This is a genomic window from Agromyces cavernae (assembly GCF_021044935.1).
GTDB lineage: Bacteria > Actinomycetota > Actinomycetes > Actinomycetales > Microbacteriaceae > Agromyces > Agromyces cavernae.
Genome location: NZ_JAJNMP010000002.1, coordinates 1,087,875 through 1,132,645 on the forward strand (window position 1 = coordinate 1,087,875; position 44,771 = coordinate 1,132,645).

Annotated in this window: 50 protein-coding genes, 1 rRNA gene, 2 pseudogenes and 1 riboswitch; of the genes and pseudogenes, 29 read left to right on the plus strand and 24 right to left on the minus strand. The window is 68.2% G+C overall.

Features of this window, described 5'->3' with window-relative positions; genetic code table 11:
* Positions 1-83: 83 nt before the first annotated feature.
* Complete coding sequence (locus LQ757_RS11080; RefSeq protein ID WP_231047257.1) at positions 84-989, plus strand: hypothetical protein; 906 nt, start codon at positions 84-86, stop codon at positions 987-989.
* Positions 990-1,267: 278 nt separating this feature from the next.
* Entirely contained in the window at positions 1,268-1,588 is a 321-nt protein-coding gene (locus LQ757_RS11085; RefSeq protein WP_231047258.1) for a YciI family protein, read from the plus strand.
* A gap of 129 nt (positions 1,589-1,717) precedes the next feature.
* Here LQ757_RS11085 and LQ757_RS11090 read toward each other — a convergent pair whose 3' ends face one another.
* Positions 1,718-2,368, minus strand: a complete 651-nt coding sequence (locus LQ757_RS11090) for a TetR/AcrR family transcriptional regulator (RefSeq protein WP_231047259.1) — start codon at positions 2,366-2,368, stop codon at positions 1,718-1,720.
* Positions 2,369-2,446: 78 nt separating this feature from the next.
* On the opposite strand from LQ757_RS11090, the gene LQ757_RS11095 reads away from it, so the two are divergent.
* The 3 genes from LQ757_RS11095 (at position 2,447) to LQ757_RS11105 (ending at position 4,678) form a co-directional block, all read left to right on the plus strand.
* Positions 2,447-2,947: a DUF6326 family protein gene (locus tag LQ757_RS11095; RefSeq protein ID WP_231047260.1), complete on the plus strand. Its 501-nt coding sequence runs from the start codon at positions 2,447-2,449 to the stop codon at positions 2,945-2,947.
* A gap of 173 nt (positions 2,948-3,120) precedes the next feature.
* Positions 3,121-3,675 (plus strand): DUF2306 domain-containing protein, encoded by a 555-nt coding sequence (locus tag LQ757_RS11100; RefSeq protein WP_231047261.1) that lies wholly within the window; start codon positions 3,121-3,123, stop codon positions 3,673-3,675.
* A gap of 400 nt (positions 3,676-4,075) precedes the next feature.
* Entirely contained in the window at positions 4,076-4,678 is a 603-nt protein-coding gene (locus tag LQ757_RS11105) for a dihydrofolate reductase family protein (protein WP_231047262.1), read from the plus strand.
* Between the two features lie 11 nt (positions 4,679-4,689).
* On the opposite strand, the gene LQ757_RS11110 is transcribed toward LQ757_RS11105, so the two are convergent.
* On the minus strand, positions 4,690-5,175 hold the full coding sequence (locus tag LQ757_RS11110; protein WP_231047263.1) for a GNAT family N-acetyltransferase: 486 nt from the start codon (positions 5,173-5,175) through the stop codon (positions 4,690-4,692).
* 313 nt (positions 5,176-5,488) lie between these two features.
* Here LQ757_RS11110 and LQ757_RS11115 point away from each other — a divergent pair, with 313 nt between their 5' ends.
* The 7 genes from LQ757_RS11115 to LQ757_RS11140 all read left to right on the plus strand — a co-directional run bounded on the left by LQ757_RS11115 (position 5,489) and on the right by LQ757_RS11140 (position 11,971).
* The gene (locus LQ757_RS11115) at positions 5,489-6,661 is read left to right on the plus strand and encodes a M14 family zinc carboxypeptidase (protein WP_231047264.1); all 1,173 of its coding nucleotides are present in this window, start codon (positions 5,489-5,491) and stop codon (positions 6,659-6,661) included.
* A 416-nt stretch (positions 6,662-7,077) separates the two neighbouring features.
* A complete protein-coding gene (locus LQ757_RS19535) occupies positions 7,078-7,302 on the plus strand; it encodes a DUF805 domain-containing protein (RefSeq protein ID WP_372459655.1) in 225 nt (74 codons plus the stop codon).
* A gap of 110 nt (positions 7,303-7,412) precedes the next feature.
* Entirely contained in the window at positions 7,413-8,378 is a 966-nt protein-coding gene (locus tag LQ757_RS11120; RefSeq protein WP_231047265.1) for an NAD(P)-dependent alcohol dehydrogenase, read from the plus strand.
* 272 nt (positions 8,379-8,650) lie between these two features.
* On the plus strand, positions 8,651-9,100 hold the full coding sequence (locus tag LQ757_RS11125; protein WP_231047266.1) for a hypothetical protein: 450 nt from the start codon (positions 8,651-8,653) through the stop codon (positions 9,098-9,100).
* A gap of 639 nt (positions 9,101-9,739) precedes the next feature.
* The gene (locus tag LQ757_RS11130) at positions 9,740-10,270 is read left to right on the plus strand and encodes a VOC family protein (RefSeq protein ID WP_231047267.1); all 531 of its coding nucleotides are present in this window, start codon (positions 9,740-9,742) and stop codon (positions 10,268-10,270) included.
* 5 nt (positions 10,271-10,275) lie between these two features.
* A complete protein-coding gene (locus LQ757_RS11135; RefSeq protein ID WP_231047268.1) occupies positions 10,276-11,079 on the plus strand; it encodes a MerR family transcriptional regulator in 804 nt (267 codons plus the stop codon).
* Between the two features lie 490 nt (positions 11,080-11,569).
* Entirely contained in the window at positions 11,570-11,971 is a 402-nt protein-coding gene (locus tag LQ757_RS11140) for a hypothetical protein (RefSeq protein WP_231047269.1), read from the plus strand.
* A gap of 292 nt (positions 11,972-12,263) precedes the next feature.
* Here LQ757_RS11140 and LQ757_RS11145 read toward each other — a convergent pair whose 3' ends face one another.
* From LQ757_RS11145 to LQ757_RS11155, 3 genes are all read right to left on the minus strand, one after another.
* Positions 12,264-12,836 (minus strand): dihydrofolate reductase family protein, encoded by a 573-nt coding sequence (locus tag LQ757_RS11145; RefSeq protein ID WP_231047270.1) that lies wholly within the window; start codon positions 12,834-12,836, stop codon positions 12,264-12,266.
* Positions 12,837-12,902: 66 nt separating this feature from the next.
* Entirely contained in the window at positions 12,903-13,604 is a 702-nt protein-coding gene (locus tag LQ757_RS11150) for a hypothetical protein (RefSeq protein WP_231047271.1), read from the minus strand.
* A 633-nt stretch (positions 13,605-14,237) separates the two neighbouring features.
* Positions 14,238-14,627, minus strand: a complete 390-nt coding sequence (locus tag LQ757_RS11155) for a DUF1801 domain-containing protein (RefSeq protein ID WP_231047272.1) — start codon at positions 14,625-14,627, stop codon at positions 14,238-14,240.
* A 236-nt stretch (positions 14,628-14,863) separates the two neighbouring features.
* Between LQ757_RS11155 and LQ757_RS11160 the strand changes: the two genes are divergently transcribed.
* Positions 14,864-15,352 (plus strand): adenosine-specific kinase, encoded by a 489-nt coding sequence (locus LQ757_RS11160; protein ID WP_231047273.1) that lies wholly within the window; start codon positions 14,864-14,866, stop codon positions 15,350-15,352.
* A gap of 36 nt (positions 15,353-15,388) precedes the next feature.
* Here the strand turns inward: LQ757_RS11160 and LQ757_RS11165 are convergent.
* A pseudogene (locus LQ757_RS11165) lies at positions 15,389-15,619 on the minus strand (ISL3 family transposase); the annotation flags it as partial.
* Between the two features lie 159 nt (positions 15,620-15,778).
* Between LQ757_RS11165 and LQ757_RS11170 the strand changes: the two are divergent.
* Positions 15,779-16,288: a hypothetical protein gene (locus LQ757_RS11170; protein WP_231047274.1), complete on the plus strand. Its 510-nt coding sequence runs from the start codon at positions 15,779-15,781 to the stop codon at positions 16,286-16,288.
* A 685-nt stretch (positions 16,289-16,973) separates the two neighbouring features.
* A complete protein-coding gene (locus LQ757_RS11175) occupies positions 16,974-17,465 on the plus strand; it encodes a hypothetical protein (RefSeq protein ID WP_231047275.1) in 492 nt (163 codons plus the stop codon).
* Positions 17,466-17,676: 211 nt separating this feature from the next.
* Here the strand turns inward: LQ757_RS11175 and LQ757_RS11180 are convergent, their stop codons facing one another.
* Complete coding sequence (locus LQ757_RS11180; protein ID WP_231047276.1) at positions 17,677-17,832, minus strand: hypothetical protein; 156 nt, start codon at positions 17,830-17,832, stop codon at positions 17,677-17,679.
* Between the two features lie 632 nt (positions 17,833-18,464).
* Positions 18,465-19,616, minus strand: coding sequence for a serine hydrolase domain-containing protein (locus tag LQ757_RS11185; RefSeq protein WP_231047277.1), 1,152 nt, complete (start codon positions 19,614-19,616; stop codon positions 18,465-18,467).
* Positions 19,617-20,164: 548 nt separating this feature from the next.
* On the opposite strand from LQ757_RS11185, the gene LQ757_RS11190 reads away from it, so the two are divergent.
* The 3 genes from LQ757_RS11190 to LQ757_RS11200 are packed head-to-tail and all read left to right on the plus strand — an operon-like array spanning position 20,165 to position 23,740.
* Positions 20,165-21,880 (plus strand): dolichyl-phosphate-mannose--protein mannosyltransferase, encoded by a 1,716-nt coding sequence (locus LQ757_RS11190; protein ID WP_231047278.1) that lies wholly within the window; start codon positions 20,165-20,167, stop codon positions 21,878-21,880.
* Positions 21,877-22,875 carry a YeiH family protein gene (locus LQ757_RS11195; RefSeq protein ID WP_231047279.1) on the plus strand — a complete coding sequence of 333 codons (999 nt, stop codon included), beginning with the start codon at positions 21,877-21,879 and terminating at the stop codon, positions 22,873-22,875. The genes LQ757_RS11190 and LQ757_RS11195 overlap by 4 nt, the downstream gene beginning before the upstream one ends.
* Positions 22,876-22,921: 46 nt before the next feature.
* A complete protein-coding gene (locus LQ757_RS11200; protein WP_231047280.1) occupies positions 22,922-23,740 on the plus strand; it encodes an alpha/beta fold hydrolase in 819 nt (272 codons plus the stop codon).
* Here the strand turns inward: LQ757_RS11200 and LQ757_RS11205 are convergent.
* From LQ757_RS11205 to LQ757_RS11230, 7 genes and pseudogenes are all read right to left on the minus strand, one after another.
* A complete protein-coding gene (locus tag LQ757_RS11205) occupies positions 23,730-24,695 on the minus strand; it encodes an NAD(P)-dependent alcohol dehydrogenase (protein ID WP_231047281.1) in 966 nt (321 codons plus the stop codon). The genes LQ757_RS11200 and LQ757_RS11205 overlap by 11 nt on opposite strands.
* Positions 24,692-24,874, minus strand: coding sequence for a hypothetical protein (locus LQ757_RS19540; RefSeq protein ID WP_372459649.1), 183 nt, complete (start codon positions 24,872-24,874; stop codon positions 24,692-24,694). Before LQ757_RS19540 ends, LQ757_RS11205 begins: the two co-directional genes overlap by 4 nt.
* Positions 24,875-24,974: 100 nt before the next feature.
* Positions 24,975-25,760 (minus strand): annotated as a pseudogene (locus LQ757_RS11210) (NAD(P)-dependent alcohol dehydrogenase); the annotation flags it as partial.
* Positions 25,757-26,002 (minus strand): helix-turn-helix transcriptional regulator, encoded by a 246-nt coding sequence (locus tag LQ757_RS11215; protein ID WP_231047283.1) that lies wholly within the window; start codon positions 26,000-26,002, stop codon positions 25,757-25,759. The pseudogene LQ757_RS11210 and the gene LQ757_RS11215, both read right to left, overlap by 4 nt.
* Positions 25,996-26,427 (minus strand): hypothetical protein, encoded by a 432-nt coding sequence (locus LQ757_RS11220; protein WP_231047284.1) that lies wholly within the window; start codon positions 26,425-26,427, stop codon positions 25,996-25,998. The genes LQ757_RS11215 and LQ757_RS11220 overlap by 7 nt, the downstream gene beginning before the upstream one ends.
* Positions 26,428-26,559: 132 nt before the next feature.
* Positions 26,560-26,883 carry a DMT family transporter gene (locus LQ757_RS11225; RefSeq protein WP_231047285.1) on the minus strand — a complete coding sequence of 108 codons (324 nt, stop codon included), beginning with the start codon at positions 26,881-26,883 and terminating at the stop codon, positions 26,560-26,562.
* A 16-nt stretch (positions 26,884-26,899) separates the two neighbouring features.
* A riboswitch (guanidine-III (ykkC-III) riboswitch) is annotated at positions 26,900-26,965 on the minus strand.
* Positions 26,966-26,988: 23 nt separating this feature from the next.
* On the minus strand, positions 26,989-27,285 hold the full coding sequence (locus tag LQ757_RS11230) for an antibiotic biosynthesis monooxygenase family protein (RefSeq protein ID WP_231047286.1): 297 nt from the start codon (positions 27,283-27,285) through the stop codon (positions 26,989-26,991).
* 133 nt (positions 27,286-27,418) lie between these two features.
* Between LQ757_RS11230 and LQ757_RS11235 the strand changes: the two genes are divergently transcribed.
* Complete coding sequence (locus LQ757_RS11235; protein WP_231047287.1) at positions 27,419-27,979, plus strand: cysteine hydrolase family protein; 561 nt, start codon at positions 27,419-27,421, stop codon at positions 27,977-27,979.
* Positions 27,980-27,985: 6 nt separating this feature from the next.
* Here LQ757_RS11235 and LQ757_RS11240 read toward each other — a convergent pair whose 3' ends face one another.
* Positions 27,986-28,336 carry a DoxX family protein gene (locus LQ757_RS11240; RefSeq protein WP_231047354.1) on the minus strand — a complete coding sequence of 117 codons (351 nt, stop codon included), beginning with the start codon at positions 28,334-28,336 and terminating at the stop codon, positions 27,986-27,988.
* 36 nt (positions 28,337-28,372) lie between these two features.
* Between LQ757_RS11240 and LQ757_RS11245 the strand changes: the two genes are divergently transcribed.
* The 3 genes from LQ757_RS11245 to LQ757_RS11255 all read left to right on the plus strand — a co-directional run bounded on the left by LQ757_RS11245 (position 28,373) and on the right by LQ757_RS11255 (position 30,948).
* Positions 28,373-28,960: a TetR/AcrR family transcriptional regulator gene (locus LQ757_RS11245; RefSeq protein ID WP_231047288.1), complete on the plus strand. Its 588-nt coding sequence runs from the start codon at positions 28,373-28,375 to the stop codon at positions 28,958-28,960.
* A gap of 72 nt (positions 28,961-29,032) precedes the next feature.
* Positions 29,033-30,328, plus strand: coding sequence for an O-acetylhomoserine aminocarboxypropyltransferase/cysteine synthase family protein (locus LQ757_RS11250; protein WP_231047289.1), 1,296 nt, complete (start codon positions 29,033-29,035; stop codon positions 30,326-30,328).
* Positions 30,325-30,948, plus strand: a complete 624-nt coding sequence (locus LQ757_RS11255) for a CoA-binding protein (protein WP_231047290.1) — start codon at positions 30,325-30,327, stop codon at positions 30,946-30,948. Before LQ757_RS11250 ends, LQ757_RS11255 begins: the two co-directional genes overlap by 4 nt.
* A gap of 147 nt (positions 30,949-31,095) precedes the next feature.
* Here LQ757_RS11255 and LQ757_RS11260 read toward each other — a convergent pair whose 3' ends face one another.
* Positions 31,096-33,000, minus strand: coding sequence for a CocE/NonD family hydrolase (locus LQ757_RS11260; protein ID WP_231047291.1), 1,905 nt, complete (start codon positions 32,998-33,000; stop codon positions 31,096-31,098).
* Between the two features lie 243 nt (positions 33,001-33,243).
* Between LQ757_RS11260 and LQ757_RS11265 the strand changes: the two genes are divergently transcribed.
* The 5 genes from LQ757_RS11265 to LQ757_RS11285 all read left to right on the plus strand — a co-directional run bounded on the left by LQ757_RS11265 (position 33,244) and on the right by LQ757_RS11285 (position 36,556).
* The gene (locus LQ757_RS11265; protein WP_231047292.1) at positions 33,244-33,672 is read left to right on the plus strand and encodes a GNAT family N-acetyltransferase; all 429 of its coding nucleotides are present in this window, start codon (positions 33,244-33,246) and stop codon (positions 33,670-33,672) included.
* Between the two features lie 59 nt (positions 33,673-33,731).
* Positions 33,732-34,142 (plus strand): putative quinol monooxygenase, encoded by a 411-nt coding sequence (locus LQ757_RS11270; RefSeq protein WP_231047293.1) that lies wholly within the window; start codon positions 33,732-33,734, stop codon positions 34,140-34,142.
* A 48-nt stretch (positions 34,143-34,190) separates the two neighbouring features.
* A complete protein-coding gene (locus LQ757_RS11275) occupies positions 34,191-34,796 on the plus strand; it encodes a TetR/AcrR family transcriptional regulator (RefSeq protein WP_308195614.1) in 606 nt (201 codons plus the stop codon).
* 95 nt (positions 34,797-34,891) lie between these two features.
* Positions 34,892-36,268 (plus strand): L-serine ammonia-lyase, encoded by a 1,377-nt coding sequence (locus tag LQ757_RS11280; protein WP_231047295.1) that lies wholly within the window; start codon positions 34,892-34,894, stop codon positions 36,266-36,268.
* A gap of 75 nt (positions 36,269-36,343) precedes the next feature.
* Complete coding sequence (locus tag LQ757_RS11285) at positions 36,344-36,556, plus strand: hypothetical protein (RefSeq protein ID WP_231047296.1); 213 nt, start codon at positions 36,344-36,346, stop codon at positions 36,554-36,556.
* A 24-nt stretch (positions 36,557-36,580) separates the two neighbouring features.
* On the opposite strand, the gene LQ757_RS11290 is transcribed toward LQ757_RS11285, so the two are convergent.
* The 3 genes from LQ757_RS11290 to LQ757_RS11300 form a co-directional block, all read right to left on the minus strand.
* A complete protein-coding gene (locus tag LQ757_RS11290) occupies positions 36,581-37,105 on the minus strand; it encodes a rhodanese-like domain-containing protein (protein ID WP_231047297.1) in 525 nt (174 codons plus the stop codon).
* A gap of 139 nt (positions 37,106-37,244) precedes the next feature.
* On the minus strand, positions 37,245-38,531 hold the full coding sequence (locus LQ757_RS11295; protein ID WP_231047298.1) for a M18 family aminopeptidase: 1,287 nt from the start codon (positions 38,529-38,531) through the stop codon (positions 37,245-37,247).
* Between the two features lie 47 nt (positions 38,532-38,578).
* Positions 38,579-39,514 carry a J domain-containing protein gene (locus LQ757_RS11300; protein WP_231047299.1) on the minus strand — a complete coding sequence of 312 codons (936 nt, stop codon included), beginning with the start codon at positions 39,512-39,514 and terminating at the stop codon, positions 38,579-38,581.
* 135 nt (positions 39,515-39,649) lie between these two features.
* On the opposite strand from LQ757_RS11300, the gene LQ757_RS11305 reads away from it, so the two are divergent.
* Positions 39,650-40,078 carry a DUF1761 domain-containing protein gene (locus LQ757_RS11305; protein WP_231047300.1) on the plus strand — a complete coding sequence of 143 codons (429 nt, stop codon included), beginning with the start codon at positions 39,650-39,652 and terminating at the stop codon, positions 40,076-40,078.
* Positions 40,079-40,119: 41 nt separating this feature from the next.
* On the opposite strand, the gene LQ757_RS11310 is transcribed toward LQ757_RS11305, so the two are convergent.
* Entirely contained in the window at positions 40,120-41,658 is a 1,539-nt protein-coding gene (locus LQ757_RS11310) for a DUF7059 domain-containing protein (RefSeq protein ID WP_231047355.1), read from the minus strand.
* Positions 41,659-41,852: 194 nt separating this feature from the next.
* On the opposite strand from LQ757_RS11310, the gene LQ757_RS11315 reads away from it, so the two are divergent.
* Positions 41,853-42,185, plus strand: a complete 333-nt coding sequence (locus LQ757_RS11315) for a hypothetical protein (RefSeq protein WP_231047301.1) — start codon at positions 41,853-41,855, stop codon at positions 42,183-42,185.
* Between the two features lies 1 nt (position 42,186).
* Here the strand turns inward: LQ757_RS11315 and LQ757_RS11320 are convergent, their stop codons facing one another.
* From LQ757_RS11320 to rrf, 3 genes are all read right to left on the minus strand, one after another.
* The gene (locus tag LQ757_RS11320) at positions 42,187-42,600 is read right to left on the minus strand and encodes a DUF3054 domain-containing protein (protein ID WP_231047302.1); all 414 of its coding nucleotides are present in this window, start codon (positions 42,598-42,600) and stop codon (positions 42,187-42,189) included.
* A gap of 45 nt (positions 42,601-42,645) precedes the next feature.
* Positions 42,646-44,574 carry a thioredoxin domain-containing protein gene (locus tag LQ757_RS11325; RefSeq protein WP_231047303.1) on the minus strand — a complete coding sequence of 643 codons (1,929 nt, stop codon included), beginning with the start codon at positions 44,572-44,574 and terminating at the stop codon, positions 42,646-42,648.
* Between the two features lie 100 nt (positions 44,575-44,674).
* Positions 44,675-44,771: ribosomal RNA gene (gene rrf / locus LQ757_RS11330) — 5S ribosomal RNA — on the minus strand; the annotation flags it as partial.

Consider the following 44,771-nt stretch of genomic DNA (forward strand, 5'->3'; position numbering starts at 1 on the left):
GGTCGACGAATCGGCTCTGCCTCAGGAGCGTCGCGACGTACGGCACCGCGTGCCGGCAGACGAGCCGAGGGAAGGCGAGGACGATGAAGCTTCTCAGGTACGCGCCAAAAGGGTTGCGCATCGGCTTGGTCGCCTTCACGATCGTGTCGAGCGCTGCGGCGCTCTCGATCGCGGTCCCGACGGGGGCGGGAGCGGCCGGCTCCGCCACTGGTTTTTCACAACCGTATGCCGGAACGCCGAAGTACGAGAAGTGGACGCCGACCCAGGCCGGCAACATCCGCCAGGTCAACCGACCACTCGGTCAGAAGGCTGCAGACCGGATCGCGCGCAAGCTCGGGCTCGACAAGCAGCTGGTCTTCACACCGGAGCAGTACGAGCTGTTCATCCGCGGCGAGGGGGTCGACGGCGATCCGGCTTCCGCGGCACTCATCGACGAGAGCGTGCGCATCTTCACGAACACGACCGGCAACCCCCTCCACGCCGACGTGAATGGCACGGTGACGCCTTTCGTGCTGGCCAGCTACGGGCTGATGGTGAGCACGAGCGGGGTGTTGATGAGCCTTGCGAATGAGGACGCGCCGACGAGGAAGGTGAACCCTCTCATCGCACCGGGTGGATACGTGGACACGTGGTGCAAGAAGAACGGCTGCGAGCAATCGCTCGCGATGCTCCATCGGTCGGCCTACCAGTCCGAGATCATCTTCGCGATCGCGTCGCAGCAGCTGCCGCAGTCGGAACCCGCCCAGCTCGTTCCCAACGTCAAGAGCGGCGGGAGGAACACGATCGTCGGGATGTCGATGGCACCGTCCATCTGGATCATCAACTTCACGCTGCTCTACGTGCTCAACCCCACCGTGGCGGCGCAGATGCCCGGCTGGTGGACGCCGATCCCTCCCGACGTAGCGGAGGCGATAGCGGCGAGCCCCCACGGACAGGTTCCCTACGGCGACTTCGAGTCGTCGTTCCCCGGTGTCATCGCGCAGCAGTGATGACGACGACGCAGGTCGAACCCGGCGACGTGCGGTTCCGGCTCGGCGAACGGTGCGACCGATGCATGACGGTGCATCCAGCCCGAACTGGGGGCAGTGACGCATCGCCTGCTTGACGATCAGTTTCGGGAGCGCTTTCAGCGGGCGGGCGGTCTCGCGAGCACACTGGTTACCGAGCAGTCCAGTTCCCGCCACATTCGTCAGACCAGTTCCACGGGATCGGAGGAGATCGCGACGCGGCGTAGACTGCGACGCGTCGGAAGCCTGGAGGGAGCGCGATGCACGCCCTGGTTCTGTTCCGGCCTGGTCCGGGCGAGCCGCCCTCGGCAGAGCTCGACGCGGCGCACGTGTCCTTCATCGTCGAGATGGCGGCGGCCGGATCGATCGTCATGGGCGGCGAGTTCGATCGCCCGGCCGGCGATTTCGCCTTCGCCTACGTCATCAGGTGCGGCACGCTCGAGGAGGCCGAAGTCATCGCGGCGAGCGAGCCATACGTTCGCGCCGACGCGTTCCTCGCCGAGGTGGTGGAATGGCGCCTGGTCGGCATCGTCCTCGACGCCTTCCGGGACGTGGCCGACGCGACTGCGCCGGATTGGTAGCGCAGCCCCGGAGTCATACAGTCGCCGAACCCGCACTTCAGCTCGAGCGTGGTCTACCTCCGCTACTGCGGTACTAGACGGTGCATAGGAGTACTAGACGGTGCATAGGAACCTTACGCTCGTAAGAATTCAAGGGGCTTGCGTGAGGCGTTGCTGAAAGCCATCGAGGATGAGGTCGAGACCGACATCGAACTCGTCGGCGAATGAGTACGTTCCGCTGCTCATGAGCTCGCCGAGCGCCCGCACGAGATGCGGGTACTCGTCTGGACTCGGCGCGACGTCCTCAGCGAACGACTTCTCGGCTCCGTCGCCAGGGGTGAAGGGAAGGCTGGACTCCGTGAGGGCGAACCCGTATACGTAAGCGTCGATCGCCGAGAACATGTGCGTGGCGAGTGCGGCCGAGAAACCGGAATTCAAGAGACATCCGAGGACTCGATCGAAGTTCCGGAGTAGCGGCGTGCCAGGTCGAGGCCGCGCCTCGATCATGCCGAGCGCCCACGGATGCTGCACGAGCACCGAACGTGCCGATCGCGCCCGGTCGGCCATGGCCGGCCGCCAGGAGTCATCGACTTCGGGAGCGCTGATCTGCTCGAACGCCCAGTCCGCCAGCGAGTCCAGCAGCGCGTTCTTGTTGGCCACGTGGTGATAGAGAGACATCGCTTCTACGCCAAGTTCGGCCGCGACGGAGCGCATGCTGACCGCAGCGATACCGCCGCGATCCGCGACCAACGCCGCCGCCTCTACGATTCGTTCCCTGCTGAGTACCGCTCGTGCATTCATGTCGCTATTGACTCCTTACTAGTGTAAGGCTAGCATCGCTCTCATCCTTACAGTCGTAAGAATCGAACAACGGAGCCCATGATGAGAACACGTCAACCGACCGCCACACTGGAAGACCAGCGGATCCCGGTGCAAGCCAAGCTCGCGGCAGCCTGGACCAGCTTCATGTTCCTCTACATCTACGTCGACTACTTCACCCTCCATAAGCCCGGCGTCATCGACGACCTCCGCGCCGGCGTCGTCTTCGAGTTCGACATCAGCCCGGCGTTGATGACCGCCTTCCTCGCGCTCATCGCGATCCCGATCTTCATGGTCGTGCTGTCGATGACGCTGCCCGCCCGGGCCAACCGCATCACGAACCTCATCGTGGCCTCCGTACAGGTCCCCTATGCGGCATTCAACGCGGTAGGTGAGTCCTGGTCCTGGACGTACTTCTACGGCCTTGGCGTCGCACTGGAATTGATCGTTCTCGCCCTCATCCTGCGCTCCGCCTGGACCTGGCCCCGCGCCGCACCGTCGGCGACCATGCCGACCATGCCGACCAGCCGTGAGGCCGATCGCGCCCAGCAGCAAGCGTGAACCCAATCGTGAGATCCCCCACTCAGCCCGACTCAGTCGTGCGCAGCGCGGGCCGCCTGATTGCCGAGCAGAAGGGAGAGCGGCAGCGATCGAGGAGCGGATGGCTTGCAATCAGCGGCCTCCTGCTGCTCAGTGCAATCCCCGTGCTCGGCGGTGCGCTTCGCCTGAGGGACGTGAGCGCCGACCCCGAAAGCACACTGCTCTTGGCCTCATCGGTGCCGATAGTTGTGCACATCGTGGCGATGAGCGTGTACTGCCTTCTCGGCGCATTCCAGTTCTCTCCGGCACTGCGAATTCGGCGCGGTTGGCACCGTACCGCCGGCCGTGCGCTGATCCCCGCTGGATTCATCGCGGCACTGTCCAGCGTCTGGCTCGCGGTCTTCTTCCGTGGCCCCCCTGATGAGCTCGCTCTCGCGATGATTCGACTCGTCTTCGCTGTAGCGATGACAATCTTTCTTGTGCTGGGAGTGATCGCGATCAAGCGTCGCGACTTCGCTGCGCACGGAGCATGGATGACGCGCGCCTACGCGATCGCCGTCTCCGGCGGAAGCCAAGCGCTCGTCTTCGCGCTGTGGACGATCATCATCGGTGAGGTCGACGTATTCGGCGAGGCATGGCTCGTTGCCGCGGGCTTCGTGATCAACAGTGTCGTGGCGGAGTTGCTCATCCGGCGACGGTCCGGCCGGCGGATGAGCGGGGTGTCGGGCCGTGGTGCGCTTGAATCATGAGGTGGTGACCGGGCTCTTGCGTTCCGCCTGGAGTGCGCCGAGCGCCGTGCTGCCGACCGTGCTGTGGCGCCGCACGAGGCCGCTGCTCATGCTCGTGATCGTCTTCGTCGTGATGGCGAGCAGCGCCCGGAACGGAAGAATCCGCGCAGCCGATTGCCGGTCCGCTTGCGGACGTCCGGTGACCGACCTATGGACCATTGGATCCGGAGCAACTGGTGCAACCGTGTCGGGTGGAACCTCAGTGGGCCTTCGGTTCAACGCACGTCGCCGCCTATGCGGGCCACTGCGTGACGCATCGACGTATCTCGCAGAAGACTTTTGGAACCTGTCGAATTGAGCCGTCGCCGTTCGTAGCACCAGTGAAGCCGCCAACTGAGTCGGCTGCGAGAGGACGAAAGCCATGACCACCACCCTGACTGTCGATTACTTCATGAGCCTCGACGGCTACGGCTCGGCCGAGGGCTGGCCGGGATACTGGGGCAAGGAAGGTCCCCAGCTGCGGCAAGACCGCGTGGACACCTTCGAGCGGGACCAGGTCTTGGTCCTCGGCGCGACGACGTTCCGCGAGTTTGCGAAGTTTGTGAAGCTGTTCGATGAGCCGTACTACGACCGCCTGAACGAGATGCCGAAGCTCGTGTTCTCGAGCACGCTCGACCCGCAGGATCCAGGCTGGGAGAACTCGACGGTGCTCGCCGAGGACGCGGTCGCCGCGATCAGACGCCTGAAGGAGACCACGGACGTCCCGTTGCGGTCGCATGGCAGCATCTCGCTGAATCGCGCACTGCTCGCGGCCGGCGTCGTCGACCGGCTCGAGGTGATGGTGTTCCCCGCCATCACCGGCAAGGCCGGATACGCCGCCCTCTTTCAAGACGGGGCGGAGTTCGACCTCGACCTGGTCGACACGACCGTGCTCGACGGCCGCACCTTGAAGCTCGTGTACGAGCCGATCCTGCATACCGCGGTCGCCGACGGCGTGGGCCCGAAGCGCCGCACCACCGAGTGAGCGAGGATCGGCTATCGGTCACCCGTGTCGAGAGCCTTGCTGTACCAGCGGTCGGAGTATGGCTCGTCGTTGAACGCCTCAACGCGCACGAATCCGAGACGTTCATAGAGGGCGCATGCCTCTCTGAGTTCGGCCCGTGTGTCCAGCCGGAGGGTGATGATCGCCCGATCCCGACAGGCCTGCTCGACAGCCTGAAGTAGCTGTGACCCTGCACCCCTCCCGCGATGGCTCGGCAACGTGAAGACCTTCGTCAGTTCCGCCGCACCGTCCATGAAGCGCGCCCCGGCACAGGCGATCGCGCACCCACCCTCCGTGGCGACGAGGAAGACCCCGGTGTCTTCTCGCAAGTCGTCATATGGCTCGTCCCGCAGAGCTTGTTCCACCTCGTCAGGCGTCGCCGGCCGCCCATGCCATCGCGACGCCACATCGGTCATGTAGGCGCACACGATCGAGTCAGCGGTGGGCGAGCCTGGGCGAGTGACCTCGATCGTGAACATGGCAAGGAAGCCTAAGCCCGGGCCGGCGTGTGTGCGGTCGCCCCACCACCGATCCGGGTGCGGCGCCTCGTGCCTCCTGTCGGTAGTGCGGCATAGGCTCCGTCGCCACCCTCGACGGCCTTGCGCCGCATCACCGTGGGCTGCCCGGTGGCGAGGAGCGCGCAACGGGCGGCGCCCAACTTCGGACGGTAGGGCGCCGACTTCTGACCGTGCGGCGCGCAAGTAAAGGAGAGCGATCTCCAAGTACTACTAGCGGCCCAGCCAGAAGCATGCGAGTCTGCAGTGATTCACTTCTCCCTACGGAAGGGTTTCCATGTCACTCGCCCACACCAAGGTCCGCGCCGTCTCAGGGGCTGCCGTCCTTCTCCTCGGCGCCGCCGTCCTCTCCGCACCCGCACCCGCCTTCGCCATCCCGGTGGAGTCCCACTGCGGCACCGAACCCGGCAACAACAACGACGCCTATGTCAACCACGCCCAGCTGACGAAGCGGCTCCAGCAGATCGAGCGCACCACCGGCGGCACCGTCGACGTGGAGGTTGCCGGCTACAGCAACCAGGGGCGCGAGATCTATCAGGCCCGCGTCGGCCATGGCGACACCGTGCTTCTGGTCGAATCCCAGATCCACGGCAACGAGAACCACGGCACAGAGGCGCTGCTCAACCTGCTCCCCGAGTGGGGCAGCAACACCCCTGCGGCTCAGGCGCTGCGCGAGAACATCACCATCGTGGCGGTCCCGCGACTCAACGTCGACGGCGGCGAGAACGACACCCGCCAGAACGAGATGTCCTGGGACGACGTCGTCGCGGACTTCCCGCAGTTGGCAGGTGCGGGGCCGTCGTGGAACTACCGTGCCGACGTGCCCGGCTTCGACGTGAACCGTGACTTCAACCCGGACCTGGACTACGTCCCGGCCCCCGCGGACTTCCCGGGCAACAGCGCCGACACCGGCTGGTACATCACGCCGGAGTCGCAGACCGTCCGCGACCTGTACCGCAGTCTGGAAACCGAGTTCGGCACCGTCGACTACTTCGTCGACCTGCACAACCAATGGTCCTGCTATGCCGTCGAGGGCACCGGCGAGATGTCGCCGCTGTCCATCTCGGGCCGCTTCATCGCCGACCCGAGCGAGTTCGGTGACTGGCCGAAGTTCGATTACGACGCCTCGCGCCGGGCCAACGTCGCGGTCTACGACGCGCTGCAGGGCCAGGGCAATTCCGGATTCGGAGCCCTGACGCTCTATCCCCAGGACACCAACCTGCCGGGCACCGCGCTTGGCTCGTTCGCCCTGCGCGGCAGCGCCACCGTGCTGTTCGAGACCTCCAGCAACACCCAGACCGACGGCCAGAAGCGCAACGGCATGCTGACCAAGCAGGTCCAGACCGGCCTGGACGGCCTGGTCGACGCGATCGTCGACGGCAGCGTCGACACCCTCGACCCGGCGGACTACGAGGAGATCCCGAACCGGGTCTTTCTCCCGGCCGACTGATACCGGTCCCTGGCAGCCCGGCGCGTGACATGCTGCCGGCTCATGCGTGACTCCCGCATGGCCCCGGCCCCGGGCCCGACTGGACAACTCCAGCCGGGTCTGGGGCCGCTCGCACAGGGTGACCACGCCCGCATAGCGCACCGAGCATGGGCCGGGCGACGTACGTCGTTGCTGCGGCGTGCATGTTCGCCCGCTGGGTGATCGCCCGGCTCACGAACGACGCTGCACTCCTGGACTGGCTCGACCGAACCTCAGACCAACTGATCCTTCCCATGACGCTGCTCCAAAGCGTCTCGCCGGAACGCCGACGAAACGTACTCTGACACTGACGGCGGCCTCAGCATCGGCTTGTGACATACACCGCTGTAGCCGCGACGGACACCGCCCCCTGGCCGGGAGTGTCGCTGCCGCAGGCCATGGCGCGGCTCGTGGTCGGCACGTTCCGACTCCGAGGCCGGGCCAGCCGCAGCGAGTACTGGTGGTGGATGCTCGTCAACGTCGTGGTCCTGGCGTCGACGCAGTTCCTCATTCCCGCCTCGCCAAGCCCCGTGAGGGGATCCTGCAGCGGGCTTCAGGCGTGGGATGGCTTTTGCGCGATGTCCTCGGGAGTCAGCAGCCGAGGCTCGTCCGCGAAACGCTAGAGGAGACCTCGAACGGGTCTCCAGACGGAATCGCTGGCGAGTGATCCCAAGTCCAGATGATCTTCCACTCTGAACCCCACAGCATCACGCGCGCGCCCTAGGGTGAACCCGTGAGAGCTGTGGTCTACGAGCGGTACGGCGGCCCCGAGGTGCTCGAGCTGAGAGACGTCCCGACGCCCGCGCCTTCGGCGGGGGAAGTGCTGGTCGAGGTCGTCGCGACGTCGATCAACCTCTCGGACTGGGAGAGCCTGCGAGGCACGCCCGCCTACGCGCGCATGGGTGGGCTGCGGAGGCCGGCTCACCCCATCCTCGGCACCGACATCGCCGGCCGAGTGACCGCCATCGGCGAGGGCGTGACCGGGTTCGCGGTGGGCGACGAGGTGTTCGGCGATAACCTGCCGCGCGGCGGCGGCTTCGCGGAGTACCTCGCCTTGCCCGAGGCCGCGCTCGCGCTCAAGCCCGCGCAGCTGTCGTTCGCCGAGGCGTCCGCGATCCCGCAGGCGGGGGCGATCGCCTCCCGGGCCGTGGCGCTCGCCGAGCCAGGATCACGGATGCTGATCAACGGCGCCGGCGGAGGCTCGGGGTCGCTCGCGATCCAACTCGCCCGCGCCAAGGGCGTGCGGGTCAGCGCGGTCGACAACGCCGGCAAGCTGGCCTATCTGCGCGAACTCGGAGCCGAGGAGGTCATCGACTACCGAAGTGACGACTTCACGCGCCACGGGCCCTACGACCTGGTCGTCGATCTCGTCGCTCATCGGTCGATCTTCGCGTACCGCCGCGCGCTCGCTCGGGGCGGTCGGTGCGTGATGGTCGGCGGCACCGCGCGGACCCTCCTTCGGATGGCGACGGTCGGGCCGCTCCTCGGAGCGCTGAGCGGCGCGCACCTCGGTGTCCTCGTCGTGAGAGAGGGCCCGGCGCACTTCGCGTCGGTGGCCGAGCAGTGCGCGAGCGGTGCGATCGCGGTGCGCATCGACCGGATGTTCGGCCTCGACGAGGTGCCGGCGGCGCTGGCGTGGCACGGCGAGGGGCGTGCGCTGGGCAAGGTGGTCGTCGCGGTCCGCGATGCGGCCAAATAGCCGATCCCATCGGGCCCGACCGGCCCTTGGTCGCCGATGGCTTGGGCGACGGTTTCGGTCGCACCGACCTTGCGCTCCATCCGCCCCGTCACCGCATCAGGCGGCTCGGACGCCACCGCGAGGATCATCCTCGCCGTCCGCTCCTCGAATGCCAATTCCATGATCGTGTCCATCCCCTGCTTCTGTCCGTGTTGTGCTGAATATGTAGGCGACATGGCACGCCCGCCCCGCGCCTCTGTGACGGCGAGCAGGTGGTTGGGAGGATGGGAGACGTGAGCTCCGACCCGCCGCCCGAAGCCGCGGGTGCTGCCGCGCCGAGAGCGTCGTTCATGGTGCGTGTGGTCTGGGTGCTGTGGATCGTCGGGTATCTCATCGGCACGAGCACCCACGTCGCTGAACTCGTGGCCGGTGGTGCCCAGACGTACGCGGGGTTCCCGATGGGGCTGCGGGTGTTCTGGATGTCACTGACCGTGCTCGACCCGCTCATCGTCGTGCTGCTCCTGTTCCGCCACCGCGCCGGCATCATCCTGGGTGTCGCGGTGATCCTGATCGACATCGCCGTGAACTGGACTGTCTACGCGACCATCGGAGGAAACCCCCTGTTCGGTGTCATCAACCAGACGCTCTTCGCGATTCTCATCGTCACGACCGCGCACCTTCTCTGGCGTTGGTTCACCGCATCGGCCCGTGGAGGACGGGCGCCTGCCGCTGCTCGGCGATGATCGACGGCAGGCGTCCCTGCCGATATCGTCTGCTGCCATCAGATATCAGCGTGGGGTGTGATGCACGACGCCGGCGCGAGATCAAGCTCGCGCGAGGCCAAGTCCTGCGCCTCATCGAACGACTGGGAGCAGCCCGCTCGTGGATCATTCAGCGCGATACGCCTCGGCCTATCTAGGGTTCGTCGTGACGATCCCAAGACGCCAGATATGGCGGGCCTTTCTTCAGGATCGGTAAGCACGGGCAGGGTGAGACGCCCTCCGGGGTTCTTCCGGACGGCGTCTATTGCTTCGTCGTGGGCTGCCTGATGCAGCGTGTCGCTGGCGACGCGCGGTCCGTGTGAAAATGCGCGGGTAGGGGACCCAGGACGGCTGTTTCGGGTTGGCGCGATCTTGCGTCGCGCTCTGAACGGTTGCCGCTAACGTTCGCCAGAATCTCGTTACGGCAGGGGCTTTCGGTGGTGCGTGATGATGTCCTCTCGCGTCGCCCCGACAGGTGAAGCCCATCGAGCCGGGGGTGCCTTCGTGGGCACGGGATCGCCGCGTGTCGCCAGCTGAATCTCGCCTTCTTTGGGACTGAGGACGCGCTCCCAACCGCGTGGGCTTGACCCTCACGCGACGTGAGGATCCAGGGTGTCTCACATGACTGATTACTTCAATGCATTCGAGATGAGCCCCGTTCCCGACGGCCCGGACGCAGTCGCGCCGGATCCGTTCCTCGGCATCTACGCGATGCCGATGTTCGTGAAGATCCCTACGAGGGACCTTCACGCGTCGACAGATTTCTGGGTGCGCGGGCTCGGCTTCGTCGACTTGTTCAGCGTTCCTGGACAGATCGTGCATCTGCGACGGTGGGCGTTCCAGGACGTCCTGCTCGTTCCCGCGGACGACGATGCGGCCCCGTCAGCGGCGTCCACGGTTCAGGTGTTCGTCTCCTGCGTCATCGGCCAGCTCGATTCCGTGGCAGACGCATGTCGAGAACTGTCACCGGATTCGGTGACGGGCCCGTACGACACGGCGTGGAGAACTCGCGACATCGCTGTCGTCACTCCGGAGGGAGCGCGCGTCACGTTCACAGCGGCGACGCCGTTCATTCCCGACAGCGACGTGGCGCGCGATTTCGCATCCGTTGGGATCTTCGCGCCGGAAGCCTCCGAAGGAGGAGCACAATGACACCAATGATTGACAACGAGATCGATGAGGATGCGACGGTCGGCGTTGCCGCTGACCTCCTCGGACTGACCGTGCGCACTCTCCACCATTGGGACGAGATCGGTCTCGCATCGCCGTCTCGCCGCACGCCCGCCGGCTATCGCCTCTACACCTGGGATGACCTCGAGCGCCTCAGCCGGGTCGTGGCGTACCGCGAGGCCGGACTCACCCTCGACGCGATTCGCGATGTGCTCGATGATGCGACTGCGGAGATCGGCGAAACACTGCGCGAGCAGCGGGCTCAGCTGGCCGAACGGATTCACGATCTGCAGCAGCTCGACGAACGGCTCGAGCGCATGACTGACGCGCACGAGCGCGGCATCCTGATGAGTGACGACGAGCAGCGTGAGGTCTTCGGCGAAGGTTGGGACCCGCAGCAATCGCGCGCGGCTCGCTTCGTGTGGGGAGGGTCGAGGCAGTGGGCGCAATTCGCGGAGCGCTCCGCGTCCCGATCGCAAAGTCAATGGCGGGCACTCTCCAAGGCCATGTCTGATCTCCAGGACGACCTCGCTGAGGCGGTGAGTCGAGGTGTCAAGCCGGGGAGCGAGCGGGCGGATGAACTCGCCGAGCGCCACCGGGAACTGTTCTCGAACTTCTTCCCATTGACGCGACAGATGCAGGTGTGCCTGGGAAGGATGTTTGAGGCCGACGCTGGATTCTCTTCGTACTACAACGGGATCGGAGACGGCCTCGCCACCTGGTTCCGCCAGAGCATCGACGCATCCGCGCGTCACCACGGCATCGATCCGGATACCGCGACCTGGGAGTAGCTTCGCGGCCTCACACATGCAAACGGGACTGCTGCACGGAGAGGTGACATAGGTCAATCGTGACAGCAACGTCTGACGAGACACCCCTGTTGCGTGGCCAGCGAGCTCTCGTGGAGCGAGGGTCGCCGGCCGCGGGTCGCCGCCCGCTCCCTGGGCCGGCTCACAGGCTCCTCGCTGCCTAGGAGAGTCGGTTCTCCTGCCGTAGCCGCGCCCGAAAGCCGGTCGTGCGGCGGACGCCCCGCAAGCGGATCCTTGATCGGGCGTCCAAGGATCGGGCTACGGTCCACTCTGAGTTTGGGTGAGGTGACTCAATTCTGCCGCGCCGTGAGGTCTGTCAACGACTGGCCACCTGACACCTCGAGGTAGGTGAGTGTCCATCTCTGCGAGTTCAGTGAGCGGGGTAAGGTCGTCCAGGGCCGCACCGTCGTCCGCGTGCTGGAGCATGCGGATACGTTCAGACGTGAACGCACGCGGGAAGAGAGGCTCATGGATGCCGCTGAATAAGGACCTACTCAGTACCGGAGTAGGCAAGCCCATCGCCAGCGGTCAGCGACGATTCTCGGCCTACGCTCTGCAGTTGGTGGGAGCTGTCGTCGGCGCGTCCGCAATCATCTTCACTGTCTTGGTTTTGCCGGCGAGAATCGCCGACGCTTCTTCCCACGGCTATGAGTATGGGCAGGCTGTCAGTTTGGGTTGGTTGGCGTTCTGGCAGTTCATGGTCGTCGTTCCGGCCTCAGCAGTCGGAGCGTTGATCGCGTCACTGGGACTGCTCATCCTCCGCGGGTACCGCCGCAGCCTGGCCGACTATGTCCTGATCGGGGTCGCCGGGGTTGGATTGGTGGTTTCGGGCGCCGCGTGCTTCGTGATTCAGGCCGAGCGCGGCCTTCTCTGATCGCGGCGTCCGTATCGGAGAACGGAGCCGTAGACCTCTGCTCGACATCCTGAGACAACCAGGGCGAGCGCGCGTGCCTTTCACGCGAAGCATCCATCCCGATTGGAACTCGCAGATGCACACCCGAACAGCCCACGCCCGTGCCCCGCTGGATCAGCGTCGTCTTCATGCAGGATCCCTCAACGGAGTTCGCGAAGTGGCTTCGTCATCCGGAAGTTGGTCATTTGAACACCAGCCGTGACTGGGTGCTGCTCGGACTCCACTTCGAAGCCGCAACGGCGCGAGAATGTCGTTACGTCACGCTCCTGCTCGTGGGCCGGTAGCGCAGGGCTACCGCTCCCGATCGGAACTCCTGGCGATCCACGAGCTCGAGCCGGATGCGCTCGCGTAGCCCGGCGAGCAACGTCGGCCCGTGCCCGGCAAGCACCGGCTGCACAACGAACACGTACTCGTCAATCAGTCCCAGATCCGCCAACGCCAAGGGAAGCGTCACGCCACCCACGAACAGACCCTCGCCTGGCTCCTGCTTAAGCCGCTCGACCGCCTGCCCCAAGTCGCCTCGCACCAGCTCGGCATTCCAATCGACCACGCTCAACGTGCTCGACACGACGTACTTCCTCGTCCGGTCGATGGCCTCGGCGAACGGGATCTCCCACTCCCGCATCCAGTCAGGCCACCTGCCCGTGGCCGGATGCCGCCAAGCCGACTCCATCAACTCGTACGTCGTCCGGCCGAACAGCAGCGCATCGGCCCGTTCCATCTCAGCGGTCCAGTAGCGCATCGACTCCTCATCAGGGGCGAGTCCCGCCTCGTGATGGACGCAGCCATCGAGCGTGACGTTGATTGAGTATCGAAGTGGTTTCATCTCGTCGCTCTCCCCCTCGTGTGCGCACCCGCGACTCAACGGACCCTGCTCAGACTTGGATCAGGCTCAGCTGTCCCAGAGCTCAAAGGTCGCTCCGTCTCGGCCGAGGGCCCACGACGCGGGCTCCCCCTTCTCAAGTCGAAGTTTCGCTACCTGCGGCCATGGATCCGTGGGTCTCCGGTCGATCCGCGTGAGCACGATATCGGCAGGTGCTGTGCCCCACTCGAATTTCGAGGGGATCCAGGTGTTCGCGTCGAACTGGCCGTACACGCTGAACGGCGACCCACTCAGATCGAAGGTCGCCGGGACCGGGACTCGCGAGTAGCCGTCTTCGACCGAGAGGTAGATGGCCGACACCGAGCCGTTCCCCGCACGATCCACGAACAGACGCACCGCGAGGTCGGACCCGCTCTCGAAGGTGAAGACCGCATTCTTCCCGACCGTCGATGCACCGCGGGTCACGACGCCCGAGGTCTCGTCGGCTTCGAGGTAGCCGCCTCTGGCCGATCGAATGGCGATGCGGTCACCGTTGCGGATCGGACCTCCGGCCGTCGTCCGCATCATCTCGCCACCGGGGGTCACCGGGTCGACGACGTTCACCTTCTGGATCGTGAACACACTGTCGAACTGCAAGAGGTTTCCGCTGCCTCGCACGTGACGGTCCATCAATTGCGCGTGGAGACCTGGCGGCTTCTCGAGGTTGGGGAGGTTGAGGAGTCGCGAACCGATCTCGGACGGATGGAAGATCTGCAGCTCTGTGCCGCTCATCAGCGCGGGGCGGTCGCCATGATGGGTGACTGACCACCAATCGGTATAGGCCGGGAGGAACCAGAAGTCGGAACTGGTCAGGTCGTCGGAATCGCCAGGGTCGTCAGGGCGACTCGCCGTCACCAACGGGCCGCCCCGGATTTCGAGAGTTGTGGCATCCGACGTGACCGAGAGCCACTTTCCGTTGCTCGCCCTGAAGGTTGGCACGAGGACCCGCTTTCTCAAGGCGACTCGTGGGAGCCGGAGTCATCCCGCGCCCATTGTCGACCCCGTGGCCCACTACCGCAACCGCTGCGCACGGTCTCGATGGATCAACGATCTGGGCGATGTCGCCGTTCGAACCGGCGAGCCTGCGGCGGACGGACTGCCCGAGCGGTTCAGGAACATCCCCGCATCGTCACGGTCTGCTGTGATCCGGCGTGGATCCTCAACGGGACATAATCGTCAGGCCGCAATAACAAGGTGGCCCCTTTCGCGTGCTTGGGGTTCGATTGCATCGCGTCCGTGATTGAAAGGGGTGTCGATGGGAGGCAGCCGGCCGTTGCCAAGTGGTCAACAGCGTCGAGCGCTGACCTCGCACGAGTACGCGTACGTGGCGTCATTGTTGCAACCCCCGAATCTCCGCCACCACTGTCACCTGGCTGAGACGTTGAGTTCCACGGCCTCGGCCACGAGCGCCTTGACCGCCGCTTCGTCCACGCGGTCTCCATCGAAGTAGTCGATGGCTCGGACGACCTTGCTGTCCAGCCGGGTATTGAAGAGATCGCTGCCTTCCATGCGGGCACCCCTCGCAAACGTCAGCCTTACGGCGCTCTTGAGCACATCGACGAAGCAGACGTCTCCGTCGTGCGTCCAAAACGGAACTCCCTCCGGTTTGGAGGGCTTCTTGTACTTGACGACCTCGACGGCAGCCGGGTCGGCGGCCATGATCGCAGCTCGAAGCGCGACGAGCGCGTCCTGTTTCCAGCCGCTCTGCTGCGCGATGATGTCGTCGATCTGTTCGGAATCTGACTTGTCACTCATGCGCGAATACTTGCGAAGAGAGCTGACGAAATCAACACCCGAAGTTGGTCGCAAACGCGCGTGGCGGGATCCATCTACGGACGTCCGCTGACTGACTCGCAGGCCGGCGAGTGGGCGATTGCTCGGCGCTGAGCCTTTGGGCGAAGGAGGCGCAGGCGCAGGGGCCTGATCGAAGCAGACGTCGGCGCGGCGGCACTGGTGCGGGTCTATGCTGACGGCGTCGAAGGAGGATCACCGTGACTGTCGACATCGAGGTCGTCCCGCTCGAGAAGCCGGATGACGTGAACGTCATCGTCGGTCAAGCTCATTTCATCAAGACGGTCGAAGACCTGCACGAGGCTCTCGCCGGGATCGGCGGCACCTTGAAGTTCGGAGTCGCGTTCTGTGAAGCTTCCGGTGCGCGGCTGGTCAGACGCACCGGCAACGACAACTCACTCGTGGACCTCGCGGTCGCGGCAGCGCTGGCCGTCGGCGCCGGGCACTCCTTCGTGATCATGTTGCGTGACGGGTTCCCCGTGAACGTGCTCAACCAGGTCAAAGCGGTGCCAGAGGTGTGCTCGATCTTCTGCGCCACGGCGAATCCGGTGCAGATCCTCGTCGCCGTCACCGACGCCGGCCGCGGTGTGGCAGGAGTGATCGACGGCGAACCCCCGGTCGGTGTCGAGACCGAGCAGGATGTCGCGGACCGCAAGGACCTGTTGCGCGCGATCGGCTACAAGCTCTGATGAGCGTCGGACCGAGGGGCGCAGAAGGACCGGTGAACGGGCGATGGTGAGATGGTTCACGACGATGCCTTCCAGCGCCCACCGAAACCCGCCGCGAGCGATCAGCGCCCGCGACGGCGCGGCCTTGCTCGTGTCCTGCCGCCGGATCCGGCACTTGCACGGGTGGACCCGGATCACCAATGTCGTCGGACGCCACCCGAGGAGCTCATGCGCGAGTCGACGGACGACCGTGTCCTTCGAGGTGCCCTCGCAGTCCGTCAAGCGGCAGCTGCCGGGTCGTGCCACGGGAGTAGAGTGCGGCACATTCAGGTGTCCACCGGCACCACTCGAAGGAGATCGAGATGACCATCACTGCGGCTGTCATCCTGCTCGCCAGCGCCGTCGTGCTGGTGGTCGCAGCGACGCTGCCGCAGCTACCCGATCTGGATGCGACGTGAGGTCGACACCCTCGGACTCGTGCGCGAGCGGCTCGGCGTGTGGCTCTTCGACAGCCGCCTCTTCCTGGCGAGCGCGATCGGCACCGCGGTAGGTGCGGGCCTCATGTTCGGTGGCGTCGACGGCCCTGGCGCTCCGCTCGCCGACACCTCTCTGCTCCTGCTCGGGATCGGTACGGCGTTGTGGTGCGTGAACATCACCTTCAGGGTGAGCACGACTGCCGCTGCCGCCCGGGACTTCACCGACACCCCGCCGTGGTACCCGTACCTCGTACGACTCTCGGTCGCGGTGTGGCACACGGCAGCCATCTTCCTTGGGCTCACGCTCATCGGCATCGGGTTGCTCATCGTACTGTTCGGCGTGCTGCCCGCCTGGAGCGGATGGACGACCCTCGCGATCGCAGCGGTGCACTTCGGCCTTCTCATCGTCACGCGAGATGCACCCCCGCTGCTCTTCTACTCGATGCCTGCCGTGTGGGGTATCGCCGCTCTTCTGGCCTGACCGCGCGGCGCCCGAGAACGTGACGCCGGCGCCACGTGCTCGTGGACCTCAGCTGGCGATTCGATCGGCACGCTGCTGAGGACTCGACTTATCGGGTCAAGACCAGGAGAGCAGCGCCGGCTGCTGCCTCATAGAGCGATCCCTCAGCGGGCCCAACCGGTCGAAGCGGCTGATTCGATCAGGACTGACCCCGCGTGTCAATGCACGTCTGGCGCCCCGAGCTAGGTTGCAATCGTGCGCACATCGGGGTGATCCGTCCCGGCGATAACCATCGGTCGTGTTCGATGACCTGGGCACCCATGCGCTCGTACTCGGGACCGGAGCGGTCCGCCCAATCCTCACGAAACTCCGACGTGTCGAACACGACGACCAAGAGAGTGCCGTTGTCATCGGCGCCACAGACCTACAGGGCTTCGAATTCGGGGGGCGTCCGGACATGACATACACCCCCGTAATGGAGATATGAGGTTTCCTCAATACCGATTGCCGGCACCGCAAGCCCGGGTGTAACGTGCGGAGTGGCGTGAGAGACCCCTACGGCGCGATGCGCGCCCTCCGACGACCTTACCCACGTCGCCGGACGCGCCGACGACGGAAACCCGATCCCGCCTCGTCGCCCGCAGAGGACGTCCGGCCGACTGGCCGGACGAAACTGCGAACCCTGGAGGCGAAGATGCCCCATCCCATGAAACGCTTCGTTACACGTGCCCTGATTGTCGTTGCCGCGACTGTTGGCATCGTGTTCGTCCAGGCTGCACCAGCATCGGCCATCGCGCTCTCTGCGCCCCCGATCACCAACACCATCACCGAGAAGGACCTCGTTGAGACGTTCGTCGACGTGGTGCCCAGCTGCGAAGGGGGCGGGCCACTCTACACGATCACCACGACCAGCAACTTCGTGGCGCACGAAACGATCTTCGCTGACGGCCGGATTCACGCCACGTTCACCCAGACGGGGACCTTCGTCGCTGTGCCGCTCGTGGCGGGCCCTCCTAGCTTCACAGGCAAGTTCACGGTCTGGGGCGGGTTCAACGACAACGGCAAAGTCGTCGAAGGCACGTTCACATTCAACGTGCGCGGAACGGGATCGGACGGGTCGACATTCAAGAACCATGTCAACGAGCACTTCAACGTCCGACCGAACGGCACAGTCAACGAATTCTTCAAGTGCCATTGAGAGTCCGACACGACCGGTGCCCCGCCGGCCCCACGCCGGACCGCGCGAGTGGAGCATCGCAACTGAACCAGACCTGACAAGAAGTGGCCAGCGCAAGCTGGCCACTTCTCTATCAACCAGCTATCGGACGACTGGGCGCCAGGCCCGGGTGTAGCTGACTGGCACTGAGCGCGCGTCCCGTCGCTGATGGGGATGCGCCAGTGCGACCGCTTCACTGGGTCGACTGCTTGGAGCGCTCGAGCTCCAGGAGCGCTTCAGCCGCGGCCGCCGTTCGCTCTGATGCATCACGAATCACACGCAGAGATCCCGTAACGCTGATGGCTGCGAGCACGAGAACGACGATCATGCCCATCAAAAGGAACTCCATGTCCGCACGCTACCTGACCGAAGCGGAGCACTCGTGGCATGTGCGGTAACCGACCGGCTATCGGGCGGGATCAACGTTCAACTCAATGCCACCGTGATGGTGAGCACGAAGTGCCGGATCATGGTCAGTGTGACGGACTACGCAATGAGCGCCTGTCGCGTCAGAGAGGGCCAGCCGGTTCCATTCTCTGCCGTCTTGCACACTGCGGACCTGCCCGCATCCTCGAGAGCAGCCAGACGGTCCGTGGGATAGGCCAGATGAGGGCCAAGGCCAGGGCCGGCACCAGGGTGGCTCCGACATCGGGAAACTGGCGGACGATGACGGCCAACTGGGTATCGAACCGGGCGGGGGCGTAGATGAAGCACAACCACAGCGCGAACCCATCAAGGACAAGGGCACAGGCCGTCAAAGCCAGGGGCAGCCTCCGCTTTCGGGACGGGGCACGTCTCCGGAGCAGGATAGAGAGCGCCAGCCACAAGCTCAGCAGCTCCGCGAGCAGCAGTGCCAGCGAGACCGCCCAGCTGTAGCGCTGAAGCCAGTCCTCCCGCACCACCGTGGGCGCCGGGGGCTGCCCGTGGAGAATCCGCAGGACGTTGGTATCCACGGCCTTGAGCCGTGAGGGGGCCGACGTGTCATTGCCGTTGATGACCAGGGCGACGCCAATGCCGGAGGCTGGAATCATCGCCAGGTAGGTGTGCGAGTTGCCCCACTCGCCCTTGGTGCTCCAGCAGCAGCGGCAATTCCCTTTCCGGATCTGGTTGTCCTGAAGGGTCTGCGGACTCTACGAGTCGGATAGGGAGTGGGCGGGTGAACCATCCCATGGCGTACCCCATGGACTCGTCCACCGGCACCCGGGTCTCGAACATTGCCTCCACGCTTTCGGGCTGGAGGATGCGGTCATCACCGTACCGTCCCTGGTTCAGCAGCGCTATCAGCACCTGGCCCATGTCTTCGGCCGAGGAGTACATGGTGGTGGACGGCATCCCGGTGGTCGGTGCGGGCACATCCGTCGGGCGCCAGAACGAGCCGAACCACAGCGAATACCCGGCAGCCACATTGTCCAGGCGCGCAGCAGCCCGCGTCGGATGGCTGTGGGCCATGTCCAAGGGCTCGAAAACGTACTGCTTCATGTAGTCGCCGAACGGCTGGCTGGCGACCGTCTGCACTAGGAGACCCAGAATGTTGTAGTTCGCATTGGCGTACCCGAATGCTTCACCCGGTGATCCGGCCAGAGGGGAACCTGACAGGGCGCGCACACCCTCTTCGAGGGCCTCCGGGCCCTGGGCGTCGGAGGCTTCGAAGGCTGTGTCTCTTGAAGTCATACCGCTGGTTTGGTGGAGCAAGTGGCGAACCGTAATCGCCGACGTGCGGTTGTCGTTCAACGTAAACCACGGCAGGTAGGTCCGTACGGGCTCATCCAGTTCCAGCCGGCCAGCCTCAACCTGCTGCATCACAGCGATGGCTGTCAGGGACTTGCTGGTTGAAGCCAGGAGCACCGGCGTCTGGGCTGTCATGGGCCGCCCCGAGTCATCGGCGCGGCCAAACGCAGCAGAATGCACCTGGACGCCGTGCTGGACGACGACGATGGCGGCGCCGGGAACCCCTAGGGCGTCGATCTGGTCCTGCAGGAAACCGTCCAACGCCTCATAGGCCTGCTCGGGAACTAGGCCTGTCGTTGCCGGGGCTTCGGCATAGCCGACCGCCGGTGCGCTGAAGCCACCAAGAACGTTGACGGCCAGGAAGCACGACAGAAAGCAGCGCGATGACCAGGGAATATCTCGCATGCTCGCACCTGCACTAGGGGACCATCTCTTCACGGTAAGGCGTGGACAGATGGAAAACAATCGCGCCGCCGCCCGTGGCGCGTGCTCACCACGGGGCGACCATTGCCGATCACGTCTACAGCCAGGAGCAAGCGGTGTGCGTCCTGAGCGAGGGCCTCAGCGTTCGCGCGATCGCAGACGCCAATGGAATCCCGATGTCCGAAGTCGGGCGCATCGCGCGTCGCCTCGGACCAGAGTTCCGCAGTTGGTGAGCACACGGTTCCCGGGTTTGCCGCGGAATGACGCGGGAGAACGTATGGGGGTCGGCTAACGACCCGCTGGCCAATTGCCGATCTGGCGGCGCGCGATCCTCAACGAGGGTGTCCGGATAACCCGCCGGTGAGAATGCCCGCGCGGGTGCCTCATACGCGACACGATGGCTGTCTCGCAACCAAGCACAGCTTGAGTCCATGACGACCATTGACCGCGTTCTTCCCTGGGCCGGCGAACCCGCGGGCGGCGCACGCTGCGCGATTCGATCTCACGAGTTGAATCGTTAGGGTTGGCACATGGGATCGGAGTCGGGCACCGCCGGCGTGCGCGACGAGCACGCCGGCGCGACATCCGACGACGATCTCGAACCCGGCGCCGACCGACAGCTCGACGAACCCGTCGACGAACCCGAACCCGAACTCGAACCCGAACCCGAACCCGAGCCCGAGCCGCGCGGCTCACGCCTCGACGACTGGTGGGGTCGCGTGCTCGCGACGCCGCGACGACGGGCGCTCTGGTACTGGGGCGGCCCGATCCTCATCACCCTCATCGCTGCGGTGCTGCGATTCTGGAACCTCGGCCATCCGCAGTCGATCGTCTTCGACGAGACGTACTACGTGAAGGACGCGTGGACGCTCCTGCAGAACGGCTACGAGTCGGCCTGGCCCGAGGGCGCGAACGAGGACTTCGCCGCCGGTGACCCGAACACGTTCAGCGACGATCCGACGTACGTGGTGCATCCGCCGCTCGGCAAATGGCTGATCTCGCTCGGCATGGCCGCGTTCGGCGCCGGCGACGCGTTCTGGTGGCGGGCGTCGACGGCGCTCGCGGGCACGCTCGCGGTGCTGCTCATCACGCTCGTCGCCCGCCGCCTGTTCGCCTCGACGGCCATCGCTGTCGTCGCCGGGCTGCTGTTCGCCATCGACGGCAACGCGATCGTGATGTCGCGCGTCGCCCTGCTCGACAACTGGCTCATGCTCTTCACCCTGCTCGGGTTCTGGTTCGTGCTGCTCGACCGCGACCGCACCCGACGCGCGCTCGAGTCGCGGCTCGACGATTCGCGTGCCGCGGGGCGCGACCCGTCGTACGGCCCCGCCCTGTGGGGGCGCCCGTGGGTCGTCGCCGCCGGCGTCGCCTTCGGCGCCGCGTGCGCGGTGAAGTGGTCGGGGCTGTGGTTCCTCGCCGCCTTCGGCATCTACCTCGTGGCGGTCGACGCCCTCGCGCGCCGCCGCGCGGGCGTTCCGTTCTGGCTCACGGGAGCGCTGCTCAAGCAGGCTCCGATCACGTTCGTCCTGCTCGTGCCGGTCGCCGCAGCGGTCTACCTCGCCTCATGGGGCGGATGGTTCGCCACCGACGGCGGCTACTACCGGCACTGGGCCGAAGAGACCGGCAGTGCGGCGACCGGATGGCTGTCGTGGGTGCCGCTCCCCCTGCAGAACCTCTGGCACTATCACGAGTCGGCCTACGGCTACCACGTGGGCGTGCACTCCCCGCATCCCTGGCAGTCGAACCCGTTGACGTGGCTCGTCATGGGGAAGCCGGTCAACATGTACTTCGCGTCGACCGACGACGGCTCGGGCGGGTGCGGTGCCGACACGTGCTGGTCTTCGATCTTCGAGGTGGGCAACCCGCTCATCTGGTGGGCGGCGGCAGCGGCAACCGCATACCTCGTCTATCGGCTCGTGCGCTACCGCGAGTGGCAGGTCGGCGCAATTCTCATGGGGCTCGCGGCCGGCTACCTGCCGTGGCTCATGTACCTGAACCGCACGGTGTTCCAGTTCTACTCGATCGCGTTCCAGCCGTACACGATGCTCGCCCTCGTCTTCGTCATCTCGCTCGTGCTCGGGCGACGCGACGACGTGCAGTGGAAGCGTGTGCGCGGAATCGCGGTCGTCGGCATCTTCCTCGGGTTCACCGTGCTCGTCTCGGCGTTCTTCTACCCCGTCTGGACCGCGGTGCCGCTCACCCCGATGTTCCGCCAACTGCATTTCTGGCTGCCGAGTTGGGGATGATCGCGCCCCGCGGCCTCACCCGCATCATGCCGGGGCTCGCCGTCGCGGCCGCGGCGGCCGCGCTCGCGTGGCTCGCCCATGTCGCGATCCCGGCCGTGCCGGTGCTCACGGCCGCGGTGGCGGTCGGCATCGTCGTCGGCCAGGTGCCTGCCTTGCGGCCCGCCCTCGGCAGACGGCTCGCGCCCGGCCTCGGCTTCGCCGCCCGGAGCCTGCTTCGCGCGGGCATCGTGCTGCTCGGCCTCAAGCTGAGCCTCGTCGACATCGCCGAGCTCGGCTGGGTCACGATCGCGACGACCGTCGCCGTGGTCGTGCTGACGTTCGTCGGAACGATCGGCCTCGGGCGCGCGCTCGGCCTTCCCGGCCATCAGCCCGTGCTCGTCGCGAGCGGCTTCGCCATCTGCGGCGCCTCGGCCATCGGTGCGATGGGCGCGGCGGTACGCGCACGCCACGAGGAACAGGCGGTGCCGGTCGCGCTCGTCACCCTGTGCGGCACCCTCGCGATCGCGGTGCTGCCCGCGCTGTGGCATCCGCTCGGCCTCTCGGCGACCGGATTCGGGCACTGGGTCGGCGCCGGCGTGCACGATGTCGGCCAGGTCGTCGCGACCGCGCAGCTCGCAGGCACGGCGGCGCTCGCGGTCGCCGTCGTCGTGAAGCTCACGCGCGTGCTCATGCTCGCGCCGATGGTCGCGATCACGGCGGCGGTCGAGCGGCGGCGAGCGGCGGATGTCGCAGGCCCGCGTCCGGCGATCGTGCCCCTCTTCATCGTGGGCTTCCTGGCAGCGGTGCTCGTCAACACGTTCATGCCGCTGCCCGAGTGGCTGCTCACCGGAGCCGACCTCGCGCAGACCGCGCTGCTCGCGATGGCGCTGTTCGCGCTCGGGGCGTCGATCCGCGTGGCCGCGCTCGTGCGCACCGGGTGGCGCGCGCTCGTGGTGGGCCTCACGTCGTGGGTGCTCGTCGCTGCGCTCGCGTACGGCGCCGTGCTGCTCGGCTGAGCGCACACCCCTCGCGGCCGGGCGGCCATCGGCCTAGCCTGAGGTCATGCCACGGGTGCGCGTGGACGCGATCGACCTGTACGTCGAGGAGCGCGGGGCCGGGTTCCCGATCCTCGGCATCCACGGCACGCCGAGTTCGGCCGTCATGTGGGAGAGCGCCGCGGCGATGCTCGCGCAGCACGGGCGCGCCATCACGTACGACCGGCGCGGATTCCTGCGGAGCGGGCTGCCCGCGGCATCCCGATCGGTCGACCTCGGCGACCACGTCGACGACGCGCACGCCCTCCTGGCCCTGCTCGGAGCAACGCCCGCGATCGTCATCGGCCGCAGCACCGGCGGACTCGTCGCCCTCGAGTTCGCGCGTGCCCACCCGTCGGCCGTGCGCGCGCTCGTGCTGCTCGAGCCGGCGGTCTTCACGATCGACCCCGAGGTCGAGGCGTGGGCCGGCGGTCTTCGGCGGCGCACCGCCGACGCCGCGGCGGAGGATCCCGACGGCGCCGCCGAGGCGGTGTTGCGGCTCTGGCTGGGTGACGCCATGTGGGAGTCGTTGCCCGGCGAGCTGCAGGCGATGTTCGCCCGCACGAGCCCCGGGGTGCGGGCCGAGCTCGACGGCGACGGGCTCGATCTCAGCGCGCGCCCCCGCCGGTACACCGATGATGAGTACGCCGCGGTGACGATGCCCGCCCTCATCGTCGCCGCCGATGAGTCGCCCGAGCCGCTCCGTCGCGTCGCCGAGCGGCTCGCGGAGCGGTTGCCCGGTGCACGCCTCGCGCGGGTGGGCGGCGGCCATCTCATCGATCCGGCGGGCCCCGAGGTGCTGCGGTTCGTCGATGAGCACCTCGTTGGCCGACCCGTCACACGGTGAGCACGAGCTTGCCGCGCACCGTGCCCGACTCGAAGTCGGCGAGCGCCTGCGCGGCCTGCGCGAGCGGGTACGTGCGGTCGACCACCGGATTCACCTCGCCGGCCTCGATCAGGCGCGTGAGCTCGGCGAGGTCGTCGCCGCTGCGGCGGGCGGCGAGCGGGCGCAGGCGCTGCGACACGAACGGATCCATGAGCGAGGCCCGGATGATGCGACCGATCGGTCCGAACACCGCGCCGCCCTTGCCCGACGAGAGCACGAGCGTGCCCCTCGGCGTGAGCGCGCGGCGCAGGTCGCCCAGCGAGTGGTCGGCGACGAGGTCGAAGATCGCGTCGTAGCGGTCGGTCGTGTCGGTGAAGTCCTCGCGAGTGTGGTCGATCACATGGTCGGCGCCGATCGCTCGCACGTGCTCGGCCTTCGCGCCTCGGCAGACGCCGGTCACCTCGGCGCCCATCGCCTTGGCGAGTTGCACGGCGAACCCGCCGACGCCGCCCGACGCGCCGTTCACGAGCACGTGCCGGCCGGGCCCGACGTCGGCGAGGCGCCAGCCTTGCAGTGCAGTCGTCCCCGACACGGGCACGGCCGCCGCGTGGATCGCATCGACGTTCGCGGGCCGTCGAGCGACGAAGCCTTCGGCGACGGCGACGAGCTCGGCGTAGCCGCCCTGGTCGGACTCGGCGTACACCGCGTCGCCGACCTCGAACCTCGTCACCGCCGGGCCCACGGCCTCGACGATGCCCGCGACATCCCGCCCGATCGTGGGTCGTTTCGGATGCCGCATGCCGAACGCGAGGCGCACGGCGCGCGGCTCGCCCCGCATGATGAGGGCGTCGCCAGCGCTCACGGCGACGGCCTGCACCCGGATGAGCACGTCGTCGGCTGCCGGAGTCGGCGCGTCGACCTCGGCGAGGTCGAGCACCTCGGGCCCGCCGTACCGGTGCTGCACGACGGCCCTCATGACGCCGCCTCGGTCGTGGCGGCGGATGCCGCGTCACGCGTGGCGCTGACGGCATCGGTCGTACTGGCGGGATCAACCGGACCGGTCTCGATGGGCAACGGAATCAGCACGACGCTCCCTCCCTTGTGCCCGGAGTCGACCGTGCGATGGGCCGCCGCGATCTGCTCGAGCGGCAGCACCCCCTCGATGGGCGGACGGAACGTGCCCGCCGCGGCGAGCGCCGGCGAGGTACTCGAGGTCGGGCACCTTGTCGGCGTCCTTGCGGAGGCCCGTGAACATGATCACGGCACGCTTGCCTCCAATCCGCGAGGTGAGCAGCTGCACCATGATCGCGAACGACGGGACGGTCGTGAGGTACGTGCCGCGCGGCGCGAGTGCACGCCTGCAGCGCCGGAACGTGCTCTTGCCGGCGGCGTCGAAGATCACGTCGTACCTGCCGCGCGCTCGGGTGAAGTCCTCACGGGTGCGATCGATCACGCGGTCGGCCCCGAGCGATCGCACGAGTTCGGTGTGGGCTGGGCCGCAGACCGCGATGACCTCGGCTCCGAGGTGCTTCGCCAGCTGCACGGCGGCGGCACCGACGCTTCCGGAGGCGCCGTTCACGAGCACCCGATCGCCTGCACGGACGTGTGCCCCGTCGCGAAGGAACGGCAATGCGGTGAGAGCGCCGTCGGAGATCGCCACGGCATCGGCCATGCTCACGCTCGCCGGCAGCCGCACGACCGCGCCGGACTCGGCCACGATGACCTGTTCGGCATGCCCACCGAGGTCGATGCCCGTGGCACCGAACACCCGGTCGCCGACCGCGAACCGCGTGACACCGGCGCCGATCGCATCGACGACACCCGCGATCTCGGAACCCAGCACGTGTCGCTTGGGCGCCCGGAGCCCGAAGGCGAGGCGAGCGAACCAGGGTGTGCCCGAGCGCGCGGCGCTGTCGGACGAGCCGACAACCGCGGCGTGCACGAGCACACGCACCTGCCCCTCGCGGGGTATCGGGTCGGGACGGTCGGTGATGGCGACGACCTCGGGCGGGCCGTACCGTTCATAGGCTGCGATTCTCATGATGCTGCTCCCTGCTGGTCTGATGCTGCATCGGGGTACTGGAACACCGCGTCGAGCGGGACCCCGAACACCCGCGCGATCTGGAAGGCCATTTCGAGCGAGGGTGAGTACCGCCCCTGCTCGATGGCGATGACGGTCTGCCGTGTCACGCCGAGTCGGTTCGCGAGCTCGGCCTGGGTCATCTCGCTCGCGCGGAACCGCAGCGACCGGATGTCGTTGGTGACCTTCGTGGGCTTCACCATGTCGGCACGCCCCTGCGGTAGGCCACGAGCCGCGTGATGCTCTCGAGCAGTGCCGAGAGCACGAAGCACAGGTAGATCACGTTCGCGATCCAGAACCACTCGGCCTCGAGCATCGCGAGCACGAGCGCGCCGAGCGCCCCGATCACGATGAACGAGCTGCCGACCCTCGTGCCGAGCCGGTCGATCTCGCGATCGCGCACGTCACCCTTGGTGCTCTCGCTCGGGAATACGATCTCGACGAGGATCCGGCCGATGATCGTGACGACGATGGCACCGCCGATGGTCCAGAGCATGGGGGCGACGTAGTCGACGTCGGCGACGGGCGTACCGGCGAGCACCTCGGGCAGCACCCACGACAGGTAGAACGAGTACCCGGCGATGGCGACCACCAGGTAGAGCCACGTGCCCTTCTCCTCGTATGACACGCCGACCTCCTGTGTAAACAATTCTTGACATTCACAGTGTCAACCATGTTCGACACCATGTCAAGCATTTTTTACACCGGTGGGCGAAGCGAAACGGATGCCGCGACACGATGCCGCGGCATCCGCTCGACGCTAGTGGCTGCCGTCGACGAGCTTCAGGCCGACCACGCAGCCCACGAGGCCCGCGATGAGGGCGAGCTTGACCCACGAGACATCCGTATCGCCCGTGATCATCGCCCAGATCACCGTCAGCGCCGCACCGATGCCGACCCAGACCGCGTAGGCCGTGCCGGTCGAGATGTCGCGCATCGCCCACGCGAGCCCGCCCATCGAGAGGACGAGCGCGACGAAGAACACGACCGACGGCCAGAGCTTCGTGAAGCCCTCGGACCTGCCGAGCGCGGTGGCCCAGACGGCTTCGAGCACGCCCGAGACGATGAGGATGACCCATGCCATGACTGTTCACTCCCTGAGTGCCAGTCTTGTCGCGTTCCGGGTACTGGGTTCCCTCGTCCGGGGTCGCGCGGTGCGACCTCCCCCGAGGCTAGCAAGCGCGACTGATCAGGCACTGTGCACGAGCGCGAAGTGCTCGACGACGGGGAACGGCTCATAGAACCCGTGCAGCAGTTCGCGCCACCGCCGGTACTGCGCCGAGCCGCGGAAGCCGACCTCGTGCGCCTCGACGCTCTCCCACCGAACGAGCAGCAGGTACTCGTTCGGCGTCTCGATCGAGCGCGACAGCGTGAGGTCGAGGAACCCCGGCATGCCCGCCATGATCGCCTTCGCCTCGCCGAACGCCGCTTCGAAGTCGGCCTCGCGGCCCGGGACGACGGGGAGGATCGCGTGCTCGAGGATCACCCGCCCACGCTACCGCGTCCCGAGAACAGGAATCCGCCCCGCGAACGCGGCGTGACTGCCTGTTCTCGTCGCCGAACCGCCAGATCCGCCTGTTCTCGGAACGCGCGCACGCCGTCGCGGGCACGATGGATCCATGGACTTCGACGACACCGCCGCCCTGATCGTGATCGACGTGCAGCAGGGCTTCGACGACCCGGCCTGGGGCGAGCGCGACAACCCCGACGCCGAGTCGAACATCGGCCGGCTCATCACCGCGTGGTCGAATGCCTCGCGCCCGGTCGTGATCGTCCGGCACGACTCCGTCTCGCCCGGCTCGCCGCTCGCGGCGGGCACTCCCGGCAATGCGCTGAAGGACGTGGTGGCCGGCGCCCCGCACGACCTGTTCGTGACGAAGCACGTGAACTCCGCATTCTACGGGGAACCCGACCTGCACGGGTGGCTGCAGGCACGCGGCATCCGTCAGCTCGTGATCTGCGGCATCCAGACGAACATGTGCGTCGAGACGACCGCGCGCATGGGCGGCAACCTCGGCTACGACGTGACGATGCCGCTCGACGCGACGCACACGTTCGACCTCGAGGGGCCGGGCGGCGTCCGCCTCACAGCCGCAGAACTGGCGCGCGCGACCGCCGTGAACCTGCAGGGCGGCGGCTTCGCCCGGGTCGTGACGACCCACGACGTGCTGTCGGCGTAGCCGGAGTCAGCGCGAGACCAGGTTCAGGGTTCCCGCGGCGATCGACAGCAGGGCGAGCACCACGGGCGTGCCCGCATGGCGCGCGTCGCCGTTCCGCAGGTGGAAGCCGATCGCGACCGCGAAGTACGCCGCGAGCGCGCCCGACGTGATCAGGCCGAGCGGAGCCCATGCGATAGCGATGATGAGCCCGGCCGCCGCGGCGAGGAGGAGCAACGCGAGCGGAGTGAGCCACCGCTCGGGCACGCCGGCGCGAGCGTAGTCGGCGACGACGTCGGGAGCGTGCGTGAGCTTTCGCGCCGCCGTGTAGGCGAGTGCCGCAGCCAGGAGCGACGAGACGATGACATACGCGACGAACATCACCACTCCAATCTAAACATGTGTTTAGATTCAAGCATGGCACAACCGAGCAACCGTGGAAAGCTCCTCGAGGCGACCCTGCGGTGCTTCGACCGATTCCCGCTCGACAAGATCACGGTGCGGGCCATCGCCGCCGAGGCCGGTGCGAATCCGGCCTCGGTCATCTACCACTTCGGCTCGCGTGACGCGCTGCTCTCAGCGGCCGCCGTCGAGGGCCTCGACCGGTGGCTGGCCGAGCTCGCCGCCGGGCTCACGACAGAACTCGACTCGGTCCCCGGCGACGACCCGGGCGCCAGGCTGACCCGCGCCGCTGCGATGGTGACCGCGACGCGAAGCGCGCGGACGCCGCTCACCCGCGCCTACACGGCAGCCGTGGCGATGTCGCTCCACGACGACAACGTGCGGCACACGCTCGCCGAGGGATTCCGCCGGGCTCGGCCGGCCCTCGCCGCCGTGCTCGGCCTCGGCGACGACGACGCCGGACAGGACGCGGCCGGCCTCCTGCTCGCGATGTTCCACGGAATGCTCGTGCAGACACTGCTCGACGACGACCTCGCGATCGACGGCGCACGACTCGATGCCGGTCTCCGCAGGGTGAACGCGGCTGCCGGCGCGACGGCTTGACGGTGGCGGAATCCGTTGCCCTTCGTTACGGCACCGAGCGGATGTCGCAGCGCCGCCGAGTAGCGTGAACCCATGGCAGATCGCGAATACGGCTTCAAGACCCGCGCCATCCACGCGGGCAACATCCCCGACACCGTGACCGGCGCTCGCGCGCTGCCGATCTACCAGTCGAGCGCCTTCGTCTTCGACGACACGGCCGATGCGGCGGCGCGCTTCGCGCTGCAGAAGTACGGCAACATCTACTCCCGGCTCGCCAACCCGACGGTCGCGAGCTTCGAAGAGCGCATCGCGAGCCTCGAGGGCGGCCTCGGGGCCGTCGCCACCGCAAGCGGATTGAGCGCGCAGTACATCACCTTCGCGAGTATCGCGGGCTCCGGCGACCACATCGTGGCGAGCGCGAACCTCTACGGCGGCTCGATCACGCAGCTCGACGTGACCCTGCGACGCTTCGGCGTCGAGACCACGTTCGTGCAGTCGGCGGATGCCGACGACTACGCCGCGGCCATCACCGACACGACGAAGGCCGTCTTCGTCGAGACGATCGCGAACCCGTCGGGCGAGATCGCCGACCTCGAGGCGCTCGCCGATGTCGCGCACGCGCACGGCATCCCCCTCATCGTCGACTCGACCATCCCGACCCCCTACCTCAACCGCCCCATCGAGTGGGGCGCCGACATCGTGACGCACTCGGCGACGAAGTTCCTCGGCGGGCACGGCACGACGCTCGGCGGCGTCGTCGTCGAGTCCGGCCGCTTCCACTGGCACTCCGACAAGTTCCCGCTGTTCGGCCAGCCGGTGCCGAGCTACGGCGGCCTCGAGTGGTCAGGCAACTTCGGCGAGTACGCGTTCCTCACGCGCCTGCGCGCCGAGCAGCTGCGCGACATCGGGCCGGCACTCGCCCCGCACTCGGCATTCCTGCTCGCGCAGGGCGTCGAAACCCTGCCATACCGCATCCAGGCCCACCTCGACAACGCCCGCGCGGTCGCCGAGTGGCTCGAGGCCGACCCGCGCATCGAGCGGGTGTGGTGGGCGGGCCTGCCGAACCACCCGCACCACGACCGCGCGAAGAAGTACCTTCCCAAGGGCCCTGGCTCGGTCTTCAGCTTCGAGGTCAAGGGCGGCCGCGCCGTCGGCCAGCGGCTCATCGAGTCGGTGAACCTCGCCTCGCACCTCGCCAACATCGGCGACGCGAAGACGCTCATCATCCACCCGGCGTCGACCACGCACGCGCAGCTCACCGAGCAGCAGCTCGTCGACGCAGGCGTGCTTCCAGGGGTCGTGCGGATTAGCGTGGGAATCGAAGACGTCGAAGACATCATCGACGATCTCGACCGGGCCCTCGCGGCCGCGACAGGAGCAGAACGATGACGATCACCGATGGCGCGACGACGGGGTTCGACGGCACGGCCGGGGCCGCGGCATCCGACGACCTCGAGACCGTGCAACTCGTCAACGGCCTGTCGTGCGAGCTTCCCGCGAACTCGCCGCTCGCGAAGCTGCTGCACTCGCAGCGCACCTGGATCGGGCCCGACGCGAAGGAGCGCCGCGCGATCCTGCGCGGAGCGAAGTCGGTCGCGATCGTCGGCGCCTCGCCGAACCCGGCACGCTCGAGCTACTTCGTCAGCACCTACCTGCAGCAGTCGAGCGACTACCGCCTGTACTTCGTGAACCCGAACGCGACCGAGATCCTCGGTCAGCCGGTGTACAAGAGCCTCGCCGACCTGCCCGAGGTGCCCGACATCGTCGACGTGTTCCGCCGCGGCAGCGACATCCCGAGCGTGATCGACGACGTCGTCGCCATCGGCGCGAAGACCATCTGGGTGCAGCTCGGCATCTGGAACGAGGATGCCGCGTACTACGGCGAGCAGCAGGGCCTCACGGTCGTCATGGACCGCTGCATCAAGGTCGAGCACGCCCGGTTCAACGGCGGGCTGCACCTGCTCGGCTTCGACACGGGGCAGATCACGGCACGCAAGACGCTGCGCTGACGCAATCGGTCGCGCGCTCGCCGACCTGCTGCGACGCCCGCATTCGCGAGCGAGCCCAGCGGCGTACGGACGTGTCCGTACACCGCTGAGCTCGCTGAGCCGGCGCGTTCGCCGGGCGCGTGGCGGGGCGTCTCCCCGCCGGGAGGGTCAGTTGTCGGGCCACACCGTTTCGTTGAGGTTGATGGGCAGGGTGCCCGGGCTCAGGTTCTCGGTGTCCTTCGCGGTCAGGTGACCCGGGCCGAAGCCGGCCATCGGGCCGGAGACCGGAAGGTTCAGCTTCGAACCGCTCAGGCTGACCGTGTAGGTGGTCGCCGCGTTGTCGACGGCCAGGACGCCGTTCCGGCTGCCGCTGATCACGAGGCCGAGCTGGTGACCTGCCGGGACGACGACGTCGTTGGCAGCCAGTTCGACGGTGACCTTGTGGTTGCCGGCGCCGTCCAGGCGGGCCCAGCCCCTGGCCAGCACCTGCAGCTCGGTGCTCGAGATGCGCTTGGCGACATCGTTGTAGCAGGCGTCGTCGGTTGCGGTTGCCGGGCCCCAGCAGGACTCCGTGCTCAGCGTTTGCGCACCGTCGCCCGAGGCGATGATGCGATCCATCACGCCGTAGTCGACCAGCATGACCGACACCTGCCCGAGCGGGGCGGTGTGCGTGACATCGAGGTCGAGGGTCGGCGTGCCGGAGATCCGAACGTCGTGCTGGGTCGTGCCGGTGAGGAACTGCAGCCGGTTGGCGTTGTCGCCGATCCGGACTGCGTTCGCCTCGCTCAGCGACGTGGAGTTGATGTAACTGGCCGTGGAGCGGTCCTGCTTGCCCAGCATCAGCGTGCCGTCGGAGTGCAGGTTCAGCGTCTGGGTGCGGGCCGACGAGATCGGCCAGGTCCGTGACTGCTCCCACTGGTTCGGCGCGGTCTCGACGCTCACCGCGGGCTCACGATCGATGCCGTTGTCGATGTCCATGAGCTCGTGGTCGAACCATCGGTGCAGGGTCTCGACCCACAGGGCGCGCTCGGAGTCGAAGGGGTCCACGTGCCCGAGGCGGGTGAGCCACATCTTGCGGTCCACGCCCTGCTCGCCGAGGTCGTCCCACCACTTCGAGGCATTCATCGTCTTGACGTTGTTGTCCTGCAGGCCGTGCATGATGAACACGCTGGCCTTGACCTTGGACACGTCGTAGTAGGTGCCCTGGCGGTAGTCGCGCTCGGCCCAGAAGTCGGTGTACGCACCGGTCTCGTCACCGTCGTTGGCGTTCATCCAGTTCAGCCGCGCCGAGCAGTCGGTCGCGATGGTCCGGTTGGACGCGACCGACCGGGAAAGGCTGCTCGGGTAGTTGATGGACTTCACCGCGCCCTGCCAGCGGTTGTAGTCGTACCACGAGCTGATCGCGCTGATCGGCACGATCGTCTTCAAGCCGTCGACGCCGGTGGCAGCGACACCGTTGGCCAGGGTCCCGTCATAGGACTTGCCGATCATGCCGGTCTTGCCATTGCTCCAGTCGGCGTCGACGACCGTGCCGCTGGCGTCGTGGGCGACCCCGTTGCCGTTCAGCCACTCCACGACGGCCTTGACCGACTCGATGTCGGAGCGGCCGCCTTCGTCGGTGCAGCCGGTCGAACGGGCGGTGCCGGCCATGTCGACGGCGACGAAGGCGTAGCCGCGGGGAACGAAGTAATTGTCGTAGTAGAGCGGGAACTTGACGAGGTTGCCGTCGGCGTCGTAGACCTTGCGCTCCGCCTCGTTGCCGCGTCCGGAGCTCAGGTAGTAGGGACTGGCGTCCATGATGATCGGGACCCGGGCGTTGCCGTCGAGTTCGCGTGGGCGAATGATGTCGGCAGCGATCCGCTCGTCGTCACCGTCACCATCGAGGTCGGGGGCGGTGACCCACACCGTCTCCCGAATGGCGCCGGCGTAATCGTAGATCGGGGCGGTGACGTTGTCGACGAGCGTGACCGGGGGGTTATCGGCCGGTGCCGCGCTGGCCACCCCCGCCGCGCCGAGTGCCAGCGGCGCGGCGATGGCCACCGAGCCGGCGAGGGCGAGAATTCTGGATTTCATTGAGGTCCTTCCATCACGGAAAACGCTCTCCTACAGAGTTGCTCAGCAACCTACGGTGCTGGAGGAGATTGGTCAACGATCTTCGGCGCGGCTGCGCATCCGGTGATCGGCAACGCCATCGAATGACGACCGGCCGTCGACACCGGCCGGATACCGCGCACGCCATCTCGTGCCGCGGCGAAGGAGCCGCGAATCGCAAAGTGGCACTTGCGCTCGCGGTCGCCCGGGCGGTGTCATCGAGAGATGCCTGACGATCTCTTCTTCTCCGACGACCCCGCCCGCCTCGATCGTGCCCGCATCCACGCCTGGCTGGCGGAGGAGTCGTACTGGGCCGAGGGGCGGCCGCTCGCGACGCAGCAGACGGCGGTCGACGCGTCGTGGAACTTCGGCGTGTACGACGCCGTCACCGGCGAACAACTCGCGTACGCGCGGGTCGTGACCGATCGGGCGACGTTCGCCTGGCTCTGCGACGTGTTCGTCGCGGGCGAGGCGCGCGGGCGCGGTGTCGGCGTCGCACTCGTCGACGGGGTGATGGCGGCGCTCGAGCCGCTGGGACTCAAGCGCGTCCTGCTCGCGACTGGCGACGCGCACGGTCTCTACGAGCGATTCGGCTTCCGGCCGCTCGACCGCCCGCAGGACTGGATGGCGCGCGTGGGCAGCCTCACGCGCTGACCGCACACTTCTGCCTTCGATCGTTGCCGTGAATTCGAATTCACAGTAGAGTCGTGAATATGAATTCACAGAACCAGCGCACCGATACTCCCATCGCCTTCTCCGCCGTGTACCGGGTCCATCCCGACGCACGGAACGAGCTGCCCGACTTCGTGACCGAGTACGTCGAAACCGTGCGAGCGAGCGGGCCCGGCACGCTCTCGCTCTCGGCGGGCGTGAGCGACGACGGCACGAGGCTCGCGATCACCGCCCTCCACGCTGACACCGACGCGATGGAAGAGCATCTCGTCACTGTCGCGCCGTTCATCGAACGTTCGTTCCAGCTCGCCACCGTCGAGTCCATCACCGTGGTCGGCACGCCGGGCCCTCGACTCAGCACCGCCCTCGAGGCGAATGGCTCGGCCGGCGCGAGTGTGACGGTCGTCGAGTGCGCGAAGGGCTTCGTCGAAGCCGGTGCGGGTCCGCGCTGATACGCTGAACAGCCATGAACCCGTCGCTCACGATCGCCTCCTCGACCGGTGCCCCGCCGCACGCCTGAGCAGACCGAGCGACTCCGGGCAGATCTCATCGGCCACGCTCGCGTCCTCATGAGGCGCGACGGCGCGTCGGCGCTCACGATGCAACGCCTCGCGAGCGAGGCCGGCTGTGCGGTGGGCCTCATCTACAAGGTCTTCGCCGATCGCGAAGAATTGATGATCGAGATCGCGGTCTCCGAACTCGGCGACCTGGGCCACCGCATGGCGGCCTGGGCCGCCGAGTCCGGTACCCGCACCATCAGCGAGAACCTCGACGCGTACGCGAGCATCCTCCTCGATGCCGAGACACCGGCCCTCGTCCACGCCGAGTCGCTTCCCGGCGAGCGACTCACGACGCGGTTCGCGGAATCCGCCGAGGCCTCGACCTTCTTCGACGCGCTGGGCTCCGCCGTCACCGACTACCTCGGCGGGGAGCAGCGAGCCGGGCGCGTTCGGCGCGAGGTCGATCCCGCCGCATTCGGCTTCATGATCGCCGGAGCGATCCACAACCTCCTGGCATCCGGCCCGGGTCATCCCCGCCCCACCCGGGCGCAACTCTCGCGATACCTGAGCGCCGTTGCGACCACGATCGAGTCGCCCCCGGCCTGACGGGGTCCGCACCGCGTGCGCCGACAGCGCTTCCCACGCAAGATCCTGCAGCATTCCGACAGATGCGTGCGCGACCTGCGGCGTAGCCTTGAAGCGTGACAGCGTTCGTCTCTGCCCTCGATCTCTTCTCGATCGGGATCGGCCCCTCGAGTTCGCACACCGTCGGCCCGATGCGGGCGGCACGGGCGTTCGTCGAGACCCTCGACGCAGACGGGCGGCTCGACCGCGTCACGCGCATCACCTGCTCGCTCTACGGTTCGCTCGGCGCCACGGGCCTCGGCCACGGCACGCCCGACGCGGTGGTCGCCGGGCTTGCAGGCCTCGAACCGCACGACTGCGACCCCGACGCGGTGCGCGGAGCCTGGTCGCGCCTCGGCGAGGCGGGCGCCGAACTTCGCGTGATGGACAGACGTCCGGTGCGGATGTCGCAGGCCGACGTCTCCCTCGAGCCTCGCACCCGACTGCCCGGCCACCCGAACGCCATGACGCTGCAGGCCTGGGGCGACGACGGTGCGCTCCCCCTCGCCGAAGAGACCTACTACTCGGTCGGCGGCGGGTTCATCCGCCGCGATGGCGATGCGCCCGAGCAGTCCGAAGCGCTGCGGCATCCGCTCCCCTACTCGAACGCGGCCGAACTGCTCGAGCTGTGCGACGAGCACGGCGTCTCGTTCTGCGATGTCGCGCGCTTCAACGAGGTCGCCGTGCACGGCGAGCAGGGCATCGACGCGGGCCTCGACGCCATCTGGGCGGCCATGGCCGAGTGCGTCGCACACGGGCTCGCGACCGAGGGAACGCTGCCGGGCGGATTGCGCGTGAAGCGCCGGGCGCCCGAGGTTCGCCGTCGCCTCGAAGAGTACGACCGCGACGAGCATGTCCGCGACACCTCGACCGAATGGCTGCACGCGTTCGCGCTCGCGGTGAACGAGGAGAACGCCTCGGGTGGGCGCGTGGTGACCGCGCCGACGAACGGCGCGGCCGGCATCCTCCCCGCCGTCGGCCACTACTACCTGCGCTTCGTGCCCGGCGCCGACGCGGCCGGCATCCGGCGGTTCCTGCTCACGGCCTCGGCGATCGCCTCGCTCGTGAAGAAGAACGCCTCGATCTCGGGCGCCGAGGGCGGCTGCCAGGCCGAAGTCGGGTCGGCATGCGCCATGGCGGCCGGCGCCCTGTGCGCCGTGCTCGGGGGCACCGCACGGCAGATCGAGAACGCAGCCGAGATCGCCATGGAGCACCACCTCGGCCTGACGTGCGACCCCGTCGCCGGCCTGGTGCAGGTGCCCTGCATCGAACGCAACGCGATCGCCGCATCGACGGCGGTCTCGGCCGCGCGGCTCGCCCTGCACGGCGACGGCACCCACCTCGTGTCGCTCGACACCGTCATCGAGACGATGCGCCAGACGGGCCTCGACATGATGACGAAGTACAAGGAGACGAGCGAGGGCGGCCTCGCGGTGAACGTCATCGAGTGCTGACGTCCCCGTCAGGCGGTGCCGTGTCCCCCGATCGGGCCCCTCGTGCGGACGCCGTCGTTCTGGCACGCTGTGCTGATGGACACCCTCGCCGCCCCGACTCCCGACCCGAGCACCTTCGACCTGCTGTGGGGCGCCGGCTTCATCGGCATCATCATCGGCCTCGTCATCTACCTGGCCGTGCTCGCCCTCATGCTGTGGATCGGCTACCTCATCATCAAGGCCGCGGTGCGCAACGGCCTGCGTGAGCACACGCTGTGGCTCGAGAGCCGGCGGGGTCCGCTGCGATAGCCGCCGAGGTGCGCCCGCCGCGCGTCAGCAGGCGCAGCTGATCACACCGACCGAGCCCGCGGGCAGCGGCGCGCCGCCGACCCCGGCCGCGGCGACGTTCGTCAGTGCGTCGACAGGGCGCTGCCTCATCCCGTCGGGAGTGTCGTGGGCGAACCCCTCGCGCACCCAGTACTCGAACCCGCCGAGCATCTCCTTCACCGGGTAGCCGAGCCGCGCGAACTCGAGTGCGGCGCGCGTCGCGCCGTTGCAGCCGGGGCCCCAGCAGTACACGACCACGGGAGTCCCTGCCGGGATGCACGACGTCGCCTCCTCCGCGATCCGCCGGCCCGGCAGGTGCAGCGCACCGGGCACGTGCCCCTGCGCCCACGACGCGTCGCTGCGGGTGTCGACCACGACGAACCCGGGTTCGTCGGCCGCGAGCGCGGCCGCGACATCCGACACGTCGGACTCGAACGCGAGGCGCCCGCGGAAGTGCGCGATCGCCTCGTCGGCGGTCGCGACGTGCGCGAACAGGGCGGAAACCGCTTGGGTCGTCGTGGCGTCGCTCATGACGACAGCCTGCCAGCCCGATCGCACCCGACGAGGTTCAGATCACGCCGCCGTAGCGCGAGATCCGGCCAGATTCCACCGGCCCGCCCGCCGCCGGCCCGCCAGCCCCCAGCCCGCCGGCATGCGGCCCGATCCGGTGTCAGGCCGACGCGAAGAACTCGCTCACGGCGGCGCCGAGGGCGGCGAGGTCGTCCACGTGCGCGAGCTCGCGCGCCGAGTGCATCGACAGCAGGGGCACGCCGACGTCGACCGTGCGGATGCCGAGGCGCGTCGCGGCGAGCGGGCCGATCGTCGAGCCGCACGGGATCGAGTTGTTCGACACGAACGCCTGCGTCGGCACTCCAGCGCGCCGGCACACATCCCTCCAGAGGGCGCTGCCGATCGCATCGCTCGCGTACCGCTGGCTCGCATTCAGCTTGAGCAGCGGGCCGCCGCCGAGCACCGGCCGGTTGCCGGGATCGTGCCGCTCGGAGTAGTTGGGGTGCACCGCGTGCCCCGCGTCGGAGGAGAGGATCCACGAGTCGGCGAAGGCCCGCCGCCGTTCGATCTCGCCGGCGCCGAGGGCCGCCGAAACGCGCACGAGCACGTCTTCGAGCACCGGGCCGCTCGCACCCGAGCGCGACTCGGAGCCGAGCTCCTCGTGATCGAACGCGGCGAGCACGCTGACGTGCGCCGCGTCGTCGGGCGCGGCGAGCAGCGCGACGAGACCGGCGTACACCGAACTCAGGTTGTCCATGCGACCGGCGGCGAAGAACGCATCGGCGAGCCCGAAGCGGGCCGGCGCCTGGGTGTCGGCGAGCAGCAGGTCGTGGCCCTCGACGTCGTCCGACGCGATGCCGGCCCCGCGGAGCGCGACCGCGAGCAGGTCGGCGTCGCCGTCGAGATCGCCTGCCGAACCCCAGATCGGCTGGGTGTGCCGCTGCTTGTCGAGGGTGAGCCCCTTGCTGTTCACCTCGCGGTCGAGGTGGATCGCGAGCTGCGGGATGCGCAGCATCGGACCGGTGCGAACGAGGTGCGTCGCGCCATCGGCGGTGGCCACGCGACCGGCGAGCTCGAGCTCTCGATCGAGCCACGAATTTATCAGGGGCCCGCCGTAGACCTCGACGCCTGCCTGCAGCACGCCCTCTGAATTCGACGTCGGGTTGGGCTTCAGCTTGAACGACGGCGAGTCGGTGTGCGCGCCGAGGATGCGGAACGGCGTCGCGGCGCCGGCCCCCGCCGTCTGCACCCACGCGATGACGGCACCATCGCGCACGATGACCCGACGCCCCGGAGTCGCCGGCCACTCGGCCGTCTCGTCGAGGCGCTCGAATCCGGCCTCCTCGAGCCGCCGGGCGACCTCTGCGGCCGCGTGGTACGACGTCGGGGAGGCTTGGATGAACGCGGCGAGGTCGGCGATGTACACGTCAGTGTCGAGGGCAGGCATGCCTCCATCCAACACCGGCCGACACCCTCGTGCGAAACCCGCCGCGCTCAGGCGAACCGCACGACCGCCTGCAGCCGCGCGCGAACCTCCATGAGTTCGGTGCCGCCGAGGTGGGCCGACCCCGGCAGTCCTTCTCGCACCGCGCTCACAAGCCTCGAGCGTCGCACGAGCGCCACCGCCGCCCCGCGCAGGCTGCCGCCGAGCTCGAGCGGCTGCTCGGCATGCTCGTCGGGCACGACCACGACGAGGGCGGTGGGCTTCACGCGCGCCGCCCGCCCGATCGCCTTGGCTCGCGCGGCGAGCGCGCGGATCGGCCGTTCACCGCCGAGCGCCTCGCCGACGAGCTCGCCGCGCTTCAGCGCCACCGGCGCGCCCCAGTCCTCGGACTGGATCGCGAACAGCCCGGTGGGCCCGAGCACGAGATGGTCGAGCTTGGGCGGCAGACCGCGGCCCGCCGCATCGGTCGCGAGGTCGTGCCAGATCGTGTAGGCGATTCCGAGAGAGGCGAGCGAACGTGCGGTCGCCTCTTCGGCGAGCGCATCGGCGAGCACGTGACGGATGTCGCGGGGCGCGCTCCGCACGAGGGCCGGGTCGTAGGGGTCCTCCAGCGTGACGCCGCGCCCGGCCCACTCGCGCACGAGCGCGAGGTAGGTCTCACGCGACAAGCCGCCGGGGTGCCCGTACGACCGTGCCTGGGGCCGCGAATCACCTCGGGGCTTCGGCGCCGCCGGGGCCCACGGTGCGTGAGGTGCGTCGGAGGGTGCCACCGTGCGGGCGCCGCGATCGAAGGCAGCTCGCGCCTCGGGCGTGCCGACGAGCTCCCACGCAGCCTGGACGGCGTGGAATCGGATCACGTCGCCGCCGGTGTCGGGGTGGGCGCCGCGCAGGGCGCGCCGGTACGCGAGGCGCAGGGTCGCGGCATCCGCGTCGGCGGCGACGCCGAGCACCTCGTACGGTGAGTCGGAGAGCGGACTGTCGGGCATGGGCTCGCTTTCGATATGCGACCACGAGAATACCGTCGCGAGCAGGGGAATCGCCGAGTCGTGGCGCTCTCGCCCGCGACGATTCCTCAGGGATAGACTCCGTGCAGGCCCGAGGGGCCGCCGAAGGGGGCCGAAATGGTGGTCGAGGTCAATTACTGGGCCGTGGTGGTCGCGACACTGTCGACGATGGTCGTCGGGTCGATCTGGTACACGCCGAAGGTCTTCGGCAACTACTGGATGCGGGTCGCGAAGGTCGACGATTCCGGCGAACGCAACGCCGTCGCGCCGATTCTCATGACCCTCGTCGTGAGCTTCATCTCGGCGTGGGTGCTCGCGCTCGCGACGCAGGTGGCCTGGGAGGCGCTCGGCGGCAACTACCTCGTCATGGCCATCACCACCGGCCTCATGCTCTGGGCGGGCTTCACGGCGGCGCGGTTCATCACGCACGATGCGTTCGAGGGGCGCCCGGCCGGGCTCACCATCCTCAACATCGCGCACGAGCTCGTCACCGTGCTCGTGATGGCGCTCATCATCGGCGTGTGGCCGCCCGAGGGCACCGTCTGACGTCTGCGCGTACCGACGCCGAGAGCGGATGACCCTGCCGGTCACTCGCTCGGCAGCAGCAGCATCCCGTCGTCGATGAGGGCTCGCACTGCCGGCAGCAGCTCCGCCGCGAGCGCCTGCTCGTCGACCTCGAGCAGCTGCGCGAGCGCCCCGATGATCGCCCCCACCGCGAGTTCGCCGTCGCAGGCGCCGACGAGCGCCGCGAGTCCCGTGCCGAGCACGACCGTGCGCGCGAACCCGCCGCCCTGTCGCAGCAGCATCGCGGTCGGGTCGTCGTCGCCCGGCCAGTAGTGCCGCTCCTCGGTGACGTCGCCGGCGACGGTCAGGCGGGTCGCGCCGAGCTCGCCGTCGGTCAGCGCCGACTGGCGGTCGTGCGCGATGAGGCAGTCGGCGAGATGGCCGCCGAGTCCTGCCCCGACGTCACCGAGCGGACCGTGCAGCCGCTCGACACGAGCCGGCCCGGTCGAGCCTCGAGCCCCGGTCGCGACATCCGCCGCGTCACCCCGCCGCAGCAGCACGTACCCGAACCCGACGCGATCGACACCACGGGCCTCGAAGTCGTCGAGCCACGCCGTGTACAGGCGGTCGAATGCATCCGTTCCCGGACGGGTGCCGCCGTCGCGGATCCAGGTCTCGGCGTACTCGGTGACGTGTTGCACCTCGCGCTCGACGATCCAGTGGTCGAGGTCGCCGGCCCACTCGGCCGCGCGCGCGAGGCCGTCGTGGTCGCCCGCGTACTCCCAGTTGCCGAGCAGCTGCGCGACGCCGCCCGGTTCGAGGTGGTCGCCCGCGGCCCGGATCACGGCTTCGACGAGTGCGTCGCCGACCATGCCCCCGTCACGGTAGTCGTACTCGGGCACCCCCTCGGTGCGGGGAGTGATGACGAACGGCGGGTTCGACACGATGCGATCGAACCGCTCGCCCGCGACCGGCTCGTAGAGGCTCCCGAGACGCAGCTCGACGCCGTCGATGCCGTTCAGTTCGAGGTTCATGCCGGCGAGCCTCAGCGCCCGCTCCGAGATGTCGGTCGCGACGACCCGGTCGGCGAAGCGCGACGCGTGCATCGCCTGGATCCCGCACCCCGTGCCGAGGTCGAGGACGCTCCTCGCGGGGGTAGGCAGCATCAGCCCCGCCAGCGTCGTCGAAGCGCCGCCGACGCCGAGCACGTGCTGCTCGCCGAGCGCGCCCCCGATCGCGAGCTCGCCGAGATCCGAGAGGATCCACCACTCGCCGATCCCCCGCGCATCGGTGAACGCGTAGGGCCGCAGATCGAGCGAGGCCACGACGGATGTCCCGCGCCGCGCGATCAGCCCGAGTTCCACTGCCGCGTCGACCCCGAGCTCGGGCAGCGCGCGGGCGAGGTCGTCGGCGGGCACCGGGAGACCCAGCACGAACAGCTCGGCGAGGGCGGCGAGATCGGCGGATGACCCGTGCTCGGCTCGACGCGCCTCGAGCACGCGCCGCGCGGGCACGCGTTCGCCGCGATGCAGCGCCGCCGCGGCGTCAGCGCCCCAGAGCGCTTCCAGCGCGCCGACCGTGAAGCCCGCCCTCCGCAGATCGCTGCCCAGTCGGCCCAGCAGGCTCCTCGTACGATCGGAGGTGTGGTCGCTGGGGTCGGCGTACAGCTCGGCATTCACCCGTCAATTCAAGCGCACGCCCATGATCGTCACACGGCCGTCATCAGGCGTCCATCTCAGGTTGCGTCCCGTAACCCCGATGTCACACGTTGCGCGTAGCGTGGGCGTACGATCGTGACAGCGAGGGGAGGCCGCTCATGGATGAAGCATCGACGCTCGAGCGTCTGCGCCAAGACGCGCGCGACGAGCTCGCCGCGCTCATCGAGTTGCGCTGCCGCCTGGGCGAAGACCCGTGGATGTTCCTCCCCGACCTGCCATCCGTCGACGAGCAGGTCGTCGCGACGCTGCGCGAAGAGCGCATGCACTCCGACGAATGGCGACCGGCCCGCGCGCGGGCCTACCACCCGGCGGCACACGAGGGCGAGGTCGCTCGGTTCGAGTACGACCTGCTACGGGGCATCGCGCTCGACCACCCCGAATTGAGCGCGGCCGTGTGGTCGGTGCTCGACCGGGTGCCGGCGGCCTGGTGATTCAGGCCGCGTCGGCCTCGACACGGCGCGTGCGGTTCGCACGACGTGTCACGAGCAGGGCGACGAGCCGCCAGCCGAGCAGCATCGCCGCGAGCGTGAGCGCCGCGACGATCACGAACGCCGGCTGTACACCCTGACCCGAGGCGACGCGCAGCAGCATGCCGCCGCCGACGGTCGCCGCCCATACCACCGCGCCCGTCGGCCACACGGCGAACGGACGCCGCCACGCTCGCATTGCGAGCCACCCTGCCGCCGCGCCGACGAGGAACGGCCACGCCGTCTGCACGATGCCGCCCAGCGAGAGCGCTTCCTCGTGGTTGCGGCGCCCGATGAGCACGAACACGAGGATGAGCGCGGCGTCGAGCGCCGCCGCCGTCACGATCGGTGCGGTGCGGGCGGGCGTGCTTCGGCTCATGCACCCATCGTACGGAACGGCACCTGCGCGACAGCCGGGCCGCGGTCAGCCGTCCGTCGCGTCGCCGTCGACCGATGCGAGCGCCTCGAGCGCGCGGGCATCGACGACCGGCAGCGCGCAGACGAACTCGGTGCAGCGATGAGCCGCGGCGCGTCCGTGCAGCAACCCGCGTTCGGCGAACAGCTCGAAGCCGGCTGCTGCGAATGCCCGCGCCTGCGATTCGGTCACGATGGCGGTGACGGATGCCTCGTGCCCGCGAGTCGCTCGCACGAGCTCATCGGCCGCGCCCACGCCCGCGGCGGTCGCCTCCGCGCCATCGGGCACGACCGTGACCAGTTGCACCACCGGCGCGACGGATCTCGCCATCAGCCGCAGCGTGCTGCCGAACGCGATCGGCCGGACGAGGGCCGCACCCGCCACGCGCCGCATCGCCGCCTCGGCCGCGACACGATAACGGTCGCCTGCCCCGAGCAGCCAGAGCGTCCAGACAGCGTGTGCGCACGCCGAGACGCCCGACGGCATCGCCCCCTCGCCGGGATCGTCGTCGAGGGCGAGTCCCCGCGCGGCCAGCACCGGGTCCCCTCCGCCGGGAGCCCGGAACGGGAGTGGAGCGACGTCGTGACCGCCGGTGTCGGCCTCGGCGGCAGCCAGCGCGGCATCGATGAGCGAGCGTGCCTCGACGGCGTACCGTGCTTCGCCCGTCGCCAGCGCGAGTTCGAGCAGACCGCTCGCGAGCATTCCGGTGTCCTCGAGGGTCGCCCGCGAGCTCGAGACCTGTGCATCGCGCGACGCCCGCACGAGGCGATCGGGGCGCACGTGGTGCTCGAGCAGGAATCGCGCGGCACGTTCGGCCGAGGCGAGTGACGTCGTGTCCCCGAACACGACCGCCGCGCGCGAGAGCGCACCGATCGCGAGGCCGTTCCACCCCGTCAGCACCTTCTCGTCGAGCCCAGGTGGCTCGAGCATGCGACGGGTCTCGAGATCGGCGCGATAGTAGCCGCCCTCGTTGCGCGCCCCGTCGATGATGCTCTCGGAGTCCTGGGCGCTCGCGAACCCGCCGGCCGGCAGTTGCATCGTGTCGGCGAGGAACCGGATGATGCCGCGCGCGATCGCCTCGGGCGCGACGTCGGCGGGGAACGCTCGCGTCAGTTCGACGCTCGCCGACAGGAGCTGCGCGTTGTCGGTGAGCATGCGCTCGTAATGCGGTTCGCTCCAATCGGCTCGTGTCGCGTAGCGGAAGAAGCCGCCGTCGACCGGGTCGCGGAGCGGAGAGGCACCCATGAGCCGCATCGTGCGGAGTGCGAGGGCCCGCCCGTCCCCGGGCGACGACGCCAGGAACCGCAGCACCGGCCCGACCGGGAACTTCGGAGCACCGCCGAATCCGCCATGGACCCGGTCTTCGTCTTCGGCCAGTTGGGCGACCACCTGGCGCAGCGTTTCGGCCGACGGCAGATCGCCCGCCGTGCGGGCTGCGGATGCCTCGGCGAGTGCGTCAGCGACCGCCGCTGCGGTCTGGTCGATCTCATTGCGACGCTCTCGCCAGGCTTCGCCGACGGCTGCGAGCACCTGGCGGAACGAGGGAAGGCCTCGAGTGGGTTGGGGCGGAAAGTAGGTGCCCGCGTAGAACGCTCGCCCATCGGGGGTCGCGAACACGGTCAACGGCCACCCGAGCTCTCGCGTGAACGCCGATGCGGCAGCCATGTAGGTGGCGTCGACGTCGGGATGCTCCTCGCGATCGACCTTGATCGCGACGTACCGGTCGTTGAGCTCGTGCGCGAGCACGGGGTCGCTGAAGCTCTCGCGAGCCATGACGTGACACCAGTGGCACGTCGCGTAGCCGATCGAGATCAGCACCGGCACATCGCGGGCGCGGGCCTCGTCGAACGCCGCTTCGCCCCACGGGTACCAGTCGACGGGATTCCCCGCGTGCGCCCGGAGGTACGGGCTCATGGCGTCGGCGAGTCGGTTCCCCATCCCCTCAGCGTACTTGTGCTGCGGTGGAGGGGCTCGGCTCAACGAACTCGGCTTAACGAAAGAGAGCCGCCCAACCTTGGGCGGCTCTCTTCGAATGGATGTCCGGCGGTGTCCTACTCTCCCACAGGGTCCCCCCTGCAGTACCATCGGCGCTGCGAGTCTTAGCTTCCGGGTTCGGAATGTGTCCGGGCGTTTCC

Bases quoted from the DNA above. Each gene is read 5' to 3' on its own strand.
- LQ757_RS11305 (WP_231047300.1), top strand. From the start codon at position 39,650: ATGGTGGTCGAGGTCAATTACTGGGCCGTGGTGGTCGCGACACTGTCG.
- LQ757_RS11170 (WP_231047274.1), top strand. From the start codon at position 15,779: ATGCGACGTGAGGTCGACACCCTCGGACTCGTGCGCGAGCGGCTCGGC.
- LQ757_RS11180 (WP_231047276.1), bottom strand. From the start codon at position 17,832: ATGGAGTTCCTTTTGATGGGCATGATCGTCGTTCTCGTGCTCGCAGCC.
- LQ757_RS11115 (WP_231047264.1), top strand. From the start codon at position 5,489: ATGTCACTCGCCCACACCAAGGTCCGCGCCGTCTCAGGGGCTGCCGTC.
- LQ757_RS11085 (WP_231047258.1), top strand. From the start codon at position 1,268: ATGCACGCCCTGGTTCTGTTCCGGCCTGGTCCGGGCGAGCCGCCCTCG.
- LQ757_RS11240 (WP_231047354.1), bottom strand. From the start codon at position 28,336: ATGTTCGTCGCGTATGTCATCGTCTCGTCGCTCCTGGCTGCGGCACTC.
- LQ757_RS11290 (WP_231047297.1), bottom strand. From the start codon at position 37,105: ATGAGCGACGCCACGACGACCCAAGCGGTTTCCGCCCTGTTCGCGCAC.
- LQ757_RS11250 (WP_231047289.1), top strand. From the start codon at position 29,033: ATGGCAGATCGCGAATACGGCTTCAAGACCCGCGCCATCCACGCGGGC.
- LQ757_RS11130 (WP_231047267.1), top strand. From the start codon at position 9,740: ATGACTGATTACTTCAATGCATTCGAGATGAGCCCCGTTCCCGACGGC.
- LQ757_RS11285 (WP_231047296.1), top strand. From the start codon at position 36,344: ATGGACACCCTCGCCGCCCCGACTCCCGACCCGAGCACCTTCGACCTG.
- LQ757_RS11255 (WP_231047290.1), top strand. From the start codon at position 30,325: ATGACGATCACCGATGGCGCGACGACGGGGTTCGACGGCACGGCCGGG.
- LQ757_RS11270 (WP_231047293.1), top strand. From the start codon at position 33,732: ATGAATTCACAGAACCAGCGCACCGATACTCCCATCGCCTTCTCCGCC.
- LQ757_RS11145 (WP_231047270.1), bottom strand. From the start codon at position 12,836: ATGAAACCACTTCGATACTCAATCAACGTCACGCTCGATGGCTGCGTC.
- LQ757_RS11095 (WP_231047260.1), top strand. From the start codon at position 2,447: ATGATGAGAACACGTCAACCGACCGCCACACTGGAAGACCAGCGGATC.
- LQ757_RS11295 (WP_231047298.1), bottom strand. From the start codon at position 38,531: ATGCCTGCCCTCGACACTGACGTGTACATCGCCGACCTCGCCGCGTTC.
- LQ757_RS11140 (WP_231047269.1), top strand. From the start codon at position 11,570: ATGCCGCTGAATAAGGACCTACTCAGTACCGGAGTAGGCAAGCCCATC.
- LQ757_RS11195 (WP_231047279.1), top strand. From the start codon at position 21,877: ATGATCGCGCCCCGCGGCCTCACCCGCATCATGCCGGGGCTCGCCGTC.
- LQ757_RS11185 (WP_231047277.1), bottom strand. From the start codon at position 19,616: ATGCGAGATATTCCCTGGTCATCGCGCTGCTTTCTGTCGTGCTTCCTG.
- LQ757_RS11080 (WP_231047257.1), top strand. From the start codon at position 84: ATGAAGCTTCTCAGGTACGCGCCAAAAGGGTTGCGCATCGGCTTGGTC.
- LQ757_RS11090 (WP_231047259.1), bottom strand. From the start codon at position 2,368: ATGAATGCACGAGCGGTACTCAGCAGGGAACGAATCGTAGAGGCGGCG.
- LQ757_RS11225 (WP_231047285.1), bottom strand. From the start codon at position 26,883: ATGGCATGGGTCATCCTCATCGTCTCGGGCGTGCTCGAAGCCGTCTGG.
- LQ757_RS11135 (WP_231047268.1), top strand. From the start codon at position 10,276: ATGATTGACAACGAGATCGATGAGGATGCGACGGTCGGCGTTGCCGCT.
- LQ757_RS11175 (WP_231047275.1), top strand. From the start codon at position 16,974: ATGAAACGCTTCGTTACACGTGCCCTGATTGTCGTTGCCGCGACTGTT.
- LQ757_RS11245 (WP_231047288.1), top strand. From the start codon at position 28,373: ATGGCACAACCGAGCAACCGTGGAAAGCTCCTCGAGGCGACCCTGCGG.
- LQ757_RS11325 (WP_231047303.1), bottom strand. From the start codon at position 44,574: ATGGGGAACCGACTCGCCGACGCCATGAGCCCGTACCTCCGGGCGCAC.
- LQ757_RS11260 (WP_231047291.1), bottom strand. From the start codon at position 33,000: ATGAAATCCAGAATTCTCGCCCTCGCCGGCTCGGTGGCCATCGCCGCG.
- LQ757_RS11190 (WP_231047278.1), top strand. From the start codon at position 20,165: ATGGGATCGGAGTCGGGCACCGCCGGCGTGCGCGACGAGCACGCCGGC.
- LQ757_RS11265 (WP_231047292.1), top strand. From the start codon at position 33,244: ATGCCTGACGATCTCTTCTTCTCCGACGACCCCGCCCGCCTCGATCGT.
- LQ757_RS11155 (WP_231047272.1), bottom strand. From the start codon at position 14,627: ATGAGTGACAAGTCAGATTCCGAACAGATCGACGACATCATCGCGCAG.
- LQ757_RS11320 (WP_231047302.1), bottom strand. From the start codon at position 42,600: ATGAGCCGAAGCACGCCCGCCCGCACCGCACCGATCGTGACGGCGGCG.
- LQ757_RS11205 (WP_231047281.1), bottom strand. From the start codon at position 24,695: ATGAGGGCCGTCGTGCAGCACCGGTACGGCGGGCCCGAGGTGCTCGAC.
- LQ757_RS11315 (WP_231047301.1), top strand. From the start codon at position 41,853: ATGGATGAAGCATCGACGCTCGAGCGTCTGCGCCAAGACGCGCGCGAC.
- LQ757_RS11215 (WP_231047283.1), bottom strand. From the start codon at position 26,002: ATGGTGAAGCCCACGAAGGTCACCAACGACATCCGGTCGCTGCGGTTC.
- LQ757_RS11235 (WP_231047287.1), top strand. From the start codon at position 27,419: ATGGACTTCGACGACACCGCCGCCCTGATCGTGATCGACGTGCAGCAG.
- LQ757_RS11105 (WP_231047262.1), top strand. From the start codon at position 4,076: ATGACCACCACCCTGACTGTCGATTACTTCATGAGCCTCGACGGCTAC.
- LQ757_RS11300 (WP_231047299.1), bottom strand. From the start codon at position 39,514: ATGCCCGACAGTCCGCTCTCCGACTCACCGTACGAGGTGCTCGGCGTC.
- LQ757_RS11200 (WP_231047280.1), top strand. From the start codon at position 22,922: ATGCCACGGGTGCGCGTGGACGCGATCGACCTGTACGTCGAGGAGCGC.
- LQ757_RS11110 (WP_231047263.1), bottom strand. From the start codon at position 5,175: ATGTTCACGATCGAGGTCACTCGCCCAGGCTCGCCCACCGCTGACTCG.
- LQ757_RS11150 (WP_231047271.1), bottom strand. From the start codon at position 13,604: ATGAGCGGCACAGAGCTGCAGATCTTCCATCCGTCCGAGATCGGTTCG.
- LQ757_RS19535 (WP_372459655.1), top strand. From the start codon at position 7,078: ATGGCGCGGCTCGTGGTCGGCACGTTCCGACTCCGAGGCCGGGCCAGC.